This is a genomic window from Nocardiopsis synnemataformans (assembly GCF_965343085.1).
In the GTDB taxonomy this organism is placed as follows: domain Bacteria; phylum Actinomycetota; class Actinomycetes; order Streptosporangiales; family Streptosporangiaceae; genus Nocardiopsis; species Nocardiopsis alborubida.
Genome location: NZ_CBDRFA010000038.1, coordinates 1 through 52,293, shown reverse-complemented (window position 1 = coordinate 52,293; position 52,293 = coordinate 1). Strand labels below are relative to the sequence as shown.

The 52,293-nt window shown below is 69.1% G+C and carries 77 protein-coding genes and 1 pseudogene (1 of these 78 only partly in view); 33 read left to right on the top strand and 45 right to left on the bottom strand.

Annotated elements, in window-relative coordinates:
* From ACSIH6_RS21850 to ACSIH6_RS21730, 25 genes are all read left to right on the top strand, one after another.
* Nucleotides 1-507 carry the 3' portion of a hypothetical protein gene (locus ACSIH6_RS21850; RefSeq protein WP_435110171.1) on the top strand. The gene continues 150 nt to the left of window position 1, outside the view, so 507 of the gene's 657 nt are visible here — the last part of the coding sequence; its start codon lies off the left edge, out of view; its stop codon occupies nt 505-507.
* An 18-nt stretch (nt 508-525) separates the two neighbouring features.
* A complete protein-coding gene (locus ACSIH6_RS21845) occupies nt 526-1,593 on the top strand; it encodes a major capsid protein (RefSeq protein ID WP_435110170.1) in 1,068 nt (355 codons plus the stop codon).
* A 3-nt stretch (nt 1,594-1,596) separates the two neighbouring features.
* Nucleotides 1,597-2,061 (top strand): hypothetical protein, encoded by a 465-nt coding sequence (locus ACSIH6_RS21840; RefSeq protein ID WP_435110169.1) that lies wholly within the window; start codon nt 1,597-1,599, stop codon nt 2,059-2,061.
* Nucleotides 2,058-2,231 (top strand): head fiber protein, encoded by a 174-nt coding sequence (locus tag ACSIH6_RS21835; protein ID WP_435110168.1) that lies wholly within the window; start codon nt 2,058-2,060, stop codon nt 2,229-2,231. The genes ACSIH6_RS21840 and ACSIH6_RS21835 overlap by 4 nt, the downstream gene beginning before the upstream one ends.
* 15 nt (nt 2,232-2,246) lie before the next feature.
* Nucleotides 2,247-2,648, top strand: coding sequence for a head-tail connector protein (locus tag ACSIH6_RS21830; RefSeq protein WP_435110167.1), 402 nt, complete (start codon nt 2,247-2,249; stop codon nt 2,646-2,648).
* Nucleotides 2,648-3,016: a hypothetical protein gene (locus ACSIH6_RS21825; protein ID WP_435110166.1), complete on the top strand. Its 369-nt coding sequence runs from the start codon at nt 2,648-2,650 to the stop codon at nt 3,014-3,016. The genes ACSIH6_RS21830 and ACSIH6_RS21825 overlap by 1 nt, the downstream gene beginning before the upstream one ends.
* 2 nt (nt 3,017-3,018) lie before the next feature.
* Complete coding sequence (locus tag ACSIH6_RS21820; RefSeq protein ID WP_435110165.1) at nt 3,019-3,399, top strand: hypothetical protein; 381 nt, start codon at nt 3,019-3,021, stop codon at nt 3,397-3,399.
* Nucleotides 3,400-3,406: 7 nt separating this feature from the next.
* A complete protein-coding gene (locus tag ACSIH6_RS21815) occupies nt 3,407-3,679 on the top strand; it encodes a hypothetical protein (RefSeq protein ID WP_435110164.1) in 273 nt (90 codons plus the stop codon).
* The gene (locus ACSIH6_RS21810) at nt 3,672-3,947 is read left to right on the top strand and encodes a hypothetical protein (RefSeq protein ID WP_435110163.1); all 276 of its coding nucleotides are present in this window, start codon (nt 3,672-3,674) and stop codon (nt 3,945-3,947) included. Before ACSIH6_RS21815 ends, ACSIH6_RS21810 begins: the two co-directional genes overlap by 8 nt.
* 3 nt (nt 3,948-3,950) lie before the next feature.
* Nucleotides 3,951-4,409, top strand: coding sequence for a hypothetical protein (locus ACSIH6_RS21805; RefSeq protein WP_435110162.1), 459 nt, complete (start codon nt 3,951-3,953; stop codon nt 4,407-4,409).
* An 84-nt stretch (nt 4,410-4,493) separates the two neighbouring features.
* Nucleotides 4,494-5,312 carry an Ig-like domain-containing protein gene (locus ACSIH6_RS21800; RefSeq protein WP_435110161.1) on the top strand — a complete coding sequence of 273 codons (819 nt, stop codon included), beginning with the start codon at nt 4,494-4,496 and terminating at the stop codon, nt 5,310-5,312.
* 91 nt (nt 5,313-5,403) lie between these two features.
* Nucleotides 5,404-5,784, top strand: a complete 381-nt coding sequence (locus ACSIH6_RS21795) for a hypothetical protein (RefSeq protein ID WP_435110160.1) — start codon at nt 5,404-5,406, stop codon at nt 5,782-5,784.
* A 17-nt stretch (nt 5,785-5,801) separates the two neighbouring features.
* Complete coding sequence (locus ACSIH6_RS21790) at nt 5,802-6,206, top strand: hypothetical protein (protein ID WP_435110159.1); 405 nt, start codon at nt 5,802-5,804, stop codon at nt 6,204-6,206.
* An 8-nt stretch (nt 6,207-6,214) separates the two neighbouring features.
* Entirely contained in the window at nt 6,215-9,700 is a 3,486-nt protein-coding gene (locus tag ACSIH6_RS21785) for a hypothetical protein (protein WP_435110158.1), read from the top strand.
* Nucleotides 9,693-10,574, top strand: coding sequence for a hypothetical protein (locus tag ACSIH6_RS21780; RefSeq protein WP_435110157.1), 882 nt, complete (start codon nt 9,693-9,695; stop codon nt 10,572-10,574). Before ACSIH6_RS21785 ends, ACSIH6_RS21780 begins: the two co-directional genes overlap by 8 nt.
* A gap of 8 nt (nt 10,575-10,582) precedes the next feature.
* Complete coding sequence (locus ACSIH6_RS21775; RefSeq protein ID WP_435110156.1) at nt 10,583-11,596, top strand: hypothetical protein; 1,014 nt, start codon at nt 10,583-10,585, stop codon at nt 11,594-11,596.
* Nucleotides 11,593-12,840, top strand: a complete 1,248-nt coding sequence (locus tag ACSIH6_RS21770) for a phage tail family protein (protein WP_435110155.1) — start codon at nt 11,593-11,595, stop codon at nt 12,838-12,840. Before ACSIH6_RS21775 ends, ACSIH6_RS21770 begins: the two co-directional genes overlap by 4 nt.
* Nucleotides 12,840-14,720 (top strand): hypothetical protein, encoded by a 1,881-nt coding sequence (locus ACSIH6_RS21765; RefSeq protein WP_435110154.1) that lies wholly within the window; start codon nt 12,840-12,842, stop codon nt 14,718-14,720. Before ACSIH6_RS21770 ends, ACSIH6_RS21765 begins: the two co-directional genes overlap by 1 nt.
* Before the next feature lie 7 nt (nt 14,721-14,727).
* The gene (locus ACSIH6_RS21760) at nt 14,728-14,877 is read left to right on the top strand and encodes a hypothetical protein (protein WP_435110153.1); all 150 of its coding nucleotides are present in this window, start codon (nt 14,728-14,730) and stop codon (nt 14,875-14,877) included.
* 8 nt (nt 14,878-14,885) lie between these two features.
* On the top strand, nt 14,886-15,182 hold the full coding sequence (locus ACSIH6_RS21755; RefSeq protein ID WP_435110152.1) for a hypothetical protein: 297 nt from the start codon (nt 14,886-14,888) through the stop codon (nt 15,180-15,182).
* Nucleotides 15,179-15,400 (top strand): DUF7620 family protein, encoded by a 222-nt coding sequence (locus ACSIH6_RS21750; RefSeq protein ID WP_435110151.1) that lies wholly within the window; start codon nt 15,179-15,181, stop codon nt 15,398-15,400. Before ACSIH6_RS21755 ends, ACSIH6_RS21750 begins: the two co-directional genes overlap by 4 nt.
* A gap of 13 nt (nt 15,401-15,413) precedes the next feature.
* Nucleotides 15,414-15,686 (top strand): putative phage holin, encoded by a 273-nt coding sequence (locus tag ACSIH6_RS21745; protein WP_435110150.1) that lies wholly within the window; start codon nt 15,414-15,416, stop codon nt 15,684-15,686.
* A 143-nt stretch (nt 15,687-15,829) separates the two neighbouring features.
* Entirely contained in the window at nt 15,830-16,717 is an 888-nt protein-coding gene (locus tag ACSIH6_RS21740) for a peptidoglycan recognition protein family protein (protein ID WP_435110149.1), read from the top strand.
* Nucleotides 16,718-16,749: 32 nt separating this feature from the next.
* Complete coding sequence (locus ACSIH6_RS21735; protein ID WP_435110148.1) at nt 16,750-16,938, top strand: hypothetical protein; 189 nt, start codon at nt 16,750-16,752, stop codon at nt 16,936-16,938.
* A complete protein-coding gene (locus tag ACSIH6_RS21730; protein ID WP_435110147.1) occupies nt 16,935-17,126 on the top strand; it encodes a hypothetical protein in 192 nt (63 codons plus the stop codon). The genes ACSIH6_RS21735 and ACSIH6_RS21730 overlap by 4 nt, the downstream gene beginning before the upstream one ends.
* Before the next feature lie 48 nt (nt 17,127-17,174).
* On the opposite strand, the gene ACSIH6_RS21725 is transcribed toward ACSIH6_RS21730, so the two are convergent.
* The 21 genes from ACSIH6_RS21725 to ACSIH6_RS21625 form a co-directional block, all read right to left on the bottom strand.
* A complete protein-coding gene (locus ACSIH6_RS21725; protein ID WP_435110146.1) occupies nt 17,175-18,029 on the bottom strand; it encodes a hypothetical protein in 855 nt (284 codons plus the stop codon).
* Between the two features lie 101 nt (nt 18,030-18,130).
* The gene (locus ACSIH6_RS21720; RefSeq protein ID WP_435110145.1) at nt 18,131-18,826 is read right to left on the bottom strand and encodes a phage minor head protein; all 696 of its coding nucleotides are present in this window, start codon (nt 18,824-18,826) and stop codon (nt 18,131-18,133) included.
* Between the two features lie 74 nt (nt 18,827-18,900).
* A complete protein-coding gene (locus ACSIH6_RS21715; protein WP_435110144.1) occupies nt 18,901-19,305 on the bottom strand; it encodes a hypothetical protein in 405 nt (134 codons plus the stop codon).
* Nucleotides 19,298-19,633 carry a hypothetical protein gene (locus ACSIH6_RS21710; protein ID WP_435110143.1) on the bottom strand — a complete coding sequence of 112 codons (336 nt, stop codon included), beginning with the start codon at nt 19,631-19,633 and terminating at the stop codon, nt 19,298-19,300. Before ACSIH6_RS21710 ends, ACSIH6_RS21715 begins: the two co-directional genes overlap by 8 nt.
* Nucleotides 19,630-19,881 (bottom strand): hypothetical protein, encoded by a 252-nt coding sequence (locus ACSIH6_RS21705; protein ID WP_435110142.1) that lies wholly within the window; start codon nt 19,879-19,881, stop codon nt 19,630-19,632. Before ACSIH6_RS21705 ends, ACSIH6_RS21710 begins: the two co-directional genes overlap by 4 nt.
* Complete coding sequence (locus ACSIH6_RS21700) at nt 19,878-20,048, bottom strand: hypothetical protein (RefSeq protein WP_435110141.1); 171 nt, start codon at nt 20,046-20,048, stop codon at nt 19,878-19,880. Before ACSIH6_RS21700 ends, ACSIH6_RS21705 begins: the two co-directional genes overlap by 4 nt.
* A gap of 52 nt (nt 20,049-20,100) precedes the next feature.
* A complete protein-coding gene (locus tag ACSIH6_RS21695) occupies nt 20,101-20,283 on the bottom strand; it encodes a hypothetical protein (protein WP_435110140.1) in 183 nt (60 codons plus the stop codon).
* On the bottom strand, nt 20,283-20,792 hold the full coding sequence (locus ACSIH6_RS21690) for a single-stranded DNA-binding protein (protein WP_435110139.1): 510 nt from the start codon (nt 20,790-20,792) through the stop codon (nt 20,283-20,285). The genes ACSIH6_RS21695 and ACSIH6_RS21690 overlap by 1 nt, the downstream gene beginning before the upstream one ends.
* Nucleotides 20,792-21,046 (bottom strand): hypothetical protein, encoded by a 255-nt coding sequence (locus ACSIH6_RS21685; RefSeq protein ID WP_435110138.1) that lies wholly within the window; start codon nt 21,044-21,046, stop codon nt 20,792-20,794. The genes ACSIH6_RS21690 and ACSIH6_RS21685 overlap by 1 nt, the downstream gene beginning before the upstream one ends.
* A complete protein-coding gene (locus ACSIH6_RS21680) occupies nt 21,046-21,246 on the bottom strand; it encodes a hypothetical protein (protein WP_435110137.1) in 201 nt (66 codons plus the stop codon). Before ACSIH6_RS21680 ends, ACSIH6_RS21685 begins: the two co-directional genes overlap by 1 nt.
* Nucleotides 21,246-21,473 carry a hypothetical protein gene (locus ACSIH6_RS21675; protein WP_435110136.1) on the bottom strand — a complete coding sequence of 76 codons (228 nt, stop codon included), beginning with the start codon at nt 21,471-21,473 and terminating at the stop codon, nt 21,246-21,248. The genes ACSIH6_RS21680 and ACSIH6_RS21675 overlap by 1 nt, the downstream gene beginning before the upstream one ends.
* Nucleotides 21,474-21,631: 158 nt before the next feature.
* Nucleotides 21,632-22,924: a DNA cytosine methyltransferase gene (locus ACSIH6_RS21670; RefSeq protein ID WP_435110135.1), complete on the bottom strand. Its 1,293-nt coding sequence runs from the start codon at nt 22,922-22,924 to the stop codon at nt 21,632-21,634.
* A gap of 26 nt (nt 22,925-22,950) precedes the next feature.
* The gene (locus tag ACSIH6_RS21665) at nt 22,951-24,315 is read right to left on the bottom strand and encodes a replicative DNA helicase (RefSeq protein WP_435110134.1); all 1,365 of its coding nucleotides are present in this window, start codon (nt 24,313-24,315) and stop codon (nt 22,951-22,953) included.
* Nucleotides 24,312-25,307: a hypothetical protein gene (locus ACSIH6_RS21660; protein WP_435110133.1), complete on the bottom strand. Its 996-nt coding sequence runs from the start codon at nt 25,305-25,307 to the stop codon at nt 24,312-24,314. The genes ACSIH6_RS21665 and ACSIH6_RS21660 overlap by 4 nt, the downstream gene beginning before the upstream one ends.
* 50 nt (nt 25,308-25,357) lie before the next feature.
* Nucleotides 25,358-26,116, bottom strand: coding sequence for a PDDEXK family nuclease (locus tag ACSIH6_RS21655; RefSeq protein ID WP_435110132.1), 759 nt, complete (start codon nt 26,114-26,116; stop codon nt 25,358-25,360).
* A 188-nt stretch (nt 26,117-26,304) separates the two neighbouring features.
* Nucleotides 26,305-26,640: a hypothetical protein gene (locus ACSIH6_RS21650; protein ID WP_435110131.1), complete on the bottom strand. Its 336-nt coding sequence runs from the start codon at nt 26,638-26,640 to the stop codon at nt 26,305-26,307.
* 59 nt (nt 26,641-26,699) lie between these two features.
* Nucleotides 26,700-27,347, bottom strand: a complete 648-nt coding sequence (locus ACSIH6_RS21645; RefSeq protein WP_435110130.1) for an ead/Ea22-like family protein — start codon at nt 27,345-27,347, stop codon at nt 26,700-26,702.
* A gap of 79 nt (nt 27,348-27,426) precedes the next feature.
* A complete protein-coding gene (locus ACSIH6_RS21640) occupies nt 27,427-27,696 on the bottom strand; it encodes a hypothetical protein (protein WP_435110129.1) in 270 nt (89 codons plus the stop codon).
* A gap of 57 nt (nt 27,697-27,753) precedes the next feature.
* Complete coding sequence (locus ACSIH6_RS21635; RefSeq protein WP_435110127.1) at nt 27,754-27,972, bottom strand: hypothetical protein; 219 nt, start codon at nt 27,970-27,972, stop codon at nt 27,754-27,756.
* A 68-nt stretch (nt 27,973-28,040) separates the two neighbouring features.
* Nucleotides 28,041-28,349, bottom strand: a complete 309-nt coding sequence (locus ACSIH6_RS21630; protein WP_435110126.1) for a hypothetical protein — start codon at nt 28,347-28,349, stop codon at nt 28,041-28,043.
* Nucleotides 28,346-28,780 (bottom strand): hypothetical protein, encoded by a 435-nt coding sequence (locus ACSIH6_RS21625; protein WP_435110125.1) that lies wholly within the window; start codon nt 28,778-28,780, stop codon nt 28,346-28,348. The genes ACSIH6_RS21630 and ACSIH6_RS21625 overlap by 4 nt, the downstream gene beginning before the upstream one ends.
* 122 nt (nt 28,781-28,902) lie before the next feature.
* On the opposite strand from ACSIH6_RS21625, the gene ACSIH6_RS21620 reads away from it, so the two are divergent.
* Complete coding sequence (locus tag ACSIH6_RS21620) at nt 28,903-29,103, top strand: hypothetical protein (protein WP_435110124.1); 201 nt, start codon at nt 28,903-28,905, stop codon at nt 29,101-29,103.
* A 49-nt stretch (nt 29,104-29,152) separates the two neighbouring features.
* On the opposite strand, the gene ACSIH6_RS21615 is transcribed toward ACSIH6_RS21620, so the two are convergent.
* The 13 genes from ACSIH6_RS21615 to ACSIH6_RS21555 all read right to left on the bottom strand — a co-directional run bounded on the left by ACSIH6_RS21615 (nt 29,153) and on the right by ACSIH6_RS21555 (nt 35,064).
* Nucleotides 29,153-29,359, bottom strand: coding sequence for a hypothetical protein (locus ACSIH6_RS21615; RefSeq protein ID WP_435110123.1), 207 nt, complete (start codon nt 29,357-29,359; stop codon nt 29,153-29,155).
* Nucleotides 29,356-29,799: a hypothetical protein gene (locus tag ACSIH6_RS21610; protein WP_435110122.1), complete on the bottom strand. Its 444-nt coding sequence runs from the start codon at nt 29,797-29,799 to the stop codon at nt 29,356-29,358. The genes ACSIH6_RS21615 and ACSIH6_RS21610 overlap by 4 nt, the downstream gene beginning before the upstream one ends.
* 71 nt (nt 29,800-29,870) lie before the next feature.
* Complete coding sequence (locus ACSIH6_RS21605; RefSeq protein ID WP_435110121.1) at nt 29,871-30,560, bottom strand: WhiB family transcriptional regulator; 690 nt, start codon at nt 30,558-30,560, stop codon at nt 29,871-29,873.
* Complete coding sequence (locus tag ACSIH6_RS21600) at nt 30,557-30,937, bottom strand: hypothetical protein (protein ID WP_435110120.1); 381 nt, start codon at nt 30,935-30,937, stop codon at nt 30,557-30,559. Before ACSIH6_RS21600 ends, ACSIH6_RS21605 begins: the two co-directional genes overlap by 4 nt.
* Before the next feature lie 63 nt (nt 30,938-31,000).
* A complete protein-coding gene (locus tag ACSIH6_RS21595) occupies nt 31,001-31,297 on the bottom strand; it encodes a hypothetical protein (RefSeq protein WP_435110119.1) in 297 nt (98 codons plus the stop codon).
* A 271-nt stretch (nt 31,298-31,568) separates the two neighbouring features.
* Nucleotides 31,569-31,922 (bottom strand): hypothetical protein, encoded by a 354-nt coding sequence (locus tag ACSIH6_RS21590; protein ID WP_435110118.1) that lies wholly within the window; start codon nt 31,920-31,922, stop codon nt 31,569-31,571.
* Nucleotides 31,922-32,659 (bottom strand): hypothetical protein, encoded by a 738-nt coding sequence (locus tag ACSIH6_RS21585; RefSeq protein ID WP_435110117.1) that lies wholly within the window; start codon nt 32,657-32,659, stop codon nt 31,922-31,924. Before ACSIH6_RS21585 ends, ACSIH6_RS21590 begins: the two co-directional genes overlap by 1 nt.
* An 11-nt stretch (nt 32,660-32,670) precedes the next feature.
* Nucleotides 32,671-33,336 carry an ERF family protein gene (locus ACSIH6_RS21580; RefSeq protein WP_435110116.1) on the bottom strand — a complete coding sequence of 222 codons (666 nt, stop codon included), beginning with the start codon at nt 33,334-33,336 and terminating at the stop codon, nt 32,671-32,673.
* On the bottom strand, nt 33,336-33,923 hold the full coding sequence (locus tag ACSIH6_RS21575; RefSeq protein ID WP_435110115.1) for a hypothetical protein: 588 nt from the start codon (nt 33,921-33,923) through the stop codon (nt 33,336-33,338). The genes ACSIH6_RS21580 and ACSIH6_RS21575 overlap by 1 nt, the downstream gene beginning before the upstream one ends.
* A complete protein-coding gene (locus ACSIH6_RS21570; RefSeq protein WP_435110114.1) occupies nt 33,916-34,167 on the bottom strand; it encodes a hypothetical protein in 252 nt (83 codons plus the stop codon). Before ACSIH6_RS21570 ends, ACSIH6_RS21575 begins: the two co-directional genes overlap by 8 nt.
* Nucleotides 34,164-34,508, bottom strand: a complete 345-nt coding sequence (locus ACSIH6_RS21565; RefSeq protein WP_435110113.1) for a hypothetical protein — start codon at nt 34,506-34,508, stop codon at nt 34,164-34,166. The genes ACSIH6_RS21570 and ACSIH6_RS21565 overlap by 4 nt, the downstream gene beginning before the upstream one ends.
* A 74-nt stretch (nt 34,509-34,582) precedes the next feature.
* On the bottom strand, nt 34,583-34,843 hold the full coding sequence (locus ACSIH6_RS21560) for a hypothetical protein (RefSeq protein WP_435110112.1): 261 nt from the start codon (nt 34,841-34,843) through the stop codon (nt 34,583-34,585).
* The gene (locus ACSIH6_RS21555) at nt 34,840-35,064 is read right to left on the bottom strand and encodes a helix-turn-helix domain-containing protein (protein WP_435110111.1); all 225 of its coding nucleotides are present in this window, start codon (nt 35,062-35,064) and stop codon (nt 34,840-34,842) included. The genes ACSIH6_RS21560 and ACSIH6_RS21555 overlap by 4 nt, the downstream gene beginning before the upstream one ends.
* 185 nt (nt 35,065-35,249) lie before the next feature.
* On the opposite strand from ACSIH6_RS21555, the gene ACSIH6_RS21550 reads away from it, so the two are divergent.
* Nucleotides 35,250-35,750, top strand: coding sequence for a hypothetical protein (locus ACSIH6_RS21550; protein WP_435110110.1), 501 nt, complete (start codon nt 35,250-35,252; stop codon nt 35,748-35,750).
* Nucleotides 35,751-36,416: 666 nt separating this feature from the next.
* Here the strand turns inward: ACSIH6_RS21550 and ACSIH6_RS21545 are convergent.
* Entirely contained in the window at nt 36,417-38,057 is a 1,641-nt protein-coding gene (locus ACSIH6_RS21545; protein WP_435110109.1) for a recombinase family protein, read from the bottom strand.
* Between the two features lie 65 nt (nt 38,058-38,122).
* On the opposite strand from ACSIH6_RS21545, the gene ACSIH6_RS21540 reads away from it, so the two are divergent.
* Entirely contained in the window at nt 38,123-40,003 is a 1,881-nt protein-coding gene (locus ACSIH6_RS21540) for an ABC transporter ATP-binding protein (protein WP_435110210.1), read from the top strand.
* A 602-nt stretch (nt 40,004-40,605) separates the two neighbouring features.
* Here the strand turns inward: ACSIH6_RS21540 and ACSIH6_RS21535 are convergent.
* On the bottom strand, nt 40,606-41,067 hold the full coding sequence (locus ACSIH6_RS21535) for a VOC family protein (protein ID WP_435110108.1): 462 nt from the start codon (nt 41,065-41,067) through the stop codon (nt 40,606-40,608).
* Nucleotides 41,064-41,657 (bottom strand): DinB family protein, encoded by a 594-nt coding sequence (locus ACSIH6_RS21530; RefSeq protein WP_435110107.1) that lies wholly within the window; start codon nt 41,655-41,657, stop codon nt 41,064-41,066. Before ACSIH6_RS21530 ends, ACSIH6_RS21535 begins: the two co-directional genes overlap by 4 nt.
* 62 nt (nt 41,658-41,719) lie before the next feature.
* Between ACSIH6_RS21530 and ACSIH6_RS21525 the strand changes: the two genes are divergently transcribed.
* The gene (locus ACSIH6_RS21525) at nt 41,720-42,733 is read left to right on the top strand and encodes a helix-turn-helix transcriptional regulator (protein WP_435110106.1); all 1,014 of its coding nucleotides are present in this window, start codon (nt 41,720-41,722) and stop codon (nt 42,731-42,733) included.
* A 45-nt stretch (nt 42,734-42,778) separates the two neighbouring features.
* Here the strand turns inward: ACSIH6_RS21525 and ACSIH6_RS21520 are convergent, their stop codons facing one another.
* The 3 genes from ACSIH6_RS21520 to ACSIH6_RS21510 form a co-directional block, all read right to left on the bottom strand.
* A complete protein-coding gene (locus tag ACSIH6_RS21520; RefSeq protein WP_435110105.1) occupies nt 42,779-44,251 on the bottom strand; it encodes a DUF6297 family protein in 1,473 nt (490 codons plus the stop codon).
* A 29-nt stretch (nt 44,252-44,280) separates the two neighbouring features.
* Complete coding sequence (locus tag ACSIH6_RS21515) at nt 44,281-44,898, bottom strand: ABC transporter ATP-binding protein (protein ID WP_435110104.1); 618 nt, start codon at nt 44,896-44,898, stop codon at nt 44,281-44,283.
* 75 nt (nt 44,899-44,973) lie between these two features.
* On the bottom strand, nt 44,974-47,244 hold the full coding sequence (locus ACSIH6_RS21510) for an ATP-binding cassette domain-containing protein (protein ID WP_435110103.1): 2,271 nt from the start codon (nt 47,242-47,244) through the stop codon (nt 44,974-44,976).
* Between the two features lie 73 nt (nt 47,245-47,317).
* Here ACSIH6_RS21510 and ACSIH6_RS21505 point away from each other — a divergent pair, with 73 nt between their 5' ends.
* Nucleotides 47,318-48,118, top strand: coding sequence for a TetR/AcrR family transcriptional regulator (locus ACSIH6_RS21505; RefSeq protein ID WP_435110209.1), 801 nt, complete (start codon nt 47,318-47,320; stop codon nt 48,116-48,118).
* Between the two features lie 54 nt (nt 48,119-48,172).
* On the opposite strand, the gene ACSIH6_RS21500 is transcribed toward ACSIH6_RS21505, so the two are convergent.
* The 4 genes and pseudogenes from ACSIH6_RS21500 to ACSIH6_RS21485 all read right to left on the bottom strand — a co-directional run bounded on the left by ACSIH6_RS21500 (nt 48,173) and on the right by ACSIH6_RS21485 (nt 49,795).
* On the bottom strand, nt 48,173-48,337 hold the full coding sequence (locus ACSIH6_RS21500; protein ID WP_435110102.1) for a DoxX family protein: 165 nt from the start codon (nt 48,335-48,337) through the stop codon (nt 48,173-48,175).
* Nucleotides 48,338-48,345: 8 nt separating this feature from the next.
* Entirely contained in the window at nt 48,346-48,666 is a 321-nt protein-coding gene (locus tag ACSIH6_RS21495; protein ID WP_435110101.1) for a type II toxin-antitoxin system PemK/MazF family toxin, read from the bottom strand.
* On the bottom strand, nt 48,666-48,968 hold the full coding sequence (locus ACSIH6_RS21490) for a molecular chaperone GrpE (RefSeq protein ID WP_435110100.1): 303 nt from the start codon (nt 48,966-48,968) through the stop codon (nt 48,666-48,668). The genes ACSIH6_RS21495 and ACSIH6_RS21490 overlap by 1 nt, the downstream gene beginning before the upstream one ends.
* A gap of 73 nt (nt 48,969-49,041) precedes the next feature.
* Nucleotides 49,042-49,795: pseudogene (locus tag ACSIH6_RS21485) on the bottom strand (class I SAM-dependent methyltransferase).
* A gap of 338 nt (nt 49,796-50,133) precedes the next feature.
* Between ACSIH6_RS21485 and ACSIH6_RS21480 the strand changes: the two are divergent.
* Nucleotides 50,134-50,565: a hypothetical protein gene (locus ACSIH6_RS21480; protein ID WP_435110099.1), complete on the top strand. Its 432-nt coding sequence runs from the start codon at nt 50,134-50,136 to the stop codon at nt 50,563-50,565.
* Nucleotides 50,566-50,694: 129 nt separating this feature from the next.
* Here ACSIH6_RS21480 and ACSIH6_RS21475 read toward each other — a convergent pair whose 3' ends face one another.
* Nucleotides 50,695-51,018: a hypothetical protein gene (locus ACSIH6_RS21475; RefSeq protein ID WP_435110098.1), complete on the bottom strand. Its 324-nt coding sequence runs from the start codon at nt 51,016-51,018 to the stop codon at nt 50,695-50,697.
* A gap of 214 nt (nt 51,019-51,232) precedes the next feature.
* Here ACSIH6_RS21475 and ACSIH6_RS21470 point away from each other — a divergent pair, with 214 nt between their 5' ends.
* Nucleotides 51,233-52,051, top strand: a complete 819-nt coding sequence (locus tag ACSIH6_RS21470) for a helix-turn-helix domain-containing protein (protein WP_435110097.1) — start codon at nt 51,233-51,235, stop codon at nt 52,049-52,051.
* Nucleotides 52,052-52,053: 2 nt separating this feature from the next.
* A partial coding sequence (locus ACSIH6_RS21465; protein WP_435110096.1) for a DUF397 domain-containing protein occupies nt 52,054-52,293 on the top strand: 240 nt, incomplete at its 3' end.

The window sequence follows — 52,293 nt, the reverse complement described above, 5'->3', positions numbered from 1 at the left end:
CGTGACGAAGCCGCCTCCCGGCGCGCCACCGCGAAGGAGCTGGAAACCAAGCTCTCCGAGACGGAGAAGCGCCAGCAGGCTCAGATGGACGCCATCGCGAAGGCTCTCGGGTTGAAGGAGGACGACTCCCCGCCGGACCCGGAGCAGCTCACCAAGCAGCTGACCGCCGCTCAGGAGCAGGCACAGCAGCGTGAGATGGAGCTGCGGACGCTGCGTGTGGAGCGTGCTGCCGAGAAGGCTGCCCGTGAGCACGGCGCGGACGTCGACACCCTCCTCGACTCCCGCAGCTTTGCCACGAAGCTCAGCGATCTTGACCCCACGGCGGATGACTTCGCCGCGACTGTGAGCGACCTGGTCAAGACCACCGTCGACTCCAACCCCAAGTACCGGGTCGCCCAGGCGGCGGCCTCTTCCAGCGCGGACTTCTCCAGCGGGCCTGGTGAGCAGCGCAACACCCGACCCAACTCACTACACGCCGCCGCACGCAACCACTACGGCGTCGGCTAGCCCGACAGGAGACACCACATGGCCATCACCCTGGCCGATGCCCAGATCAACTCCCGCCCCGACATCGACCACGCCGTCATCGACAACCTCCGCCGGTACAGCTGGCTGTGGGACCAGATGGCGTTCGACGACGCCGCGACCCCCGGCGCTGGCGGAGACACCCTCATCTACGGGTACACCCGACTCAAGACCGCCCGCGGCGCCGGATTCCGAGCGTTCAACACCGAGTACCCCGCCGACAAGGCTGAGCGCGAGCAGCACACGGTGAACCTCAAGCCGTTCGGCGGGGCTTTCACTCTGGACCGCAAGCTCCGCAACCTCGGCCCGGCCACCACCAACGAGATGGTGTTCCAGCTCCAGCAGCTCATCGTGGGCGCCACCATCGCGTTCCAGTCCGAGATCATCCACGGCGACACCGCCGTGAACGCCCTGGGCTTCGACGGTCTCGACAAGAGCTTGACCGGCGAGTCCACCGAGTACCTGCCCATCAACGAGGGCGCCACCTCCGGTCACCTGGACTGGCGCGGGTCCGTCGTGAACACGCAGGCGCTGGCCCTGTCGCAGCTGGACATCCTCGATGACTGGCTGTCGCGCATCGTCCCGTCGAAGGTCGGTGGTGGCGACCAGGGCACCCCGGGTGCTCTGCCCCCGGGCGTGAAGGCGGTCCTGGGCAACACCAAGTCCATCACCCGCATCAAGTCGCTGGCTCGGTGGGCGGGTGCGTACACGGAGACGAAGGACGGTCTCGGCCGTGACGTGTCCATGTACGGCAGCTGGGTGCTGATGGACCTGGGTGACACCTTCGACGGGTCCGGGCCGATCATCCCGATCGAGTCGCGTGACACCGATGGCGCTGGCGGGGGCGCGTCCCTGGCTGGCATGACCGACCTGTACGCCGTGTCGTTCGGCATGGACGCGTTCCACGGTGCATCGATGGCCAGTACCCCGCTCGTGGAGACGTTCCTGCCCGACTGGAACCAGCCCGGTGCGGTCAAGTCGGGTGAGCTGGAGATCGGCCCCGCTGCCGTGGTGCTGCGCAACACCCGGTCCTGCGGTGTGCTCCGCAACGTCCGTGTGAGCGGGTGACCCATGAGGTACGACGTTCAGTCGCCCGTGAAGGGTTACAACGGCGAGACGGGCGGCGTCCGCTTCTACAAGGGCCGTGGCCACGTCGACTCGGCGGAGAACCCGGCTGCGGTGGCGTACATGCGCCGCCGCGGCTACACGCTCACCGAGATCCGCGAGGAGCAGCCGGAGCAGGCCGAGGAGCCACAGACGCCCTCCGAGGACACCACCCCGAACGATCCTGCGCAGACCGAAGTCCAGAAGCAGGAGGACTCCGGCTCTCAGCCTCTGGCGTGCGAGTGCGAGGAGAAGCCCTGCGAGCACACACCCAAGGACGAGGCTCCGGTCAAGCCGAAGCAGAGCGACGACAAGGCCACGTGGGTGGCCTACATCGCCTCCGCCACCGACCTCACCGAAGCCGAAGCCAACGACCTGAAGAAGGCTGAGCTGATCGAGCTGGCCGAAGTCGAGAAGGAGCAGACCTCATGAGCCACGTCGCAGGAGCCTTCACCGGCATCGTCCGGGACCGTCTCGAAGGCGGAAGCATGGAAGGGGACGCGCCGACCATCGCGGACTCCGAGGCCGCTGACGTCGCCGCGCTCGTCGCGGACTTCAACGAGCTGCTGGCCGCGTTGCGCACGCGCGGCGTCATCGCTTAGCAGAGGAGGTGTCTCGTGGTGCTGGTGTACGCGACCCCGCAGGAGCTAGCCACGTGGCTGGGGCTCGATGAGCCGCCCGCTGGCGCGTCGACGGCTTTGCGGGACGCATCCCTCATAGTGGACACGCTCTTCGTCGGCGCCGTGTACGCGGTGGATGACGAGGAGCAGCCCACCGACCCGAAGGTCATCGCCGCGCTGCGGGACGCCACGTGTGCGCAGGCGGCCTTCAAGCCCAAGGGCAGCAACGCCCCGGCGCCTGAGGGCGGGAAGGTCGCGTCGGTGAAGGTCGACAAGGTGTCCAAGACCTACGCGGTGTCCCCGACGACGGGAGCTGTGGTGGACGAGGTGTACTCGTCGCAGGCCGTGGACGTCCTCCGTGTCGCTGGGCTCGTGCCTGCGCATCCGGTGGTGGTGTGATGCTGCCGATTGTCACCGACGAGGTGTACGTGCTGCGTCCGCCGCTCAAGGTGGACGCGCACGGCAACCGGTCCCGGTCCACGAAGGACTGGGAGCACGCTGTGCGCACCGGCCCCTTCGACGCCTGTGTACAGCCGGACGCCGCCACCATGGGGGCTTCCCTGGCGACCACTGAGACGCGCCGTGAGGGCCGCGAGCAGGTCAAAAAGTCCATCCAGGTGTATTTGAACCCGGGCGTGGACGTGCTCGCAACGGACGGTGTGGAGGTGGACGGGCAGGTGTGGGAGATCGACGGCGAACCCTTCACTCTCCCCGACGTGGGCGGGCTGGGTCACATGGTCCTCAAGGCCGAATGGGTGAAGGGGTGACCGTGGGGCGCGTCCAACTGAACCAGTCCACCATCAACCGGCTGGGCTCGTGGAAGCCCATCGACGACGACATGCGCGACCGTGCCCGCCGCGTGCAGGCGATGGCGCGCGGACGCGGCCCCATCGACACCGGAGACTACGTGTCCTCGATCGACACCGAAGCGCTCCAGCCGCACGGGTGGCGAGTCATCGCACGTGACCGTAAGAGCGCCTGGATTGAGTTCGGGACGCGCCCGCACGAGATCCGGCCCCGCACCAAGCAGGCCCTGTGGTGGCCCGGTGCTGCGCACCCTGTGGCGCGCGTGTGGCACCCGGGCACGCAGGCCACGAACAACCTCGCCGAGGCGCTGGAGATGGCGGCGCGCGGCACCACACACACCTAGGAGCAGCATGCCGCACGTCAAGATCGGCTACCCGCACAAGACCAAGGACGGCACCAAGCGCGCCCAGGGCGACATCGTGTACGTGTCCCCGCAGGAAGCACGTGATCTCGTCGATGGCGGTAAGGGCAAGATCGTCCGCCCGTCCCCGCAGGAGATCGTGGACCTGCACAAGCCGAAGCAGAAGGACGAGCCGAAAGCCATCGAGCCCGCCAAGGCCGAAGCTCCCAAGGACGAGTCGAAGGCCAAGCTCCCGGCGCGCAAGGCCCCCGCCGATGGGTGACCTCCCGGTCATCCGCGTGGAACGCTACGGCGACGAGCAGACGGTCACCCTCGACGGCAAGCCGCTCCCCGTGGTCGCCGCCGATGGGGTGCGGATCATGTCCGCGCCCGGCTACCCGTCCGGCATCAACGTGACCATCGCCGCCGCCCGTGTGGACCTGGTGGACACCGACGAACCCCGGGTGTCCGAGGAGGAGCAGGGCCGCGTCGCCGCCTACCTCGCGTCGAAGGCCCCGCCCACGTCATGGAGACCACCGCGCGGGGGGTGAGCCATGGCCTTCCCCGTGGTCCTGCATGCTGACGCTGAGCTTGTCGCGATCACGTGGCTGCGCTCCCGCCTCGGCGACACGGTGGGCATGGTGTGTTCGGAGCTTCCCGGGCCGGACGCCTTCGAGGGCTTCCTGCCGATCGTGCAGGTGGTCCGGCTGCCGTCACCACCCTCTGATCGCAGGGTGCATGACATCGCCCGTGTGCAGGTGATCGTCAGGGTGGACGAATCCACATCTCGTCCGGGTGCGATCGACCTTGCCGGGTACGTGGCCGCGCACTTCGCCGCTCTGTCCGGGCAAACCATCACCCTGCCCGCGACGGAGTACACGCCGGGTGGCTCGGTCACGGTCGGGTGCATCCGACGCCAGTCCAACCCCGACCCGCACCGCGACGACAACACCAACCTGCTCGCCCTTGCTTTCACGGGCGAGCTGTACCTGCGGCCCTTCCGGGTCACCTGACCCGCTTTGACCACACCCCGCCGTCGTCGACGCCGGGGTCTTTCGCATGCCCGAACCCCGGGCGAAACACCCTAGGAGAGGGATATGGCGGACAACGTCAATGCCATCCGCGCATACGGCACGGACGGCGGTAAGTGCTATGTCGCGCCGCTCGGGAGCACGCTTCCGGCCGGGCTGGATGCGTTCGGCCCCGAGTGGTGGGATCTCGGCGCGATCGACCCCACCGGGCTCGGGGAAGCGTATGAGCAGGAGCGCAACGACAAGCGACCCCTGGGCTACAAGTCGCCGGTGCGCACCGACATCATGTCGGTCACGAAGACCTTCACCACCCCGATGTGGGAGGTCAACCCGTACACGCAGGCCCTGTATGACGGTGTGGACCTTGCCGACCTGGAGGAGCTGCCCGGCGGCATCATCCACTACCCCGTGCACCGTCCCGTCGGCCAGAAGAAGTACATGCTCGCCGTGGACACCTTCGACGGGGTCAACCACGAGCGCACGGTGGCGGCGATCGCGGAGGTCACGACCCGCGCGGAGCGCACGAAGAACGCCGAGAACGTCACCGGGTCCGGCCTCACGTGGACCGTGTACGAGGACTCGAACGGCCTGATGTTCGACCGGTTCTACCTCAGCGATGGCATGTGGCTGCCGGTGGAGACTGTGGAGGTGTCCGGCACCGCGACCGTGGCTGTGGCTGCGACGACGCAGCTCACCGCGAACGCGAACTTCTACAACGCCACCACCGAGGACGTCAGCGCTGACGCGGACTGGGACACCTCCGACCCGGCTGTGGCCACCGTCGACGAGACCGGCGAAGTCACCGGCGTCAGTGCTGGGTCGGCGACCATCTCCGCTTTCTACCGGGGCGTGACCGGCACTGTCGACGTGACCGTCACCGCCTGATGAGCGGGTGGTCGGGTGTGCGCGCAGGTCCACCCGACCACCTCATTTCCTGACCTGCGCTAGACCTGCGTGACCTGCGAGGAGAACCGTCATGACCGCTGCCCGTAAGCCCGCCGCGACCCGCAAGCCCCCGGCGAAGAAGACCACGCCCACCCCCGGCGCGATCAACGTCGCCGACCTGCCCGACAACCAGGCCGCACAGGTCAGCGAAGCCATGGAGGAGCCGACGACGTTTGCCATGGGCAACGACGTCGAGTTCCAGTTCAAGCCCATCGCCGAGTGGTCATTCAAGGCATCACAGGCGTTCGCCCGCGGCGACATCATCACTTGGGCGCGGGGCTCTCTGGCTGAACCTGACCGCACCAACGCGTTCCTCGACAGTCCGTCGCGCATCGTGGGACGCATCATCCGCTACTTCGATGAGCAGGTCGGTGCCACCCGGGGGGAAGACTCCAGCTCCTCCACGTCCTAGAGCACCATGCACGTGAGGTGGAGCTAGACCTCTTCGATCGTGGCGTGGACCTCCTGGACTTCTACCGGGGCCACATCACCATGCGGCGGATGGTGCTGCTGGTCATCCATGACATGGCGCGCATGCCCCGCACCCGCGCCGCCGCACAGGGCCTCGACCCCGGTCGGCCGTGGGGCGAACTCAACGAACAACTCGCCCTCTTGGACGCCCGCATTCAGACGCTGACGCGCGTCGCGTGGGTCGGCGGACGCCTCAAGGACGACCCGCCCGCCGTGACCCTCTACCCCGTCCCTGGACTCAAGGACGAACAGCAGGAGCAGCAGAAGCGCCGCCCCGACCCGCGCAAACAGGCGTACCTAGAGCGTTTCGCGCCACCCCGGCGCCACCTGAAGCTCGTCAAGACACCACCACCAGCCGAGTAGGAGGTGTCATGCCCGACGCCGGAGCTGTATGGGTCGACGTCCTCCCCGACCTGAAGAAGTTCGGGCCGAGGCTGCGTGCGGAGCTCAAGGCGCACGCCGACAAGGGCATGGACGTCCCGCTCGGCCTCGACTCGGCTAAGGCCCGCACCGAGCTGGACTCGTTCCGCCGTGAGGTCACCAAGGTCGGGAACCTGACCCCGACCGTGCGCGTGTCCGCGAACACGAGGCAGGCCCTGTCCGGCCTGGTGGGCGTGGAGAAGGCCGCCGACCGCTTGGACGGCCGCGTCGTCAACGTGCAGGTGCGCACCACCGGCAACAAGCCCGTACAGCCCACCGTGGGAGGCGGCGGCGATACACCGACCGCACCTGCCAGCAGCGGCAGCAGCTCCGGCGGCGGTGGTCAGCGGTCCTTCACCGACCTGTCCCCCGCCGGTGAGGCGGCGGTGTGGACGCTCATCCCCCCGCTCGTGCCCGCCGTGGGCGCGCTCGCCGGGGGTCTGGGAGCGGTCGCCAGTGGCTTCACCGCCGCTGGCGTGGGAGCCGGAGCGTTCGCTTTGGCCGCCGTGCCCGCCATCCGGGACGCCACCAGCGCGACCGACAACCTCACCGCTGAGCAGGACATCTTCCGCGACTCCCTGGGCGGCCTCACCACGGCGTGGCGGCAGTTCCGCGCGGAGACCGACGGGTCCGTCCTCGTCGCCGCAGCTCAGGGTGTGGACGCCGCACAGGTCGGCCTGTCCAAGCTCGCGCCGACCACGCAGCGCGCCGCGCACGCCCTCGCGGACCTGTCCGACGAAGCGCGCACCGCGCTAGATGGGCCCCGGTGGACCAGCTTCTTCGACTTCCTGGCACGTCAGGCCACCCCGTCCACGCTCATCTTCGGCCGCTCCCTGGGCAACCTCGCCACGGGTGTCGCCGGATTCGCAGTCAGCATGGAACCCCTGTGGAACGTCGTCGGACCCGGCCTAGAGGAGATGACCGCACGCTTCGCCGCGTGGGGACACGACTCGGAGAACTTCACCAGCTTCATCGAGTGGACCATCCAGAACGGGCCGACCTTCGTCGACTTCTTCGGCCAGATCGCCGAAACCGCCATCGACGTCGGCGTCGCCCTCGGACCCCTCGGCACCGTGTACGCCGAAGGCCTCACCTACTTCGCTCAGGCCATCTCCGCTGTCGCTGAAACCGCACCGTGGCTCATCCAGCTCGCTGTCGCCGCGAAAACCGCACAGGTCGCCCTGTCGCTCTTCGGTCGGGTCAACACCGGCCTTATCCAGCCCATGCGGGAACTCCCCGGGCGCATCCAGGAGTACGCCACCAGCCTCGGCACCGTCAACGGAACCGCCGTCAGTGCTGCCGCTGGCACCAGCCGCTTCTCGGGTGCCCTGTCCGGCGCTGTGGGGGCGCTCGGCGGCCCGTGGGGCATCGCCATTGCCGCCGGTGTGACCGCTTTGGGTCTTTTCGCCGCAGCGAAAGCCGATGCTGCGCAGAAGACACAGGCGTACACCGAAGCCATCCGCGCCGACACCGGCGTCCTCGGGGAAAACACCCGCGCCGCTGCGGTCAACGCCCTGGAGACCGAAGGCGTACTGGAGATGGCCGAACGGTACGGGCTGTCCCTGAACCAGGTCACCGACGCTGCTACGGGCAACACCGAAGCACTGGACTCGGTGACTGCTGAGATCGACCGGCAGATCGAGTCCTACAAGGACATGGAGACCGTGGGCGCGGCGGAGCGGGCCCGCCAGGAAGGTCACATCGAGCGCCTGGAGAAGATCCGGGATTCGCTCAACGGTGAGAACGAAGCCATTAACGAGGCGACGTCTTCCTACGAGCGGTCCACGGAGGCGATGGGGGAAACCCAGGCCGCGCAGGAGGGCGTCAACACCGCGCTCATGGAGGGCACCCTCCAGGCCGCCAGCCTGAAGGAAGCGCTGGACGCGCTCACGGGATCGCACGTGGGTGCGACCGAAGCGGAATCCAATTTTCAAGCTGCTATCGACCGGGCGACCGAAGCGGCATACGCCAACGGTGAGACTCTGGATCTGAACACGGAGAAGGGCCGGGCGAACGACGCCGCACTGCGGGACATCCGCGACACCACAAACGAACTCACCGACGCGGTGCGCGAGAACGACGGATCAGTCGCGGAGCAAATTCAAACCGCCGCTCGTGGCCGCGAGGAATTCATCCGCGTCGCCAACCAGATGGGTATCACGGGGGGCGCTGCTGAGGATCTAGCCGACGAGTACCTCGGAATCCCCTCCGATGTCGAATCACAGATTCGCCTCGCCGCGACCGGTGAATGGTCGGTGCCTTTCGCTTCGGACACCGGGGCGGGCACACCTGTCGGTAACGGCCTGTCGTTCTACGCCGCTGGCGGTCCTGTTTTCGGCGCGGGCACCGCCACATCCGACAGCATCCCCGCGATGCTGTCCAATGGTGAATTCGTTGAGCCCACGCACGTCGTGGACCACTACGGCGTTGGGTTCTTCGAGGCTCTGCGTCACAAGGCCATTCCCAAGGACGCCATTGCTGGATTCGCTTCCGGTGGGTGGGCCACCAAGGGCAAGGGCGACACCCCGTGGGACGTCCTCGACAACCACACCACCACCATCCGCCCGAATTACAACCGGATGGTGTGGGAGCTGATCGACAATATCGGCGACACCATGGGCGAGCAGTGGAAAAACTCCATGTCCGGGCCGATGGGTGTGGTGCGGCTCGCTGAAGCCAGCATCGGCAAATACCCCGAAAGCGGAGGGAACAACACCAACGCCATCACGGACTGGTACGGGATGAACGGCGCGGCGTGGTGCGCGATGTTCATTTCGTGGCTTTTCGCGCAGACCGGAGCATCACGCGCGCTCGGTGGTGCAGCCCACACCGCGTGGACGGGTGACTACTACGGGGCGGGGATGCGCCGCACCACCGACCCGCAGCCGGGCGACATCGCCGTGTACGGCACCGAGCACGTCAACCTCATCGCGTCCCCCGGTGGCGGCAGGAGGATCGGCGGAAACCAGTCCAACAACGTGACGGATTCCCCCTACTTCGGTGGTGCGATCTTCCGCCCGAACTGGGGGCTGGCTGGGTTCGCCGCTGGTGGGCGGGTGTCCGTCGCGGACATCCTTTCCCAGGACCAGCAGGAGGACCACCGGGCTGGTACGCATCCGGTGCTGCGCAACGTCAAGGAAATCATGGGCTTGGCGGACGGCGGACTCGCCTCAGGGTGGACCGTCGTCGGCGAGGAAGGCCCCGAGCTGGCGAGGTTCGACGACCCGGCGCGCATCTACTCCCACCAGGAGTCCGCGCGGATGCTCGCCACGGCCGGACGCGTCACCGCATCCGACGGGACCACGGGAGGTGGACGCCGCGCCCTGATCGACCACAACGAAATCCACCTCCACGACTCACAGGCCACCGTCCGCGACGCCATGTCCGAGCTCACCCACGCTCTCCGCGTCACCGACCAAGGAGGGCTGTATGGCTGACCTCCTCGAAGACCAGTGGGAGATAGGCGGGCTCGTCATAGGGCGGGCCCGCCCGGTCATGGTCGACGAATTCGACCTCGGCGACGTGGGAGCACGCCTCGGAGACGTGGAGAATCCGGGCTCCGATGGGGTGCGGCCCGGCTATGACTACCACGCCGGACGCACCCTGTCTCTGACCTTGTTCACCGACACCCCGGACGCCGCAGGGGCACAGGAAGCATGGCGGTCCGCTGAGTCGCTGTGGCGACAGCGCGACCTCCGCTTCACCCCACAGGCAGTGATCCCGCTGCGGTTCCGCCTCGCCGACCGGGACACCGTCATCGTGTACGGGCGCCCACGCAGGTTCACCCCGGCGACACTACGCACTCTCGCTGACGGCTCCGTCAGCGCCGTGGCCACGTTCGACACCATGCACGCCGACTACTACGCCGACACCGAGACTGTCCTGTCCCTGTCCCTCATCTCCTCCGGCGGGGGCGGCATCACCTGGCCCATCGAGGCGTGGCCCATCACGTGGGCAGCAAGCGGCGAACGCCAAGACGCTGTAGCCAACACCGGCGACATGGACACCCACCCCATCATCACCTTCCACGGACCCATCGCCAACCCGCAGGTGACATGGGTAGGCACCACCACCAGCCTGCGTCTGGCCGCCACCATCCCCTCCGGCATGTCCGTCACCGTGGACACCCGACCGTGGGTCACCACCATCACCCGCAACGACGGGGCATCCCTCGCCGGAGCGGCCCGAGGATCCCTCCTCGAAGACCTCCGTCTCCCACCCGGGCAGACCATCATCCACTTCTCCGGCACGGACCTGACCGGCACCTCCTCCTGTGAGGTCCGCTACCGGTCGGCCTTCTCGACCCCTTAGGAGCACCTGTGACTTTGCAGCTGGACTCGTGGGCGGTCGCGGGCGCCGGATCGTCGCCGCAGATCGCCCGGCTGATGCTGACGTCAGCCACCCGGTCCGGAAACGGCATCGTGGAAGCACCCGACATGGAAGTACGGGAGCTCGCAGTCCCGGGCACATCAGTGCGCGTCGGAGCCGGGGCAGCAGTCGCCCTCGGAAAGGAAGCAGTCTTCCAAGGCTCCTACTACGCGTTCAACATCGGCGAGGAAGAAGTCCCCGTCTCCCCAACGGACGCCGGGGGCGGCCGGTCAGACCTACTCATCCTCCGCGTGGAAGATCCCAACATCGACGGCACCCCGTGGACGCATGACCCCGCCACGGACAAGATTTACTACTTCCGCGTCATCGAAGGTGTCGCCCCCGACACCACCGAGGTGCCCGCTGGGACGACGGGGGTAGCGCTCGCCCGCATCGACATCCCAGTGTCCACAGCCACCATCACCCAGGACATGATCGTGGACGTCCGCCAGGTGGCGAACCCCAACCGGCAGCGCGAGCTGCGGGTGATGCGCGGCGGCGGCCAGGAGGACGGCCGCGACGACTCCGCTGACTACACGGCGGACTTCGAGCGGTGGCCCCAGCATGACTGGACGGTGGACATCCCCGCCTGGGCTACTCAGGTGCAGGTCCTCGCGCAGTGGTCGAACGTGTGGTACCCCGCCCCCATGGACGGGACGGGCGGTAACTACGACGCGCGCGGGCAGGTGCGCGTGGGGCTGATCGGCGGGGCTCCGAACAACATCCTCACTCCGCACACCGAGTACAACTTCAACCCCACCACCGCGACCAACGGCTACAGGTGCTCGATCGGTCTCGCTGCGCAGGTCGACATCCCCGAGGAGATGCGCGGCACCACCGTGCAGCTGCGCATGTACGCCAAGAGTGACGCGGACAGGATCATCTTCCTGCGCGCGGACGGATGGTCGAACTTCAGCTGCGACCTCGAATTCCTAGAGGTCGCCGCACCCGAGGCGGCGCCGTGACGTGGCGGTACTACGCGATGCGCGCCACCACAGGCGAGTGGCTGCACCGCCAACTCCCCCTGTCCGATGTACGCACATCTCCGTCGCTGTCGGGCCCGTACCGGATCACCGCGACCATCGACCCCGAGTACGCCGACCTGTACGCAGAGGACGGTGAACTCCTCCTCGCGGAGTGGGGCACCATCATCGTCGCGGAGGCCTCCAATCAGCTGCGGGGCGGCGGCATCGTCACTGACACCGCCATCGTCGGCTCCAAGCTGACTTTGACCGTGGACGGCTTCACCCGCTACCCGGCCGGGCAGCCCCTCACCGAGACTCTGACGTGGGGCGGAAAAACCGCAGGCACGTCGGGGTACGGGGTGGATCCGCTCGATGTGGTGCGCGCCCTGTGGGAGCACCTCCAAGCCCAACCGGACGGCAACCTCGGCGTGACCATCACCGCCACCACCAGCCCCTACCGGCTCGGCGAGTGGCACAACACCCGCGCCCTGGACACAGACGGCAGCCTCGGAGACGACCCGAAAGCCGTCGCGACGTCCCCCGTACCGATCGACAAGGTATGGGACCCCAAGAAGGACAAGAAGCCCATCGCGGCGCAGGGCAAAACCGTGTACTGGCAGTACCAGCTGCCGTGGTGGGACGGCATCGAGATCGGCCGCCACATCGAAGAACTCGCCCGGCAGACCCCGTTTGACTGGCGTGAGTCGTACCGGTGGGCGGACGCCTCCAAGGAGGCCGTGGTCATGGAACTCCAGCTGGGGTATCCGCGGCTGGGCCGCCGCCAGTCCAACTTGCGGTTCGTGGAGGGCGAGAACGTCACCGAGCTCGTGCCTGTGTCCCGGTCCGGCGACGACTACTTCAACGCCGTGTACGGGTACGGGGCGGGCGAAGGGTCGAAGAAGCTCCGGCAGACCGTGTCCCAACGGGATGGTGTGCGGCTGCGACGTGCCACGGTCGCGGACCGCCCCGAGATCACCAACGCCGCCGCGCTGAAAGCCGAAGCGGGCGACGAGTTGCGCAGGTCGGTGCACCTGGTGGACATCACCAGCTTCACGATCCGCGACCACCCCAACGCCCGCATCGGGTCGTTCGATGTGGGCGATGACGTGCTTGTGCAGACCCGCCGGGGGTGGCAGCCCACCCGTTTGTGGGTGCGCATCACCGGGTTCGACTACTCCCCTACGTCCGGTGAGGTCACCATCCGGTGCTCCCGCTCGGACCGTTTCGTGTACGGAGGTTCGTGATGGCGCTGAATCCGCAGACGCGTGCGGTCGTGAATGCGCTGGTCCGTGAGATGGCGTCGCAGCGGCGGGAGATCGCGTCGCTGAAGCGGTCGCAGCGTGCCCCGCAGCTCGCTCACTCTTCCTTGGAGGAGGGGCAGGCCCTGGAGGTGCGCGACGAGAACGGCAACATCCGCCGCCGGTGGGGGTGGATCGACGGCGCTGTGGGTGAGGTGACCGAGGGCGGCGACCCGGTGTCGGCCCCGTCAGCTCCGTCGGTGACCCCGTCGCTGGGTGGGCTACGGGTGACGTGGGACGGCACCTTGTCCGGTGACGTGGCGATCCCGGTGGACTTCGACCACATGGCCGTGCACGTGTCCACCAGCGCGGGCTTCACCCCGTCCGCCGCAACCTACCAGGGCGGGATCCGCCGCGCGGGTGAGGGCGGCATGCTCCCCGTGCTCCCGCTCCCGTATGTGGGGCACTACGTGGTCCTCGTGCCCGTCACCACGGGCGGTGTGCAGGGCGTCCCCAGCTCGGAGGTGGCGGCGACACCCCTCCAGGTGGACGGCCCCGACCTGACCGCAGGGTCCGTCACCGCTGCCACGATCGCCGCTGGCGCGGTGGAGGCCGACAAGCTCGAAGCGGTCCTCGCGCTCGCGTCCACGATCATCGCGGGCATCCCCGGCGCGGCCCGGGTGGAGATGGACCAGGACGGACTACGCGGCTACAACACGGCCAACGAGCTGGTATTCGCTGTCGACGCCACCGGCAACGCTGTCTTCTCCGGCGACATCGTCGCGTCCCAGATCAGCGGTAGCCGGATGACCATCGGCACCGCACCCAGCGCACACGGAGAAATCCAGGAGGACGCCGGGGTCGTGCAGGCGCGCGTCACCTCCGCGAGCGGCACTCGAGCGCAGCTGTCAGCAAGCAGCGGACAAGCTGAGGTCACTGCGTGGGCCGACCCATCCACCGCAGGCACACCCGTGGGTGGCATGGTCGCCCTCGCAGCTCAGGTCGCCCTCAGCCTGCAATCCGCGTCCGGCGACGCCACGCAGCCGTGGACCGAGCAGAACGTTTTCCCTGGCGAGGCACGTACCCGATGGTCGTCCGGTGACGGCAGCGAGGTGCTGATCCGAGCCCTGCCGGACCACGCATCCATCCTGATGACCGCGCCCCCCGCCGTCGACCCCGACGACGCGCAGGGAAGCGGGCACATTTTCGCGCAGCGGTACGGCGACGACATCGCAGCGATCTCCGTCCAGTCCCCAGTGTGGGGGTCGGGGACCGGCCCTGAGCGCGGACTGAGGTCCATGCTGCACCTGGAAGGGGCACGCCCCGACCGGGCGCACACCCGCGTGGGGTATTCGGGTGCGCGGCACCTGTTCCAGCAGCAGTACAACATGGACACCGAGGTATGGGACACCGCTGACGGTGTGGTGGAGCTCGCGGACACGCACAGCATCCTCGCGCCTCGGCATGAACCAGTCCGCTCAGACCTGGTGGCGAACCCGTCCTTCGAGACGACGGGCAGCTACATCGACTTCACCGCTGGCGAATTCCCTCCAATCGACTTCAAAACCGGCTGGTCAGGCAAGGCACGCATCACCATCACCGCCGCCGGATACAACAACGCCACCGACACAGCCACCCTCCGACTGGGCTTCCGTCTCTCCGGCGGATCCACCGTGCCCGCAGACCCACGCCGTGTGTGGCAAGCCGAATCACCCGGAACAGGGTCGGTCAACCTCCGCCACTACTCGCGGACCATCTACCTGAACCTGGTCGGCAACGCCGACTACACGCTCACCCCGGTGTGGAGGATCGCCCCCGGTAGCGCCGTGACCGCTTTCTTCCACACGTCCTTCGAAAACAGCATCGTCGTCGAACCACTCACCTAGGAGACCCATGTCCGAGTCCACCGACCCGGTCGAGCCGCTGCCCATCACCCCCATGCCCGAACCGCCGCCAGACCCCGGCCCTTCCCTGCCCGAGCCCACCCCCGACACCCCACCCGGCGAGGGTGACGAGTACCCGCCCCCCGACCTCGACGTGTAGGAGGCCCTGTGCCGCCTCTGGCTGACCTCGCACCGCTCCTAGACGTCGGCCTAGGCGGACTCGTAGCCACCGGACTACTACTCATCTGGACCGGCCGTCTCGTCCCCTCCGGGACGGTCGACAAACTCCTCCAGGCACGCGATGAACGCATAGCCGAACTCAAGGAGGTGGTCGCGTCGGAGCAGCAACGCAACTGCAAACAAGCCGACCAGATCACCTCACTACTGGAATCCGGACGCACCACCGCGCACGCCCTGGAGGAGATCCGCAAGGTCGCCTCACACGGCCCGGGGGAGGACGCATGAAGTCGTGGCTCAACCGCGTCCTTCGCCGCTTCGCTCCGCTCCCGATCACTGACGAGGAGATCACCCAGATCCGCCAGCGCTCCGACCAAGGAGTAGCTGAGGCTCGCGCCCGCGACGAGGAGGTGCGTGACATCTCCCGGCGCCTCAAGCGCCAGCGCGAGCAGAACAACTTCGGCCCGCTCGTGTGGGCCGCCCTGAGGGGGGAGACGGATGTATGAGGTGGGCACAGTGATGGCCACACTCGCCGCCCTGCTGCTGTGGCTGTTCGCCATCGACTACAGCCGCTGGCGTTGGTGGGTCCACCCGGGCGGACGCCTGGTGATGACGGTGTTGGTGTCGCTCGCGCTGGTACTGACTCTGGTCGCTGCCCGCAACTGGTTCGGGGAGTTCCCTGGTCACAGCGTCGCCCGCTTCGTGGTGTTCGCGGCTGCGTTCGTCGCGATCGGGTGGGCGTGGCTGCTGCACCGGCGTGCGCAGCAGGGGAAGCACCGCGCGAAGCGCTAGGCCCGATTTGTTCACATTCACCCCGGTGCGCCGGGGTTTTTTCATGCCCAGGAGGGCCCATGGTTTCCATCATCAGCAGGTCTAAGTGGGGTGCCCGTGCCCCACGCTCTCGCTCCTACGTGTCCTGGTCGTCTCGGGTTGAGGTGACCCTGCACTACTCGACTGGCCCGGAGTCGCAGACCCCTCGCCAGATCCAGGCGTTCCACATGAACTCCCGCGGCTGGGCCGACGTCGGATACAACTTCCTCGTGGACGAGGACGGCCGCGCCTACGAGGGCCGCGGCTGGACCGTGCTCGGCGCGCACGCCGCACCGCGCAACGTGCAGGGCATCGGCATCTGCTACATCGGCGGCGACACCATGACCGCCGCGGCGAAGCGAACCGTCATCGCTCTTTACGACGAGGCGTGCCGCCGCGCCGGGCGCACCCTGGACCGCAAGGGCCACAAGGACATTAACTCCACGTCCTGCCCGGGGACGAAGAACTACGGCTGGTGGAAGTCCAAGAACTACCGGGACGTGTCCGGCGGCGGTAGCGCCCCTGACCCGGACCCCGTGTACCGACGTGAGGACCGCGACGGGCTCCTGGAGCCCTACGAGTACGGGCCGGAGATCGGCGCTCTCCAGCGCAAGCTCGGCGTGAAGGACGACGAGTACTTCGGACCCGTCACGGAGAAGGCGGTGCGCGCCTACCAGGCCAAGCACGGCCTGGGCGTGGACGGCATCGCCGGGCCGGAGACGCTCGGCCACATGGGGCTGGCGTCCAAGCCCGCGCCCCGGCCGTCGGGGAAGAAGTTCCCGCTCCCCCGGGGGCACTGGTTCGGTGTGGAGTCTTCGGACTCGCGTAACCACTCCGGGTACTGGGCTGCGGACCGTCCTCACATCGAGGACATCCAGGGCGCGGTCGGCGCGAAGAAGGACGGCAGGTACGGCCCCAAGACCCGGGCGAAGGTGATCGCGTTCCAGGAGCGTGCGGGCGTCACCGTCGATGGGCTCGTCGGCCCTGTGACCTGGAAGGAGCTGTTCCGCTGATGACCTCGTCCGGCTGGTCCTGGCTGTAACCCATGGCCGACACCCTGCACGTCGTCCCGAACAACGACCTCATCGAACACGACTGGAGCACCAACGACGCCACGTGCGTCTGCGGTCCCACCACCAAGCCAATCAAGCGCCCGGACGGGTCGGTGGGCTGGGTCATTACCCACAGCAGCCTTGACGGGCGCGAACTCCGAGAACAGGAAGACACCGCATGAAGCTCGAAGCTAAGGTCGTCATCGCGGCCATCGCCAGCGTCCTTACCCCGCTCGTGGCGGGGTTCTTGCCCGACGTGGACGTGTCCTCCGTGGAGGCCGTCGTCATCGGCGTCGTGTCGCTGGTGGTCACGTTCGCGGCCGGGTACCTGGCCCCGCACACCCACCGGCCGGAAGTCGGCCAGTCCTGACTCCGCTCTCTGCCCCCGTCTGGCCTTTGGCCGGGCGGGGGCTTTTCGTCATGCCACCCGTGTCTTCTTGTCGAGGACGGCGAGGATGTCTCCGAGCAGGTACCGCGCCGGCCGCTTTGGGCTCACGGGTGTGATGCGTCCTTCCGCTGCCATCTTCCGCACCGCCCTGTCCGTGACGGGCTTACCGAGCGCACGCGACGCCATAGCGGCTTCAGCGGCGGTCACGGTCCTTTCGGGGGCTGCGGCTACAGCTTCCCGGACGGCGGCTTCACGGCGCGCTTGAGGGTCCTCTACGACGCCGTCGCAGTCCTCTCGGCGGCACCACGCCCGGTCGCGATCGGCCACCCCGTACACGGGAGCCTCGCACTTCGGGCACGGCCCGGCGTAGATGCGTTCCGCGGGCCGGTCCACCGTGCGCCGCGCCTGCCATACGGCGTCGCGGATCTCGGTGACGCACTCGTCGCCCCACTCAGAGACACGGATGGTCGTGGTCTGGGAGTGGAGGTAGCGGGCCATGTCCGCGATGGTGTCGGCCGGGGTCCGCGCGGCCCGGATGGCCCGGCAAGAGCGGTGGGCGCACTGGCGGCAGGTCGGCCCGTAGACCTCGGGGAGCCCATCGAGGATGACCCGGCACCACCCGGCGAGAAGGTTGTGGAAGGCGCGGCGCACGTCGGAGGCATCATCGCGGATCGGGAGGGGGGCTTCCGTGGGTTTGCCGCCTCCGCCACTGCGGGGGAACACGTCCATCTTCGCGATGGTGATGTCCAGGTCCACGTCCAGCCCGTGCAGGTCCCCGGTGGGCCAGCATGCCCGCAGGTCAGCGGCCAACGCCCCGACACACGGGGCGCACACGGTGCCGTGGTCGACTTCGGCTTCGCAGAGGCGGCAGAGCAGACTTGTCATGGACACTCCCCTGGTAGGCGTATCGTGCTGCCAGTGGAAGTCCGCTTCGTACTTCTACGGGGGAATGGGGGGTCCGCATCGGGGGATGGCGGGCCCTCTCCTCATGCGCGGACGATGACTCGGCATCGACACGATGGGTGAGTTGGCGGCAACCCCTGGAACCCGGCCCACAGCCGCCTCGGGATGCCGGGGCCGTGCGGGTTCGCGAACTTCTCCCCCGCCGGAACGCGCTTGCCGTTCATCGCCGCGCATATCGCGCACGCCTTCCCGTCGCGGCGGGTGACCCACTCCAAGTCGAGATCGAGCCAGCGGGCGAACGAGAACGTCGCCGCGGATGCGCTCTGGTGGATCTTCGTGGTCGCGAGGCGCACCATCCGACGACGGAACCGGGCCAACTCCACAGCGGGAGACGCCACCGTCACAGGGGCACGCCCGCCAGCGGCCTCCAGCGTCCGCCCCGTGGCCGCCGCGTCGATGCGCCGTGCCACGTCCTCCACGACCGCGTACACGTCCGCCTCGACGCTGGTGGGCAGCGGCTCAGGGATGAACGCACCACCACGCGCACGCTGTCCTCGTGCGCCGTTGAGGACGATCTGCGACCCGACCGTCCACCCCGCCTGTGCCGCACGCGACACAGCCCCCGTGAGCGGCGCGAGGGCCGCGAGGATCACCGCCCCGGACAGGCCGGCGGCTACGGCGGCGGTGATGATCGCCTGGATCTCCTCGGACGCCTGCGCCTCTGCTTGGTCGAGCTGCTGAGCGGGCGTGGCGGTGGGGGCCTCGGGGGCGACGGTCACAGCGACCTCCTGTTATGCGTTACGGGCATGGTAAACCGCCGCCGCATGCCTCCATGACATGCGACGGCGGCAGGTCACAGCCCGGCGAGCTGCCGCGCCCTCGCGAGCGCGGTGCCGGGGTCGTCGAACTCCTCCAGTTCCGTGCCCTTGCACATCCAGGCGTCGCCTTGCGGGTACACCTCGGTGCCGCACACGTCCCAGTGGGTGGCGTAGGCGAGGTAGGCACGGAGGCGGTCGATCTCGGCTTCGAGGTGTCGCACCCGCTGCCCGACGATGCCCTCCGCGATCTTTGCGAGCACCTTCGCGTCGTCTTCGAGATGGCGGATGTCGCCGGTGCAGGAGTGTCCGGGGTGCACGTCGAACAGTTCCGTGAGCGCGCCCGTGAACGCGGCGGCCAGCTGATCGGTGAGGCTTGGCCGGTCGGTGTAGCGACCGTGGTCCTCGTCGTGGCGGGTCAGGGCGGTCGCTGGGTCAGGCATTGTCGCCCCCCAATGCGCGGATGGTCGGGCAGGGCCAGCGGACAGCCATGTCCTGCGAACCGCACTCCTGGCAAGCACGCTCGATCTGCCCATAGGCGCCGGGGGTGTCATCGTCGTCGGGGTTCCAGCCGCTACGTGAGCTCAGGTCGGGCTTGTGGATCTCCCGGATGCGCGCCACGGCGTTCACCGCGTCCACGACCCGCTGTGCGTCCGCGCGGCTGTCCATGATCCCGACGAACCGGTCGTCGTCGCTGGTGTGGTCGGTGTACTTCCTCTCGTAGAGGGTGCGTCCGAGCTTCCTTCCGGTCCTCCAGGGCGCGGGCTTCACCGGTCCTCCTCTCCTATGAGTGCGCGCCCCAACTCCCTCGCCTGCTCCCTCGTGAGGAGCACGCATGCGTTCCCGCCCGATGCGTCGAGCACGGACAGGCGGGTGAGGTCGTCATGGTCCTCGATGTGGTCGGGGATGATCGCGACGTCGACGTTGCCATCTCGGGGGTGGTCCTCGTAGGGGTGGACGTGCGACCCGTAGTAGGTGATGGGGTCGTCGATGGAGTGGATGGTGCCGTAGATGCTCACTGGTCCTCCTCTGCGGGGTTCGCTGCGTTCAGCGCGGCCTCTACGCCCCGCCAGATCATCGCGTTGCGGTGCACCTCGTCGGGCGGCAGACGGTCGCCGAGCTGGGTGATGTAGGCGTACACGGCGTCGTAGGCGCGGCTCTTGGGGGTGGACTGCGGGTCGGTCATGTGTCCTCCTTGGGTGGGTGCCCGCCGCGTGACGGGCACCCCGGGGGTTGGGCTACAGGTCTGCCCACTCGGCTTCTTCTTCGTGGAGGCGACGCAGCTTCTCGGCGCACTCGGTGAGCTTCTTCGCGACCTCAGCGACGTACTCGTGGTCGGACGCGTTCATCCACGAGCTGTCGATGGACACGAAGTCGCCTTCGGTGACGTGGTGGATGCGGATCTCAGTGACGTTGTGCATCAGAACGGAGGCTCCTCGCTGCTGAACCCGGGCTGCCCGCCCTGCCCCCACGGGTCGGGCTGCTGCTGCCCGCCGGAGAACCCGCCGCCCTGCTGTCCGTAGGACTGCTGCGGCTGGCCACCACTAAAACCGCCGCCGGACTGCTTCGCAGCCTTGGTGACCTTCGCCGTCGCGGACCTGAGCGCCGGACCCACCTCGTCGACGTCTACCTCGAACACGGTGCGCTTCTCACCCTCACGGGTCTCGTACGAGCGCTGCTTCAACCGGCCCTGCACGATCACCCGCATACCGCGCTGAAGGCTCTCGGCGACGTTCTCCGCGTACTGCCGCCACACGGTGCAGGTGAGGAACATGGACTCGCCGTCCTTCCACTCCCCCGACGCGCGGTCGAAGGTGCGCGGGGTTGAGGCCACACGGAAGTTGGCGACCGCCGCACCCGACGGGGTGAAGCGCAGTTCAGGGTCGTCGACCAGGTTGCCGACGAGCGTGATGGTGGTGTCTCCAGCCATTAGGACTCCTTGACGATCTCGTGGGAGGGCGCCCCGAGCACTTCGGGGCACAGGCACCCGTCGATGGGCGACCAGGACGGGCAGGTGTTGGTGGCGTCAGCGCGGACACATCCGCAGGGGACGTTCCAGAAGGTGGTGTCGCACCCGCAGGGGTCGGGGTTGTGCCAGCCGGTCACAGCTGCCCCGCACTCGTCGCACCGCAGGTGCGGGTTCGCGTGGGTGATGTTGGTGTGGACACGGGTGTGGGTGGCCATCAGTTCTCCTTGGTGTTGGCCCGTTGGCAGCGCGGGCAGGTCACAGCAGTCGTCGCGGGCAGCGGCGGCCAGGCGGTGTCGATCCGGGTCCGGCAGACGGTGCGGGTGTGCCGGGTGGCCCACCCGTGGTCGGGGTCCTCGCGGGCGGGGGCGACGGCGTGCACGAGGCCGCCGGTCTCCACGCGGGGCAGCGCGTCCATCACTCCCCCTCCCCGACCAGCGCGCGGGCGGCCGCTTCGGCGCTGGCCCATATCGGGGACCCGGGCTCGTGGTCGTGGAAGGGCGCAAGCCACGCCATGTTGTTCGCGACGACGTCGAGGTGGTCGGCGACTGCATGCCAGCGGGGGTCCGTCTCGGTGCGCGCCTTGTCGGCGGCGTCTTGGAGGAGCTTCGCGGTGAGCCATTTGGTGCGGGTCTGGTCTGACATGTCCCCTCCCGGGGCTGTAATGCGCGTAGGGCGCTCAACAAACTTGAGTGTGACTCGGGGTGCCGACAAGCCCGGAAGGCCGTCAGCGTCCACCTCAGGCGCGTATGGGATACTCAGGGAGTGCCCCGCCAGGTAAGGACTGGCGGGGCGCACCACGTTCACGCCGCAGCCTCAACCGCAGGCGCCGCACGGTCGACCTGCTCACCCGTCAACGCCTCCACTACCGCCGCCACCAGATCCCGGGCAGCGTTCGGCGTCACAGCGTTCCCAGCCATGCGCACACGCTCGCGCTTCGTCCCGAGGATCACGTAGTCCGACGGGAACGCCATCGCCGCGGCGTATTCGTGTACGGCGAGCATCCGGAACCTGACGTCCTCCACGCCGGAGACCTCACCGCCTCGCAGCAGCGCGTGACGCTCCACCGTCGTCACCGTCGGCAGAGGCTCCGACGCCGGACGCGCCTGCGAGGTGCCGTAGTACGGGGCGATCAGATCTGGGAACGCCACGCCCTCGGTCTCCCGGGTCGTCCGAGTGCGCATCGGGTGGTCCACCGGGTACGCGGTGTCGTTCCACGTCCCACCGGCAGGGACAAGGAGCGGGCGGGCGTAGGCGGCGAACCCGTCACGGATGCGCTTCATGGTCTTCTCAGCGAGCGGCTTCGCGCGGTCGCCGATGCGCTGCGCGGGCAGGTCCCAGTCGATCGCGTCCGACGCCGGACGCACCGCGGGCTCGACGACGGTGTTGCGGCACTCCACCTGGGGGCACCGCCACACGTACTGGGTCCGGTACTTGCCGACCTTCTTCGCCGGGTTCTTCCACGCCTGGATCGCGCTGACGGTCCCGTGGGTGGGGCAGGTCGCGGTCGGGCGCGTCCACCGATCCAGCTCGGGAGCACGCTCACCGCGGCGCCACGCCACCACGTACAGGCGGTCCCGGGACTGGGGTGCGCCCGCCCCGAGCGCTTGGGCGTGCATGCTGTTCAGGCTGACGACCTTGAAGTCGTAGCCGAGCGTGGACAGCGCCGTCGACCACGCAGGCCAGAGCACCCATTCGCGGGCGTCGACGACGTTCTCCACGACGATCGCCCGGTACCGGTGGTGTTCGGCGAACCGGATGACGTCCCACATGGTGGCGCGGGACCGTTCGGCGGCCTGATCGGGCAGGGTCTCCCCGAACAGGTCGGGCTGCTGCAACGACCGGGCGACGCCCTTGGCGATGCTGTGGTTGGTGCACGAGGGCGACAACCACGCGATGTCCGTGGTCGGGTAGCGGCGCGGGTCGACCTGGGACAGGTCCGCTGTGTCGTGCAACGCGTCCTGGTGGTTGGCCTGGTGGGTGTCCACGGCGAGCTGCCAGTGGTTCGCGGCCAGGCGCACGGTCACGCCGGGCACCTGGATCGCTCCTGTGGAGGAGCCGCCAGCGCCGCAGAAGAAGTCAGACAGGGTGATCACGACAAGGTCCTTCCAAAGAGGGGGGATTATGCCTGCGCCATGTCGGCGAACCGTGCGTAGTGCAACTGCGACGACAGCGTCACCACCGCTGTCGGACCGGACCGGTTTTTCGCGATGTACAGATCCGCCTCGCCCGCCCTCGTCGCCCCGGTCTCCTTGTCGGCGAGCTCGTAGTCCAGGCGGTGCACCATGATCACGACGTCCGAGGACTGCTCCAACTCCCCCGAGTCCCGCAAGTCGCTGATCCGCGGAATCGCGTCTGCACGCGAGGACACCGCCCGGTTCACCTGGCACAGCATCACCACGGGGATCTTGAACTCCATCGCGATCAGCTTCAGACCCCGCGCGTAGGCCGACACCTCCGTGTACCTGGACTCCGTCCGACCTGACGACGACATCAGGCCGACGTGGTCCACCACCAGCAGCCGCGGCGGGTAGCCCTTGCGGCCCATCGCCTGGAGCCGCTGGCGGACCATGGTCAGCGTGCACTGGGCCGGAGCCGCCACCCAGATCGGCGCCGCAGTCACCGCCGGGCGCACCTTCGCGATCCGCTCCCAGTCGTCATCGGTCATCTCGTGGCCGGTGATGTGGGAGATCGACACCTTCGCCTCCGCGGCGTAGATGCGCTCACGGATCTGGTCCGTGGGCATCTCCAGGCTGATGTACAGCACCGGCATCCTGTGGCGGATGCCCGCGTGCCGGGCCATGTCCAGGCCCACCACGGACTTACCGCCGCCGGTCCGCCCCGCCACACAGATGAGCTGTCCGGGCTTCAGTCCGCCGCCGAGCTTCTCCGCGAGGTCGGCGTAGGCGACGGGCACCATGCTCTCCGTCGACAGCGGCTTCTCCAGGGCGTCCAGGAACTCCGCGTCGTCCCCGAGCAGGTGAGTGTCCGGCTCGCCCGTGGCTCCGGCGGACACCGCGGCGCGCAACGTCTCGTCGGCGACCTCCGCGAGGACCATCGGTTCACCTTCGCCTTCGCGGCCGATCTGAGCGATCCGTGTGCCCGCTTCGATCAGGCGCCGCTGGAACGCAAGGTCGGCAACGACCTTCGCGTACCAGGTCGCGTTCGCGACGGTGGGCACCTTCTCCGTGAGCGTGTGCAGGTATGGGGCGCCGCCGATGACGGCGTCCTGCTTGCGCTTGACGAGCTCCCGGTGCACCGCCACCGGCTCGATGGGCAGACCGAGGTCCGCCATGCCCATCACGGTCTCCAGGATGATCTGGTGCGCAGGCCGGTAGAAGTCCATCGGGGTGATGATGTCCCCGAGGTCGCGCAGCACCCGCGAGTCGAGCATCGCGGCACCGAGGACGATCTGCTCCGCGCCGACGTCATGCGGCGGGGTGTCGTCATCGGTGGGGATGCGGGGGGTGATGTCATGAACCGTCACGCGGCTTCTCCCTTAGTGAGTTGTTCAGCGAGGTCCCAACGAACCTCGGGGCCGTGCTCAGCGAGCAGACGCCGGGGGACTTCGTCGTCTCCGGCGCGGATGTCACCGCGGCACGAGGAGCACGGCAGCGGCAGAGCGTGCTCGGAGCACTCGGCAGCGGTACGGCGAGACGCCATGGAGCCGGGGATGTCGCCGCGCTTGGCGCGGACATCCGCGATGGCGTCAGTGAGCCTCCAGGAGGTGACGGACTTACCGGTGCGGCCGATGGAGTCCATGGCCCACGCGACGGTGTCGCGGTCGGTGCCGTTGGTCAGGGTCGTCTCGACGATCTTGCGGACGGACACCTTGGTCTGGCTGGAGCCGACGCCGTACTTCTTGAAGTAGCCATCGGTGATCTTGCGGGCTTCGATGAGCTCAGCCGTCGGGGGCTGGGGCGGCTTCTTAGGCTTCGGCTTCTTCTTCGGCTTGACGTCCATGCCGGGGATGGCCCCGTCGTCGCCTGCTTCCGCTTCAGCGGAAGTAGTAGGAGGGGTAGGAGGGGTAGGGGTCACCTGAGAGGTGACCCATTCCGCATCTCTCAGGTGACCCATTCCGTCGAATGGGTCATCTGAGAGGTGACCCTCTTCTTCTGAATGGGTCACCTGAGGAGTGACCCATTCTTCGTCCCTCTTGCACTGCCCCCACAGGCCGTCGTGGGCGCGCATCGGGCACAGGTGCGGGATCCGATACCGAGCCGTCTGTCCGGGATGACCCCGCACCTCCCGACCACCCTCGACGGCGTACTCCAGGGCGTGCTTCTTCATCAACTTGCCGATGGTGTTCTTCCAAGCGGCCGGGGACTTGCCGCCCGCACGGTGGAGGACGTACGGCGCATGAATGCTGCCGAACGTCTCGCGGCTCTGGTCGTTGGCGTTCTCAGCGATGACGAGCAGGTCGCTGCGTTCGCCGGACGTCAGCCCGAAGTCGCTCCAGTGGTCGAAGACCTCGACCATCAGGCGCACCCCCATGTGGTCCCCCGGTGGTTAGTGGTTGGTGAAGGTGGTCAGGCAGTGGCGGGCGCCGGGGCAGGGACGACCGCGGCACCCTCAGGCCGGGGCAGCCCGTCGGAGTTCACGAAGAACAGATCCTTGGACCCGGACCGGTACACGGGGGTGTTGTCGTAGCGCTTGCGGCATGCCCGGCACCCCCGGTAGCGCAGCGGAGCCCACGAGGTGACTCCGCACCGCTGGCAGGTCGCCATGTACGCCTCGGGGCCGTGCGCGACCGTCCACGCCAGGTGTCCGGGGGTGCGCTTGCGCTCGTTGTCGTGGCGGCGGCGCTCCCAGTAGTCCGACCAGTACCGGTCGTCGTCTCGGTGCTGGAGCGGGGTGGGGACGTGGCCGATGAGGACGAGTTCTCCGCCGTGGTGGGCGCAGGAGCATCGGCCTTGGCAGTGGCAGGCGCGTGCGGCGGCGAGTTCGTAGGCCTTCTCGACGCGGGGGACGCCGGGTCCCTTGACTTCCAGCCAGGTGCCGATCTGGGGGAGCCAGAAGTCGGGGATGTACACGGACCCTGAGGGGAGGGTGATGGTCTCGGGTTCGTACTCCCAGGCAATACCGAAGGTGTCGAGGGTGGCGGCCCAGTCGGCTTCGAGCTTGGAGCGGAAGGTGGTGTCGCCGTACCAGGACGTGAGGGCTTCGATGGTCATGTCGCCGTCGAGTTCGCCGGTGGGCGGGTTGTCTTGTCGGGCGCGGATCTGGTTGATGACGGCGTCCATGATGTCGCCGATCTGGTGCATGGTTTCGATCTGCTGTCTGGTCATTTCGGGCCTTCCTGGAGGGTTGTCATCGATGGTCTCGGGCCGGGTGGACAGGACGACCCTTTGCGCAGGTCAGGTGCGGCAGTCGCGGCGTCGGGGGTAGTCCACGGGGTGCCCTTCCTGGTCGGTGTGCGTGGTGCCCGTCCACGGTTTGCACGTGGTCCCCGGCTCGTCCGGTCGGGCTAAAGGGGTCAGGCGGGCGCTTTCTCCCGTGCGGGCGGGTCGGCGTCCTCAAGGGTCGGCTGGGGGCGTGTCGCGGAGCAGCTCCGGCAGTACTCGGCGCGGAAGCCGGGGTCGCCGTGGGACGGGTCGTACCAGTCGTGGCCGGTCTGCTCGCACTGGTGCCGCTTGGTGCAGTCGCGGCAGCGCAGCACACCGCCGGTGTGGGTCCACCCCCACTCGTCGGCGAGACGGGCGGCGGCTTCCTCGGCGGTGTCGAAGTGGGGGGTGTAGCCCTCGTCGTCGAAGGGCTTCGTGCAGTCGGGCTGGTCGCAGTCGGGGATGTAGCAGGTGTGTCGGCGGATCACGGGTTCTCCTCGGGCTAGGTGGGGCTGCCCGGTGGCAGGCAGCCCCAGAGAGGTGGAGGTCAGGCGTCGGTGTCAGCGGCGTGCAGCGCGCGGGCGGAAGTGCCGTTCAGCTGGGCGAGAGTGCGCAGGCACTTCCGGCAGGTCACGTGGCTGATGATCGTGGTGACATTGACGTCGTGGCGACCTTTCTCGCACGGGGTGATGCCCTCTGGGGTGGCCACGTGGACGTCAGCGACCCGGGTGTCGTCGTCAGAGAGCAGCGGCAGGGCGCGGACGGCGTCCATGACGTCGGCGCACTTCTCGGCGGCCGGGCGCTTGTCCGTGAGTCGCGGCCAGTGCCGTGCGACCTCGTCCGCGGACCGCTCGCGCATAGAGCGTGCGGTGCCTGCGACCAGCTGGTCGGTGCCTCGCTGGTGCTTCTCCAGATCGGCCACCCGGGCGTGCAGGCGGTCGACCTCGGCGAGAAGCGCGGGGATGTCCTGTCGGGCGGCGGCCAGGAACCACATGTCCTCGGTGCGCGGCCCGTCCGGGTCGTGGAAGTCGCGGGAGTCCTCCACGATCACGGTGCAGTCGCCGGGGGTACCTGACGGGTAGTCGGTGCGGATCGTGCCGCCGTCGGAGGTGACATCCCACGGCCCTTCGGTGGCGGCTTCGGCGCGCTCGCGGATGGATTCGATGTCGATGGTCATGGCGTTGGTCGTGCTCATGTGCGCTCCTCAGCGTCAAGGTGGTCGATCTCGCGGTCATACGGGTTTTCGGTGGTGCCGGGCTGCTCCACAGCTCTCCTCAGGTGTTGACTTTGCGGAGTCGGGCGTTCTCCCGCTTCAGCCGCCGCACCTCCCCCTCCAGCCGCTCCCGGGCCTGGAGGTTGTCCCAGTGCTTGCGCGCGAGGAATCGGGTCAGCGCCACGACCGCCCACTCAGCGGCCTTGTTGATCTCCGCCTCAGACGGCGGCATGGGCGGCGCCTCCGGCATGCGCCCGGATTCGAGTCCGGCGCCGACTGCTTCGCGGACCTTGAGGATCAGGTCGTGCTTTTCCTCGCGGGTGATGTCCACGTGTGTCTCCTTCGAGGGGTGGGCCGGGGCGCACGCGACGCCCCGGCGGTTCGGGTTCTACGGGCGGACGACTGTCAGGAACTCCTGGAGGTCGGCGATGGTCGCGTCGCGCTCAGCGAGCCGCAGCGCGTCCCTTTCGGCTTGGATCTGCGCCCGTGCCTCGGCCAGGGTGCGGCGGGCCTCAGCGATGGTGAGTCGCCCGTTGGCGATGTCGGGGTCGGTGGCGCCCTCGTGCAGGGCGGCGCTGGCGTTCGCGATGGTTTCGGCGATGTTCACGGGTTCTCCTTGCTGTGGATACGGTGGTGGCGCGGGCCCCGGGTGCTTCCTTCATCCGGGGCCCGGCCTCACGTGCGGGTGATCGTGGACCCGTCCTCCAGCGGGGCGAGGACGATGCGCTTCCCGTCCGGGGTCTGGATCACGTAGTGGTGCAGGCCGCCCACCTCGTAGGCGTCGACCACACGGCCGGTGAGGGTCGCGGTCACCTCCGCTCCGAGCGCGAGACCGGCGCGCAGCGTGTCCTGGGCGTCAGCGAGACGGAGCACCAGAGCCCCCTTGGGCGGGTTGACAGTGTTTTCACGCAGGCCCATGAGGCGCTGTGCGGCCTTCGCGATCGACAACTCAGCGCCGACCAGACCTCGGGTGGGGACGGTCATCGCTTCTCCGTCAGGTGGCGGTGGGCGGCGCGGATCCCGGCCCGCGCCTTCGTTTCGGTCGGCCACACGTTCGTGGCGGGGGCGATGAGGGCGCCCCACTCGATGAGGTGTCCGGCGGGGGTGCCGTCGACCAGGTGTGCGCGGTACTCGGTGTGGGTGGTGGTGGATCCGAAGTCGTTGGGGATCTGGATGGGCTCGTAGTAGCCGACGACGGGGCTGGTGGCGGATCGGGTGGCGCGGACGTACACGCGGCCGGTGAGGGCGTTCTCGGCGTCGGCGTGGGTGGTGTATTCGCCGACGGGGATGTAGCCGTTGCCGTCGGTGGTGAGACGGGCGGCGATGTGGGTGCCGTCGCGGGTGGTGCGGATGGAGCCGATTTCGGTGCCGTGGGTGTCGTGGACGAGGGTGAGCGCGGGGGCGGTGGTGGTCACGGGGCCTCCAGTTCGTTGTCAACTTTGTTGGCGAACACTTGTGACATTAGTGGGGGCATCCTCTTGTGTCAACAAAGTTCGCAATGTAAGTTCGCAACATGAGTTGTGGAACGATGAAGCCCATGGCCAAGAACGAGATCGAGCGCCTGCGCAAGCTCCGAGAGGAGTACGACCGGGCCCGCGAGGCGCTCCTCAGGGGCATCGACGAGGAGCTAGAAGAGCGCGACGGCAGGGATCTTTCGCTGATCGGTCGGTCCGTGGACTGGTCGCGCGAGTACATCGGGAAGCTGAACAAGGCCCGCTTGGAGCGCAAGCGCAAATAGCTGTCCCCGTTGCCGTTAGCCCGCCTGTGTGCGGGCTTTTCGGCGTGCGTCACCACCGCTCGTCCACGGGCGCGATCGACACCAGATCAGCGGCGTCGCCCTCGTCGTTCGTGCGGAGCATCCGCTCGATGCGGGACCGGTAGGCGCGGCGCACCTGCTCCTCGTACTGCGCGACCTGGCTGATCTGCGCTGCGGTGGCGTCGGTGGGGACCAGGTGCGCGGGGTGGAACAGGTCGTAGTCGTGTCCGTGCTTCACCGCTCGCCTCCTGCGATGATCAGCGCCGCCGCCCACAGGCACGTGTGGTGGAGGGCCTGGTCGACGTGCGCGCCGCCGCCCCGTGTGCGGAAGTCGGCGCTACCGGTGTGGTCCATCCAGAGGCGGACAGGCCACCTGCGGTCGATGACGGCGTGCGAGGCGGCGGACAGGATGACTCCAGCGAGAACACGGGACGGGCGGAGCTTCAGTCCGAGCGCCCGGTTGGCGACGAGCAGACCAGCGGCCTGCACGGCGTGGTACGACGCGACGTGTCCGGCGAGAGCCCGCCACGACTCGGACTCGGAGCACACCACGTCGCCGCGGTCGTCGGGGCCGGGTTTGCATGCGGCTTGGTGGTCGGTCTGGGCCAGGTAGTCGCCGACGTGGTGCATCGCGGTGAGGGTGGCGGCGACGGCGGCGAAACGGGAAGCGGTGGTCATGTCCCCTCCTTGGGGGTTGGGCCCGCCGTGACCGGACTCGGGTCAGCAGCCACGGCGGGCAGAACAGGGGGTCAAGCGGCGGTCGTCATGGTGCGGGGCTGCGCAGCCGGATCGTCGATATCCACGCCCTCCCACGCCTCAGGCAGCGGCCACCCGCCCATCGCGGCAGCACCCAGCGGCTCCCGAGCCACGTCCCCCACACGAGCGAGCACGACCGGGTAGGCGTCCGCGATCTTCTTCGCGATGTCCTCACGCACCACATCGATCTGTCCCGCACGAACCTTCGACAGGAACGACTCGCTGACGCCCGACAGCTGGGAGTAGAGCTTCAGGCGGCGCCCGACTGCCGACGACGACTCCAAGCGGCGGCGCGACCCGGAAGCGTCGATCCGGCGCACGGGGTCCTTCTTCGGCTTCTTCTTCGGTTTCGGTTTGGGTGTGGCCTTGGCCGACAGGCGCTCCCGGCGCAGCCGCTTGTTGCGCTCCCAGGTGCGCTCGTCCTCGGTCATGCCACCCCAGATGCCGTTCTGAGCGATGGGAGGCAGGCTGAGGGCGTAGTCGAGGCAGTCGGAGAGGACGGGGCAGGCGGCGCAGATCTGCTTGGCGTCGCGGATGCGGTTCATCTGGTCGTCGAGGCGTTCGCGGTCAGGGGCGAAGAAGAGGTCTTCGTCGCCTTTGCATGCGGCGTGGTCTTGCCATGCCCATGAGGTGGGGTCAGCGATGAGTGCCGACCCGGCGCGGGCGGTGCGGATGTGCTTCACCGGGCCACCTCCTTCACGATCAGGTCGATGCGGGTGCCCGCCGGGTCCTTCTCACCAGCGCGGAAGGCCACGGAGACGAGTCGAGACGAGTCGTCGTCAGCGATGAGCTGGGCGTCGACGATGCCGTCGATCGCGGCCTTCACGGTCGGCTGGAGGTTGTGCGGGTCGAAGCGCCTGTTGGTCTTCGGGTGGACGATCGCGGTGATTTCCACGGCGGCCATGGGTGCCTGCCGGAGTGCCCGGGTGGCCCATGCGGCGGTGTCGCGGATGGCTTTGGTCTTGCGGGCCTTCGTGGCCCAGTGGAGGCGCTGGTTCGAGTTGAGGTAGGGCATGTGGGGCAGGGCGACGGTGACGACCCGGCCGGTGGTGGTGTCCATGCGTGTCTCCTTCGGGGTGGGCCGCTCCCGTGCCCCCGCAACGGGAGCGGCCCTAGGGGTGGTCTAGATGCGCTGCTGTGCGAGGCGTGCGGCCTCAGCCATCACCGCCGGGACGCCGTACCGCTTCATGGCGTCGCGGAGGGTCCGGGTCAGATCGGAGTCACGCGGGGCTGGGGTGTCCTCGATGTCCTCGGCGGGCTCGTCGTCGTGCACGAGCGTGAGCGGCCCGTACTGCGACAGCACGTAGCCGTAGGAGCAGACACCGCCGACCTCGTCCATCAGGTCGTCGCCGTGCGATCCGGGTACGGTCTCCCAGATGTCGCCGTCGCTATCGCGGTACCGCATGGGCTTGCTGCTCATCGGGGGTCTCCTGACGGTCGCAGGGGCCAGTGGAAAGGCTCGGAACGCCGCCACTCGTGGTAGCTACCGAACGCGCTATACCGGGTGCCGTGGCCGTCCTTCGGGTGTCCGCAGAACCCGCACGGGGACAGAGGCACGGGCATCGGGGCGGGCTCGGGTTCGTCCGGAACAAGCTGGGTGCCACGGCGGGCGATCTCCTCCACCCGCGACATGCGCACCTCAACCGGGTCCGACAGGTGGAACGCGATCTCAGCGGCTTCACGCGCGCCCATCACCGGTCACCGCCCGTCGACGACACGAACGCCATCTCCGCGCGCTGAGCCGAGAAAATGCTCCGGCCCACATCCACACGGGTGTGCAGCGTCTTGATGTGCGCCTGCTGCATCTTCACCGCCGACTCAGCCAGCGACCACGTGCGCCACAGGCCATCGGCTTCCAACCACGCCTGCTGCTTGCGGTCCTCCACGCTGCCGTTGGCCTCACGGAACACCCGCGCGAACTTCGACTTGAAGTCCGCTTCGGCATGCACCCGCATCTCGTCCAACTCCCGCAACCGGTTCACGGCGGGGGCCAGCTCACGGGACAACTCCGACAAGGACACGAAGGTCTGTGCCAACTCCGACATCAGAACGGCCCTCCAACGCTGTCGTCGGCGAGCAGGTCACCGAAGATGGGCATGTCGGAGAACGGGCGCTCCGAGAACGGGCCCTCAGGGGCCGGGGTGAACGTCGGCAGATCCTCGCCGTCGGACCGGGGCTCGGGGGCCTTCGGCTCCGGCCACTCCTCCGCCGGAGCAGGAGCAACCGCGTGAGCGAGCGGACCGCCGATCTCCCCCAACTCCCCCGCCTGCCACGCCGCGACCACACGGGCAGCGGCTTCCTTGGTGGGGGTGTACGCGAACTTCCCGGTCGGGGCAGCGGTGGTCACCTCAGCGACCTTGACCAGCTCCCCCGTTTCGGGGTTCACCACGCACCCGTCGTCGTCGGGCTTGAGCGTCTTGAGCCACCCGGGGCGCACCGTGGTGGTGAACGCCTCCGGCTTGCGCTCCCGCAGGAACTGGAGCACCGTCGGGTCCTCCAGCGCCGCCGGGTCGACGGTCTCGGTGATCTCGGTGGGGGCGACCTCGGCGGCGAACGCGCGGACGGCGTCCTCGTCCCAGGACACCTCGCGGGCTCCGGTCTTGATCGCGACCGTGCCGATCTCGGTTCCGTCGGGCAGGGTCACCGTCAGCGACTTGACCCCGGCGTCGTTGCGCAGCCGCGCGAACTCGGCTTCGGCTTCGGCGCGGACGTTGCGCGCTTCGGTGGTGATGGCGTCGGACAGCACCCGCAGGGCTGCGACGCGAAGGGCATGGTTCGTCATGGCGTTCCTCCTCAGGCGGCGCTGTTGGCGGGAGCGGTGAGCTGGCGGGCGCGCTGCTTCATCCGCGCGGTGAGGCTGTTCGCGTTCGCGGTCGTGAGCCCCTGTTCGGAGGCTTCCTTGACCCGCGCCCACAACCGGTTCAGCTCGTCCGTGGTGGCGGCGGCGTCGATCAGCCCTTCGACCTGGGCGACGAACTCGCGCTCCTCCGGGGTCGCGGGCCTCTCGCGGGGAGGTGCAGGCTGGGAGCGGTCCACGACAGGGGAGTCCTTGTCACCGTCGTCAATGTCCTCGGTGGGGATCATGAGCGCCTGCACGAGCCCGTACTTCAGCGCCATGGACATGGCCTTGCTGGTGGACTTGTCCTGTGCGTCAGCGGCCTCGCCCCACACGACGATGTCGGTGTACGAGCCGTCCTCGATCGCCGTGAAGCGGTAGCGGACTTCGAGCGAGGTAACGGTCATCTTCCCTGCGGAGGACACCTCGCGAGACAGGACAGTCGGCAGGATGGTGACGCCGACTTTGACCTGAGCTGCGTGGACGTGCTTCATGACGGCGTCGATGCCACGGAAGTTGTACCGGTGGTGCGTGTTGATGTCGTCCTTGCCGATGGCTCCGACGGTCTGCATGAGCTCGATGAGCTTGGTGTGAATGACGCCGGGGGTGGTGGTCTCGGTCATCAGAAGTCCTCGCCGTCTGCGTCGCTCAGGTCGATGGGGAACGGGTGCTGGTCGCGGATGTCGTCGCGGTCGGGCAGGACGCCACGCACAGCGCGGTTCCAGTCCTCGACCCACTCGTCGTGCCGGTCAGCGGTGTCGTCCTCGCGGTCCTCCTGCGGGCCAGCGATCTCGGACGTCGCACCGAAGATCCCCATGAGCCCGTCGTCCGCCGCGGCGATCTTCCGCTGACAGAACGCCTCCATGGACGCGTCCGGGGCAGCGCCCACCGGGTCCTCGTCCGCCTCAGCGATCTCCCACAGGTCCGTGCCATCGGTGAGCACCGCGACCAGCTCAGCGGGCAGCCCGTCAACGTCCTCCGGGACCATGGACCCCTCGGACGCGGTTTCGATGTCGCGGAGGTCAGCGGTGCCACGCGACCCGGCGAGCGCGAGCGCCCACCCGGCGTCCTTGTGCAGCTCCGAGAACTCCTCCACGTGCCCGTCACCTTCCAGGCCGGACCGGTAGCAGGCCTCCATCTGGTCGAGGTGGCGGCGGGCGACAGCGAGGAAGTCGGCGAAGGTCATCTGGTCGAACGTCTTGTCAGCCACGGGGCACCTCGCAGGTCTTGTCGTGGTCCACGGCGTGCTCGGCGGTCTGCGTCGGGTCCACGAACAACCCGAAGTGGCGACCGCACTGGGTGTGCGTGTAGCCGAGGTGGTCCTCGTCCATCCGCCACACACGGACGTCATGGGCGACAGGCAGCGTCGCGTGGTAGCGGGCCTCAGCGGCGGCCTCGCCACGGTGCGAACGCACCATCCGGCGAGCCTCAGCAGCAGCGGTCTCCGTAGTCACAACGCCACCTCCGCACCGAGAACCTGCACCGACGCGCCCACGGACACACCCGACACATCTCGGTAGCTCACCGACATCAGCCACCCGCCGCCCTGCCGGGGAAGCGTGCGCACCCGCTCATCGAGGGCCGTCGCGAACGCGTCGATGAAGTCCAGGCGGGTCTGCCGGTCGGCCTCATGGGTCAGGGTGAAGTACACCGACGGACGCCCGAGCTGCCAGTTGTTCACCGACACGACCAGGTGCTTGTGGTACTGCCACTCGCCCAGCTGGAGAGTGACCTCCCGGGCGAGGTCCATCAGCCGTGTCGCGCTGATGGTCAGGGTGTCGCTAATCTGAATCACGGCACTACTTCCTTTCAGTTGGGGTGCCATTGCCCTCACCGGGGTCAGCTCCTGGTGGGGGTCTTTTCATGGGGTCAAGCAGCGCGGTCAGCGCGCTTCGCGTGGAGAGTCGGCGCGACCATCCGCCGTAGCGCTTCCAGCGCTTCCGCAGAGATCGGCGGAGCCTTCGCCGCATCGGCCAGAGCGTGCGTCCACGTGTCACGGTCGATCCCGGGGGGCGGGTCGGACTCCAGCCACGCCACGTACTGCTCCAGAGGGATGCCGGTCTTCTCGACCAGGTCGCGGATGCGCTCGGCGATCTTGGGGTCCTCGATGAGGCGTTGGGTGATGCTCACGCCGCGTCTCCTTCCTCGGAGCTGATCCACAGCTCCTCCGCGTCCAGCTCCAGCGCCCTTGCGATCGGAGCGAAAGTTGTGGGACTGGGCTGGTAGAGCTCGTTTTCGATCTGACTGAGGTGGCTCACGGACACCCCGGCCAGATCGGCAAGTGCCGCGAGGGTGAGCCCGAGCTCGTAGCGGCGTCTGCGTGCCTTCTCGGCGTTGAAGCGTTGGGGCATGCGACCAAGCTAGTTCAGATCTGTTCAGATCTCAAGGGCTATGCACGTGCACGGTGAAGATCTTTCCAAGCGAGCCAGGCATAGTTCCTGGTGGACGCTCGGACGCGTGTTCGGTTTACTTCTGATCTCAGACAGTGACCGCTGTCGTCTGTACAGATCTGAACTGAGCTGAAATACTGCACAGCATGAACCAGACTGCCCAGCGCCTAGACGCGCTGATCGACAGGAGGCGACTCGATCGTGGCCTCCGCTGGAGGGACGTAGCCGACACCGTCGGCGTCACACAGACAACGCTCCTGGAAGCCCGCAAGGGCATCCGCATCTCCGACGAGACCGCGTCCGGCATCGAGCGCTTCATGAACTGGAAGCCCGGAAGCGTCACCCGTGTCCTCGACGGCACCGACCCCATCGACCTGGAAGCGGATGTCGACCCCCTCACGGCATCCGCTTCCACATGGGACGGCGAGGTGCGAGCCCCGGAATCCCCGCTCCAGGACAGCGAGCTACTCCGGTGGCGGCAGACGGAACGCGGACGCCTCTACCGCCTCGACGACGGACCACTGAGTGTCGAGTACACCTTCGGTGCCGACGAGGAGCCAGCAGAGGTAGTCGACGACCTGCGTGACCTGCTCGATCAGTACCGCGCGACCACCAGGGCGATGGAGAGGCGGCGGGTACGCAGATAGCGCACACGCATGCCCACAGGTGACTACAGAGCGCGACTTTGATAGTCGCGCTCCGTTATTTTACCCAGTAGAGGGAATACCCGGACTTGTGGCACCACGTACCTCAAAAGTAAAGTCAAGGACCGGCCGTAACCCGACGCAAGGGAGCGCCGGAAACCCGGCCGGTAGAGGGGGAGTGCTCTACCTTGACCGCGCACGCACACGCATACGCAAGTCCCATCACCCGATGCACCTACGTAGAGATCGGAGACGTCCCCAGGCCCACAGTGGCCGTCACAGCCCTCATCCGCCACACCGAATGGACCGCACTACGCATCCACCCCGGCTCAGCCGCCCCACAGGTCGTCCAGGAGATAGCCCCAAAGCTCCGCCACGAGGAAGCCTCTACGTGGATCGGAGGATTCCGATTCCCCACCGACCCCGCATCGGTGAGATTCTTCCTTCGCGACCCCATCGGCTTCCTGCTCCGGCACGCACCCGACCTCCTGACCACCCCGTGCACGCCTGACACCGTCCCGGCCCCTCTCCGGATCCCCGGCGCCAGGTACGCCTAACCCCTGCATCCCCTACTACGGTGTGACGCCCTGCTCTTCCAATCCCACAGGGCACCCCACACATCCCCCGCTCAACACGAGGCCCCGGTCTTCCCCCCGGGGCGTTGTTGTGTCAGGGCTCGTCGCCCACCCACGTGATGTGCACATACTTCTGAGGCGGGATGTTCCGCCGACCCGGCCCCACACGCGGCACCACGACCTTGGACGTCAGCACCCGCAAAGCACGACGCTTCTGCTGTACTTCCCAATCCCGCCACGTGCGCAGCACCACCAACGGGTCCGGGTCCGCTAGCTCCACCGCCAGCGGCTCAATCATCTCCGGCCGCATCTCCTGCGCGGCCTTGCTCAACTCGGCTTCTATCCGAGCCTCGTCAGCAGCCGCGAGCCGACGCGACACCCGCCCCGCAGCCACATCTGCGACCAGCTCATCCATCTCCGCGTCCAACGCGGCCTTGCGGGCTTTCGCCGCAGCCACCTGATCCGACGACCTACTGTGGGCCCGAAACGCATCCAACGCATCAGGCCGGGAGAACCGAGCTACGACCAGCGCCTCCACTGCCTCGTCCAAGAACGCCCCTGTGCGGGAAACGCACGCCGCCTTGGCCCCCTGGTACAGCCCCACGCACCGATACGCCCACCCATGTGGCGACTTCTTGTTGGGGTTGGGGTACACCCATGCTCCGCACACTCCGCACTGGCCGATCCCACCCAGAAGCCTCTTCGCGGAGCCATCCCGCGGCTTCGTTACCTTGGGCGCTCCCCGAGACAAGCTGTTCAGCCCGGACTCTGATGCCGACGGAGCCGAGGCCAGAAGCTTCTTACGCATCTGCCACCAGGCCGCTTCGTCCAGCACCACCCCCTCGACCTCGGTGCCGTCGAAGATTGGATCGTGGCCGCCCCGATCCAGAACAATCTTGCCCCTGTGGGACCGTTTCCCGATCAGCGAGGCCCGCAGCAGCAGCTGCTTGACAACTTGGTAGCGCCACCCCGCTTCGCGCTGAGGCCTGCCGGTGCGCTCGTCCACCACCGGGTTGCCGTCCTCGTCCAGGACTGGGGCGCCAGCCACCCGGCCGGTCGCGGTTGGCACTTGGCGTTCGTTGAGGTCCACTGCGATGGTTTTGAGGCCCCATCCGGACAGGTAGCGCTGTGCCATCTCCCGCACGTACTTCGCTTCGGGCTCGTAGACGACCCTGTGCAGCAGCTCGCCGGTTTCGGGGTCGTACTGATGGCGGAACCCGTATCCCCAGTGCCCGTGTACGCCGCCGCGTTCGGCGTTCGCTGTGGTGTCGCGGTTGACTCGCTCATGCGTCCGGTCGGATTCGAAGACCGCGTCGATCATCTGCTGGTTGAGGTGTTTCATGTGGGAGGGCTTGCGCGGGTCCCACACGTCTTCCTCGAGGGCGATGAGGACGCCTTTTTCCTTGCAGGCCTTTGCGAGCTTGGCCCACACCTCCAGGTCGCGGGTGCCTCGGCTGATCTCGACTGCCCACAGGATGTCGGTGCGCCCAGCAGAGATGTCCGCTTCGACTTTGGGCCAGTCTTCGCGCTCCCGGGAGGCGTACCCGGACGCGCTGCGGTCGTTGTCGGCGTACTGGCCCACGACGTTCCAGACGTGGTCTGTGGCGACCTTCCGTCCGATGGCGAGCTGCGTGTCCACGGACCTCTGCCGTCCGTGCTTGCGGCGGTCGCTGGATACCCGGGCGTACAGGGTGACGCGCGGACTACGATCGGTGAGATGTGGGTGGTCTGCCATGCAGATATCATAGACAGGAGAGCGTGGTCTATGTAATAGTGTCGTGGAACTCGATGTACCACGCGATGCACGCCCGCGAGGACCAGCGTCCCTTCTCCCTGCCCGTCCTGCGCCGGATCGCCTCCTTCGCCCGGCCACACACGCGCCAGCTGGCCTGGTTCGCGGCCCTGAGCGTGGTCACCGCCGTCCTGACCGTGGCCTCCCCGCTCCTGGCCGGACGGGTCGTCACCACCATCACCGACGGCGGCCCGCTGGAACCCGTGCTGTTCCTGGCCGGGCTCATCGCCGCCGTCGCGGTCCTCGAAGCCGCTCTGGGGCTGGTGGTGCGCTGGCTCTCCTCCCGGGTCGGCGAGGGGCTCATCCTGGACCTGCGCACCACCGTCTACGACCACGTCCAGCGCATGCCGGTCGCCTTCTTCACCCGCACCCGCACCGGCGCCCTGGTCAGCCGCCTCAACAACGACGTCATCGGCGCCCAGCGCGCCTTCAGCGACGTGCTCTCCGGAGTGCTCAGCAACCTGGTCACCCTGGTCCTGGCCCTGGGCGTCATGCTCGTCCTGTCCTGGCAGATCACCCTGCTCGCGCTCGTGTTGCTGCCGCTGTTCGTGGTGCCCGCCCGCCGCATGGGCGCGCGCCTGGCCAGGATCGAGCGCGAACGCACCGTCCACAACGCCGCCATGGGCACCCAGATGACCGAGCGCTTCTCCGCGCCCGGCGCCACCCTGGTCAAGCTCTTCGGCCGCCCCGAGGAGGAGTCGGCCGAGTTCGCCCGCCGCGCCGGACGGGTCCGCGACATCGGCGTGCGCACCGCGATGGTCCAGGAGGTCTTCTTCACCGCCCTGACCCTGGTCTCCGCGCTCGCCCTGGCCCTGGTCTACGGCCTGGGCGGGTTCTACGCCCTGACCGGCCGCCTGGACGCGGGCACCGTGGTGTCCATGGGCATGCTCCTCACCCGCCTGTACGCCCCGCTCACCTCCCTGGCCAGCGCCCGGGTGGAGGTGATGAGCGCCCTGGTCAGCTTCAGCCGGGTCTTCGAGATCCTGGACCTGCGGCCCCTGGTGGAGGAGCGGGAGGAGGCCCGCGAGGTCCCCGCCGGGCCGGTGTCGGTGGAGTTCGACGACGTCTCCTTCGCCTACCCCTCCGCGGACAGGGTGTCGCTGGCCTCCCTGGAGGAGGTCGCCGCCTTGGACACCGCCGAGCAGCGCGAGGTCCTGCACGGAGTGTCCTTCCGGATCGAACCCGGGCAGACGGTCGCCCTGGTGGGCTCCTCCGGCGCGGGCAAGTCCACCATCGCCCAGCTGACCCCGCGCCTGTACGACGTGGACTCCGGCGCCGTGCGCCTGGCGGGGACGGACGTGCGCGACCTGTCCTTCGCGTCGGTGCGCGCCACCTTGGGCATGGTCACCCAGGACGGGCACCTGTTCCACGAGACCGTGCGCGCCAACCTGTCGCTGGCCCGGCCGGAGGCCACGGAGGAGGAGCTGTGGGACGCGCTGCGCCGCGCCCGCCTGGACCAGCTCGTCGCCGCCCTGCCCGACGGGCTGGACACGGTGGTCGGCGAGCGCGGGTACCGCTTCTCCGGAGGCGAGCGCCAGCGCCTGACCATCGCCCGCCTGCTGGTGGCCGGACCCGAGGTGGTCATCCTCGACGAGGCCACCTCGGCCCTGGACTCCACCTCCGAGGCGGCGGTGCAGGCCGCCCTGGCCGAGGCCCTGGAGGGACGGACCGCGCTGGTCATCGCCCACCGGCTCTCCACCGTCCGCGCCGCCGACGCCATCCTGGTCGTGGAGGCCGGACGGATCGTGGAGCGCGGTACCCACACCGAACTGCTGGCCCGGGGCGGCCGCTACGCCGAGCTGTACCGGACCCAGTTCGCCACCGACGACTCCGCGGACGACGTCGCCGACGACTCCGCGGCGGTCCCGGCCGGACAGGCGGTGCCCTAGGAAAGGTGCTCTGGGAAAGCCGCGGGGAGGGCTCCGCCCGGAGCCTTCCCCGCACCCCGGGCGGGCGCACCCGAGAGGGACCGCGCCGCCGCCACAGACCCCGTCCCCCGGTGGCGCCACACCGGGGGACGGTTTTTCGTTTGCACTGGTCAGGACACCGGTTCGGACTTCCCGATCAGCTCGTACGGTGCCGCGACGCTCTGGTCGCGGCGGCTCTCAGCGACGGCCCGGGACCGCCCCCAGGCCGGGGCACATCAGATGTGGCGCACCACGCGGGCCGGGTTGCCGACGGCCACCACGTTGGCGGGCAGGTCGCGCACGACCACCGCTCCGGCGCCCACCCGCACCGGGGCCCGTCCCTGTTCCCTCCTCCGGAGCGTGCACGGCGACGAGCGCACCACTGCCGGCACCGCCTGGCACGTCACCCGCTGGTGACAGCTGGCCCTGGAAGTCGTCGAGGACACATGCTCTCCTCGGACGGGGAGGAGCCGCCGAGGGCGATCGGGGACTCCTCCCGCGTGGCCTGCGGATAGCACCGCGGGGACGAACGAGGGTGCCCGCGTCCCGGGGGACATGGGCACCACGACCACGGCCGGACCGCATCAGTCCAGGCAGAACTCGTTGCCCTCGGGGTCGGCCATCACGATGAAGCCGGTCTCCATCGGCGGCTCGGGCTCGTAGCGGCGCACCCGCGTCGCCCCCAGCGCGAGGAGCCGTGCGCACTCGGCCTCCAGCGCCGCCATCCGCTCCTCCCCCAGCAGCCCGGGAGCCGCGCGGACGTCGAGGTGGAGGCGGTTCTTGGCGACCTTGTCCTCCGGCACCCGCTGGAAGAACAGCCGTGGGCCGTTCCCCTCGGGATCCTCGATGGCCGACCTCGTGTTGCGCTGGTCCTCCGGTACGCCGACCTGCGCCAGGAAGGCGTCCCACGCGGCCAGCGGGTCGGCGCCCTCGGGCAGGTCGGCCCCGGGCGGTCCGGGGTGGACGTAGCCCAGCACGTCGCGCCAGAAGGACGACAGCGCCCGAGGGTCGTGGGCGTCGAAGGTGACCTGGACGTCGGGGCTCATCGGTTCGCTCCGTTCTCGGCGGCTGCCGTGTGCAGGTAGAGGTCGCGCAGCAGGCAGACCTCGGACAGATGATGGATCAGCTCCCGGTGGATGTGCAGTACCAGGTCCGCCATGGGCGCCTCGGGGTAGGGCTCCTTGTCACCGACCGGGGTCCGCAGCGCGGCCGCGTCCAGGCCCCGCACCCCGGCAAGCCACACGTCGACCTGGGTTTCGAGCTGGTCGAGCGCGTCCGCCGCGCTTCCGGCGTACTCCCACGTCTCGTACGAGGCCGCCGGTGCGCCGAAGTGCGACGCGTTGCGCATGGCGAGCACGCCGACGATGACGTGGCCGAGCCGCCAGGCGATCGTGGTGAAGGGCGCGGGGTCCGGCTCCGGGAAGGCGAAGTCGATCGTGAAGTCCCCCGAACCGCCCTGCACGGGCGCCGTCGAGCTGCCGCGCGGCCGCACGTTCCAGGAGCGGGAGTCCGGTACCGGCGACCAGAAGTACTCGTCGTCGGTGAGGCCCTCGAAGTGGGGCCGGATGTGGTGGTTCCAGTGGAACTCCCACTGCTCGCGCAGGGTCTGGTTCCAGTCGGGTTCTGTTGTGCTCATGGCGCCACCCTGGCACCCCTGGCGGACAGGATCGGTCCGCTATCTCTGGCAGGGTGGAACGCATGGACACGGCAGGCGGCGACGAACGCGGTACGACGGAACGGGTGCTCACGCTGCTCGGGCTGTTGCAGCGGCGCCGGGTCTGGACCGGCCCCGAACTCGCCGACCGGCTCGGGGTCACGCCGCGCACGGTACGGCGCGACGTCGACCGGCTGCGCGCGCTCGGCTATCCGGTGCACGCCAGCCAGGGGGTCGGCGGCGGCTACCAGCTCGGCCCGGGCCAGGATCTGCCGCCGCTGCTCCTGGACGACGAGGAGGCGATCGCCACCGTGGTCTCGCTGCTCGCCGGAGCGGGTGGCGCGGACGGAGTGGACGGCGGCGCGGGTGACGCCGCGCTGCGGGCGCTGACCAAGCTCGACCGGGTGCTGCCCACCCGGTTGCGCGACGAGGTGCGCGCGCTCTCCGGCTCGGTGGAGTCCTTCGGCTCGGGCCGCACGCCGGTCGACCCCGAGGTGCTCATGACGCTGGCCAGGGCCTGCCGCGACGAGGTCGAGGCCGGTTTCGACTACCCGTCCAGGAGCGGGGTGCGACGGCGGCGGGTCGAGCCCCACCGCCTGGTCGCCTCCGAACGGCGCTGGTACCTGCTCGCCTTCGACCTCGACCGCGACGACTGGCGCAGCTTCCGCGTCGACCGGATGAGCGGTGTGGTCGCGCGGACCTGGCGCTTTCACCCGCGCGCGGCCCCCGACGCGGCGGCGTACGTGCAGGAGGGCGTGGCCAGCCGGGTCTACCCGCGCCAGGCGCGCTTCCTCGTGCACGCGTCAGCTGAGACGGTGCGCACGCAGATCCCCGCGTCGGCGGCGGTCGTGCGGGGGCGGGGCAGAGGGCGCTGCGAGGTGCTCAGCGGCGCCCACGACCTCGACTTCGTGCTCATGCACGTGCTCCTGCTGGGACACGACTTCGAGGTGCTCGACCCGCCGGAACTGGCGAGGCGCTGCCGTGTGCTGGCGCGAGGACTGCTGTCGGCCGGTGCGGCGGCCCCCGCCGAGCTGGACAGTGAGGAACCCGAACCCTGAGCGGTCGGCCGTGAACTGAGCGGCCCGTGCCCTGGCTCCACGTTCCTACGCGCGCCTCGGGGCGGCGCAGTAGGCCGCCAGCACCGCCGCGCCCCACAGCGCCTGCGCCGCGAGCAGCGGCCCGGTCACCCCGGTGGCGAACGCCAAAAGCGCGGGCAGGCAGCCGAGCACGGCGACGTCGGCGCCGGTCAGCGCCCACACCACCGGTCCCAGCGGCACCGGGCCCAGGGGCGTGTCCATGACGGGCATCGTGTGCTCGACGGGGCGGCGCCGGGCCAGCCGCAGCGCCCCCGCCGCCAGCGCCGGAGCGCACAGCGGCCCGAGCGGCCAGAGGAGGCCGCCGGTGCCCGCGAGGTCCAGCCCGGCCAGCGCGAGGGTCAGCCAGAGGCCGCCGAGCAGGGCGGGCAGCACCGCCCGTGCCGCCAGGAGCGCGCGCGGACCGGTGCCCAGCAACCGCGCCAGCGCCGCGTCCCCGGCATCCCGGCGCGCCCCCGCGGTGCCCGTCGCGGCGACCGCCAACGCGCCCACGGCGAGCACGGCCAACGCCCCCACCGCTCCGGTTCCCGCCCGCGCGGCCAGCAGGGGCAGGACGGTCGTCGCAGCCACCAGTGCCAGGAGTCCCGGCCGTCGCGCCAACCGCCGCCAGTCCAGCCAGGCCACCGCGGCCGCACCGCGCAGCCGCGACGGCCAGGCGCGCGAGCGCAGCACGCGTGAGCGCCAGTGCGCGTCCTCGGCGATCCAGGTCAGCGAGCCCGGGTCCATGACCAGGAGCGCGCCCGCCGCGAGTTCCGCCCGGGACGAGGCCTCCAGGACCGCGCGGGCCGGGATGCGCGCCAGGGCCGTCCAGGCCCGCCACGCCAGAGCGGCGGCCACCGCGGCCGACGCGGACGCCGCCCCGACCCACGCCGACACGGGAGCCGACGCGACGCCCACGAGCACCCCCCGCCCCGGGCCCGCGCCCATCACCGACACGGCGGCCGCCGCGACCACGAGGGCGACGAGCAACGCGACCAGCCGGTCGTCCCAGGGCTGCGCCGCCTGCGCCAGCACGGCCGTCGCCGTTCCGCCCAGCGTCCACGACACACCCAGCACCACGGCCGCCAGCAGCCGGAGCGCCAGCGCGTCGGGTGCGCCGAGCGCGCTCAGCAGCGCCAGGCCGAGAACCGCGCCGACAGCGGCGCCCACCAGGGCCAGGGCCAGCAGCGCGGGGGCCAGCACGCCGCGGCGCGGCAGCGGCGAGAGCACCAGCCACGCCGCGTCCGCCGCCGACACCGCCACCGGCCCGACCGCGCGCGCAAGTGTCAGGGAGGCCGCCAGCAGCAGCGCGACCAGGGCCAGGCCCGCACCCGCCCGCGCCGGGTCGACCTCGCTGGGCACGGCCGAGACGGCGCGGCCGATCAGCGGGGACACCGTCACCACCAACAGTCCCAGGGCCAGCAGGATGACGTAGCGGTCGGACCAGCTGCGGTGTCGACGGTTCCGGGCCCGCACGAACGCCCGGACCTGTGCCGCCCCCACCCGCGTCGCTCCTACCTGGGCCGCCCCGTTCACGCGGCGGCCTCCAGGGCGACGTGGCGGGCGTCCTCGGCGAACCGCGGGTCGTGCGTCACCATCACCACGGTGCCGCCGTCCGCTGCGTACTCGGCGAGCAGCCCCGCGAGCCGTCCCCGGAAGGCGGCGTCGAGCCCGCGTTCGGGTTCGTCCAGCAGCAGCAACCGGCTCGGCCGCAGCAGCGCCATGGCCAGGGACAGCCGCTGGCGCTGCCCGGTCGACAGCGAGGACGGGGCCCGGTCGGCGCAGCCGGACAGCTCGAACAGCTCCACGGCCGCCGCCACCTCCAGCCGTCCGGGGCCGTGCACGGCGCGCATCAGCTCCAGGTGCTCCCGCACGGTCAGCCCCGGGTACCAGGTGGGCTCGTCCCCGACCAGGGCGACCTCGCGCCAGAACCCCGGTTCGTCCACGGGAGGACGGCCCAGCACGCTGACGTCACCCGAGGTCCGCTGGAGCCCCGCGAGGCAGCGCAGCAGGGTGGTCTTGCCGACGCCGTTGGCGCCGAGCACCGCGACCACCTCCCCGGGCGCGACCGTGAGGTCGACTCCGCGCAGGACCGGGACGCCGCCCAGCTCCACGTCCACGCCACGGGCCACGATGATCGGTTCGCTCACCGGCCCAGCGTAGGGCTCGGGCCCGCCCGTCCAGGCACGGGCCTGGCCGGGACGGGCGCTTGTCAGCGTGGGCGGTCAGTGCCCCAGGTAGGCCCGCAGGTGGCGGGCGGTGAGGGTGTCGCCCTCCGCCACCAGCTGGGCGGGGCTGCCCTCGAACACGACCCGGCCGCCGTCGTGCCCGGCGCCCGGCCCCAGGTCGATGACGTGGTCGGCGTGCGCCATCACCGCCTGGTGGTGCTCGATCACCACCACCGTGTTGCCGTCGTCCACCAGCCGGTCCAGCAGCGCCAGCAGCCGGTCCACGTCGGCCAGGTGCAGGCCGGTGGTCGGCTCGTCCATCACGTACACCGCCCCGTCGCGGGCCATGTTGATCGCCAGCTTCAGGCGCTGGCGCTCACCGCCCGACAGGGTGGTCAGCGGCTGGCCCAGACCCAGGTAGCCCAGGCCCACGTCGTGCAGCCGGTCCAGGATGGTGCGGGCGTTGCCGCCGGGGAAGAACTCCCGCGCCTCCACCACCGACATCGCCAGCACCTCGCTGATGTCCTTGCCGCGCAGCTTGTGCGTGAGCACCTCGGCCCGGAACCGCTTGCCCTCGCAGTGCTCGCAGGGCGAGGAGACCCCGGCCATCATCGCCAGGTCGGTGTAGATGACCCCGGCGCCCTTGCACTCGGGGCAGGCGCCCTCGGAGTTGGCGCTGAACAGCGACGCCTTGACGTCGTTGGCGCGGGCGAAGGCGGTGCGGATCGGGTCCAGCAGCCCGGTGTAGGTGGCCGGGTTGGAGCGCCGCGACCCCTTGATCGCCGACTGGTCGACCACCACCACGCCCTCGCGTCCGGGCAGGGCGCCGTGGATGAGCGAGCTCTTGCCCGAGCCCGCCACACCGGTGACCACCGTGAGCACCCCGGTCGGGATGTCCACGCTGACGTTCTTCAGGTTGTGCGAGTTCGCGCCGGTGATGGAGATGTGTCCCCGGGGCGCGCGCACCCGCTCGCGCAGGGTGGCCCGATGGTCCAGGTGGTCGCCGGTGAGCGTGCCCGAGGCCCGCAGTCCGGCCACGTCCCCGGTGTAGGTGACGCGCCCGCCCGAGGGCCCGGCGCCGGGCCCCAGGTCCACGACGTGGTCGGCGATGGCGATCGTCTCGGGCTTGTGCTCGACCACCAGCACCGTGTTGCCCTTGTCGCGCAGGCTCAGCAGCAGGTTGTTCATCCGCTCGATGTCGTGCGGGTGCAGGCCCACGGTCGGCTCGTCGAAGACGTAGGTCACGTCGCTGAGGCTGGAGCCCAGGTGGCGCACCATCTTGACCCGCTGCGCCTCCCCGCCCGAGAGCGTGCCCGACTCCCGGTCCAGGCTCAGGTAGCCCAGGCCCACCTGCACCAGGGACTCCAGGGTGTGGCCGAGGTTGTCCAGCAGGGGCTTGACCGAGGGCTCGTCCAGGGAGCGCACGAACCCGGCCAGCTCGTCCACCTGCATGGCCGAGCACTCGGTGATGGTGCGCCCGGCGACCTTGACCGACCGGGCCCGGGCGTTGAGGCGGGCGCCCTCGCACTCGGGGCAGGTGGAGAAGGTCACCGCGCGGTCGGCGAAGGCGCGCACGGCCGTCTGCATCTTCTCGCGGTCCTTGGCCAGGTAGGTGCGCCTGATCTTGGGGACCAGCCCCTCGTAGGAGAAGGAGTTGGTGCCCACCTTGACCTTGGTGACGGGCAGGTGCAGCAGGGTGTGCCGCTCCTGGTCGGTGTAGTCGGCCACCTTCTTGTCGGCGTCCAGCAGGCCCGAGTTGACGAACACCTGCCAGTACCAGCTGCCCACCCCGTAGCCGGGGACGGTGATCGCGCCCTCGTTGAGCGACAGGTCGCGGTCGACCAGCTCGTCCACGTCGATCTGGTTGGTGCGCCCCAGGCCCTCGCACTCGCCGCACATGCCCTCGGAGTTGTTGAAGCTGAAGGCGCTGGAGGGCTCCAGGCGCGGGGTGCCGACCCGGCTGAAGACGATCCGCAGCATGGCGGCGGCGTCGGTGGCGGTGCCGACGGTGGAGCGGGAGTTGGCGCCCATCCGCTCCTGGTCGACGATGATCGCCGCGCTGAGGTTGCGCAGGCTGTCCACGTCGGGCCGCCCCAGGCTGGGCATGAACGACTGGACGAAGGTCGTGTAGGTCTCGTTGATCAGGCGCTGGGACTCGGCGGCGATCGTCCCGAAGACCAGGGAGGACTTGCCCGAGCCGGACAGGCCGGTGAAGACGCTCAGCCTCCGTTTGGGGATGTCCACCGAGACGTCGGCGAGGTTGTTCTCCCGGGCTCCTCGGACCTGGATGGTGTCGTGGGTGTCCGCTGTGGTGGGGTGGGAAGACACACTGCTCCTCAGGAGTCCTTATGGCGTAAGCTGATGGCTGGAGAACGTTAGTTTATAGCGTAAGGAGATGCAAGTGGTGGTCTACGCCGGGCAGGGTGACGCCCGTCGCACCATGGAGCTGCTGTGGCGGTCCCGCGGCGGGGACAGCGCCCGGACCGCCCCCGGCCCCAAGCCCGAACTCAGCGTGGACCTGGTGGTGGAGACCGCCATCGCCCTCGCCGACGCCGAGGGGATGCAGGCGCTGTCCATGCGCGCGGTGGGCCAGCGCCTGGGGCGCACCGCCATGTCGCTGTACACGTACGTGGCCAGTAAGAACGAACTCGTGGAGCTGATGTACGACCACGTCTTCGCGGAACTGGCCGACGCCGCCGAGGCCGACGCCGAACCAGACTGGCGCACGGCTACGACATCCTGGGCCACCCGGCTGTGGGACTTCTACCTGAGCCACCCCTGGACCCTGGAGGTCTCCCAAGCCCGCCCGGTGCTGGGCCCCAACGAGTACCGGCTGTTCGAGTCGCTGGCCGCGGTGCTGCACCGCGCCGGGCTGGGCCCCACGCAGATCCGCAGCGCCTACGGCAACCTGTTCACCCTCGTGCGCGGGCCCGTGCAGATCGCCTCGGAGTCGCGCCGCGCCCCGGAGGTCACGGGCGTGGCCGAGGACGCGTGGTGGTACGAGCGCTCGGCGCAGCTGGACCGGGTCGCCCCGGACTTCGGCGAGCGCTTCCCCGTACTGACCCTGCTGTCGGGCCAGGGCGCCTTCGACAACGAGGACCAGAGCGAGCCCTACCTGGAACAGGAGGCGTGGGAGACCTTCCTGTTCGGGCTCAACGCGCTGCTGGACGGGCTCCAGGCCAGCCTCGGCCCGCGCGGGTGAGCGCGCCGGCCGCCCGTCCCCGGTGGGCGGACGGAACGACCGGCGCGGTTGGGGTCAGAGAACCACCAGGGAGGCGGCCACCGGTGCCGCGTACACCAGCGGGAACGGGATGTGCGCGTAGGAGCGCGCCCGGACCACCGTGACGACGGCCCCGATGAAGTACAGGACCAGGCCGATTCCCCCGCCAGGGAGCCGCTCGGCCGGTGGCTGTGGGCGCACTGGCGGCCTCACAGGCCCAGCGCCGCCCGGAGCCCGTTCGCCACGCAGGTCATGGTCGCGAAGCTGAGCGCTCCCTGGTCCTCGATGAGATCCTCGCCGTCCAGCAGGGTGACGTCGTCGCACATGACCCGTCCGACGAAGGGGCGATCGGCGGGTCCCAACGCCACGATCGTGGTGGTGGGAGTGCGCGGTGTCGTGGTCAGCCGTACTGCCAGGCAGTCCCCCAGCGCCCGGTTGCGGTGGTTGTTGGACACGACCACCCAGGGTTTGCGCCCGAAGCCGATGTCGGCGGCGTAGACCCGGCCTCGCACCGGAACCAGCGGCGCCATCAGTCGGCCTGCTGGCGGCGGCTGACACGACCGCGCATGGCCGCTCTGGCCTCCCTGTCCTCTCTGGTGTCCTCCTGGGCCATGGCCGCGTACTCCTGGGCCAGGACCTCTTGTGCCACAGCGGTCCGACCGGCCTCCAGCAGGGCCGCCAGGGCCGTGCTCTCCGACAGCTCGCCTTCGGGCAGCCCGCCCACGAGACCGGAGACGGCACGGCGCTCGGGGGTCTCGGGGTGTTGGATCCGCTCCGCCAGGCAGGCGGCGTTCGCCCGCACCGGCACGGACTTCCTCTTCTTGGTTTCCATGACTCACATTATGCGGCAGAAAGTGATGCAGATGGCAGGGATTCGCGGCAGAAGTCTCCGGGACGGACGCTGATCACCGAGGACGGGCGAAGGTGATGATCTCCGCGCTCGCGTCGGTGAGCGGGCTGCGGTCCCAGTAGCCGTACTGCGCGCTCACCTCCAGCCCGGCCTCGGCCAGGAAGCCGTTCAGGGCGTCGGCGTCCAGGAAGCGCAGCGTGCTGCGACTGCTCCCAGGCCTGTCCCAGCCCTCGACGCGGTAGTCGGAGGAGATCGCCCTCCACGCTCTCCAGCCGGTGGACACAGGTGGCCCTACGCCCTCCGGGGCCGTCCACGGTGCGCACCCGTTCGGGGTTCCACGCCTCCCAGCCCCGCACGGCCGGGTTGCGGGTCTCGAACACGAACCGGCCGTCATCGGTCAGGGCGCGGCGCACGGCGGCCAGGAACTCCCGCACCTCGTCGTCGGTGAGGAACACCTGGAAGGCGTGGCCGGTCATGACGACCAGGTCGAACTCGTCCTCGTAGGGACCGCCAGCCTCTCCGTCGTAGGGGCCGTGGACCAGGTCTCCGAGGGTCCACTCGACGTCGTCGCGGTCGCGCCGCCCGACCTCCAGCATCGCGTCGGCCGGGTCGAGGCCGACCAGGCGCCCGGTGTGGCCGCGCTCGCGCGCCACCCGATGGAGCTTGCCCGTTCCGCAGCCCACGTCCAGGACGGAGCGGGCGTCCATGACCAGGTCGAGGTAGAAGTCGTCCTGGGATGAGCACCGCCAGAAGTTGAAGTAGTCGTAGAGCGCGGCCATGTCCGGGTTGGAGAAGTGTCGGTCGACCATCGGGCCATTGTGGCCGACCGCTCCCCCGCCGTCACCGGGTTTCGCGTGACCGCGAACACGCAGCGCAACCGTGCGATGGCACCGCTCCGTTCTCACGGTGTCGGGTCCGGCGCTGCCAGTCGGAGCCCCTGCCACAACCGGTCGATCGGCGCTACAGGGTCTTCGAGAGCCGCACCCCCGAGGCGGTGTAGCCGCGCCGGGTGTAGAAGGCGTGGGCCTCGGTCCGGCGGGGCGGGACGAAGTACACCGGGCCCTCCTCGGACTTAGGCGGTCGTCCGGGTCCGGCCAATACCGCCAACTCCGCCCGCGACCCGGGTCCACCTGCGAGCATGGCCCCCATGACCACCACCGCACTGCACTACCGGGACGGCGCGTGGGCGCCGGGACCCGACCCCGTCGACGAAGCGTGCGACACCCAGACCGTCGAGGAGGACTGGACGGACTGCGTCGCCCGCGCCGGGTTCAACCAGCGTCCGTTCGCCGAGTACGGCGGTCCCTGCTCGTCCTCCTACGCCCAGCTGTTCAGCGGCGTCGACGGCACGACCTTCTTCATGCACATCGCCCACGGCGGTTTCGGACAGCACCTGTACTTCCACTCCGTGGTGGACGCCCTGGACCACGCGGCCCGCTGGGCCCCGGCGTTCGCCCTCCAGAACGACGACCCCGAACTGGCCTCGCCCGAGGTCGGGGCCGCCTCGACCGTCCCGAGCTTCGCCGGGGACTTCGACGAGGAGGAGTTGGCCAAACTACGGCGGTCCCCTCATCCCTGATTCCGGTCCGGAGTCAGGTCCGCCAGGGGCGATCGCGGTCGCGGCAGTTCCGACCGACCGTGTGCGACCGTGCGAACGGGCGGCACCACCGTGCGCGGTGGTGCCGCCGACTCACAGGGGCGCCGGGTCTCATGTGAGGCTGTAGCTCACCCGCCTCGTCTCGATGAGCGTGGCCCCCTCCGGCAGCGGCGGGCTGTTCTCGGCGTCTTCCTCTCCCAGGACCCGAAGCCAGATCCCGCTGTCGTGGGCGTAGGGGTCGAGTCGGTCGATAGCCTCCCAGAAGCCGTACGGCAGCGGAGCGCAGGTGCAGGCACAGGAACGCTCGTTGTAGGTCGGGGTGAAGGGCGAGACGCGACCGGCCAGCGGCATGCCGTCCTCGTCGGGCTCACCGCCCCGGATCACCTGCACGACCTCCGTGTACAGCTCACTGCTGAACACCGTTGATGACGCCATGGAGTCTTCTCCCTACGTAGAGGAGGCGGCACCCGGCAGGGGTGCGCTACCGACTCCAGTATCTATGTGTTCAGGCACAATCGTAAGGAGTTATTGTGTTCGAGTCGAAAAATTTGCGGCGGTGTGCGCCGCTACGATCAGCAAGGCACGAACACTCTGCCTGGAAGGGGTTTCCGTGACTGGTGGGCACTCGCCCGGAGTTCGACGGCGACGGTTGTCCGCTGCGCTCAAGCGGCTCAGAGCCGCGAGCGGGATGTCCGCGGCCGAGGTGACCAAGCGGCTGGGCTGGTCCTCGGCGACCAAGCTGACCAGAGCTGAGCGCAACGAGTGGAAGTTCCCCAGGCGTGACGAGGTCGAGGCGCTGCTCGATCTCTACGGGGTGGAGGGGGACGATCGCGCTCACCTGCTCAGTCTGACCGAGGAAGCTCGCGGGCGCAGCGATTGGCATGAATACGCTGACCTTTTTCCGGGATCCCTGCCTGACCTGGAGGCCGAAGCCGCCCGAATCCGGACGTACGAGGCCGTCGTGGTTCCCGGCTTGTTGCAGACTCCGAACTACGCGGCAGCGGTTTTCAAGGCTGGTCAGGTCATTCCACTGGAGCAGATCGACCGCAAGGTGGAATCTCGGATGGCGCGGCGTGCCGTCCTCGACGCACCGAGCGGTCCTCGATTGACCGCCGTCATTGACGAACCGGCCCTGCGCAAGGTTGTGGGATCACACGTCGTCATGGCCGAGCAACTGCGCTTCCTCATCGGTATGGCCGCTCACTACAAGGTGTCCGTGCTCGTACTCCCCGATGAGGCAGGGGCGCATCCCGCCGTTGACGGTGCCTTTACGCTGTTCGACTTCCCCAGGCCCGAACCGGGCATAGTCTCCATCCCCACCGTGGTGGAGGCGCTGTACGTTGAGGACGCAGACTACTTCGATCAGCACGCGTTGATCTTCGACGCCGTCCAGAACCTGGCGCTGGACCCCCAGGGATCGCTGGACCTCATCGGTTCCATCGCCGCCGAACACGACAAGCGAGCTTGAACATGTTGCTGGAGTTCCACAAGTCCTCCTACTCCACGGCGCAGGAAAATTGTGTCGAGGTCGCCCAGGTGGCCCCCGCCTTCCGCAAGTCCTCCTATTCCACCAGCGGGGAAAACTGCGTTGAGGTCGCCGAACTGCCCACCGGCGCAGCCATCCGCGATTCCAAGCACCCTGAACTGGGCTTCCTGCCTGTCGGTGCTGGTGAGTGGGCAGCCTTCGCGCGCCTCATGGCCACCGAGGCC

Coding starts and splice junctions, on each gene's coding strand:
- ACSIH6_RS21845 (WP_435110170.1), top strand. CDS start 526: ATGGCCATCACCCTGGCCGATGCCCAGATCAACTCCCGCCCCGACATC.
- ACSIH6_RS21840 (WP_435110169.1), top strand. CDS start 1,597: ATGAGGTACGACGTTCAGTCGCCCGTGAAGGGTTACAACGGCGAGACG.
- ACSIH6_RS21835 (WP_435110168.1), top strand. CDS start 2,058: ATGAGCCACGTCGCAGGAGCCTTCACCGGCATCGTCCGGGACCGTCTC.
- ACSIH6_RS21825 (WP_435110166.1), top strand. CDS start 2,648: ATGCTGCCGATTGTCACCGACGAGGTGTACGTGCTGCGTCCGCCGCTC.
- ACSIH6_RS21815 (WP_435110164.1), top strand. CDS start 3,407: ATGCCGCACGTCAAGATCGGCTACCCGCACAAGACCAAGGACGGCACC.
- ACSIH6_RS21810 (WP_435110163.1), top strand. CDS start 3,672: ATGGGTGACCTCCCGGTCATCCGCGTGGAACGCTACGGCGACGAGCAG.
- ACSIH6_RS21805 (WP_435110162.1), top strand. CDS start 3,951: ATGGCCTTCCCCGTGGTCCTGCATGCTGACGCTGAGCTTGTCGCGATC.
- ACSIH6_RS21800 (WP_435110161.1), top strand. CDS start 4,494: ATGGCGGACAACGTCAATGCCATCCGCGCATACGGCACGGACGGCGGT.
- ACSIH6_RS21795 (WP_435110160.1), top strand. CDS start 5,404: ATGACCGCTGCCCGTAAGCCCGCCGCGACCCGCAAGCCCCCGGCGAAG.
- ACSIH6_RS21785 (WP_435110158.1), top strand. CDS start 6,215: ATGCCCGACGCCGGAGCTGTATGGGTCGACGTCCTCCCCGACCTGAAG.
- ACSIH6_RS21780 (WP_435110157.1), top strand. CDS start 9,693: ATGGCTGACCTCCTCGAAGACCAGTGGGAGATAGGCGGGCTCGTCATA.
- ACSIH6_RS21765 (WP_435110154.1), top strand. CDS start 12,840: ATGGCGCTGAATCCGCAGACGCGTGCGGTCGTGAATGCGCTGGTCCGT.
- ACSIH6_RS21760 (WP_435110153.1), top strand. CDS start 14,728: ATGTCCGAGTCCACCGACCCGGTCGAGCCGCTGCCCATCACCCCCATG.
- ACSIH6_RS21750 (WP_435110151.1), top strand. CDS start 15,179: ATGAAGTCGTGGCTCAACCGCGTCCTTCGCCGCTTCGCTCCGCTCCCG.
- ACSIH6_RS21745 (WP_435110150.1), top strand. CDS start 15,414: ATGGCCACACTCGCCGCCCTGCTGCTGTGGCTGTTCGCCATCGACTAC.
- ACSIH6_RS21735 (WP_435110148.1), top strand. CDS start 16,750: ATGGCCGACACCCTGCACGTCGTCCCGAACAACGACCTCATCGAACAC.
- ACSIH6_RS21730 (WP_435110147.1), top strand. CDS start 16,935: ATGAAGCTCGAAGCTAAGGTCGTCATCGCGGCCATCGCCAGCGTCCTT.
- ACSIH6_RS21725 (WP_435110146.1), bottom strand. CDS start 18,029: ATGACAAGTCTGCTCTGCCGCCTCTGCGAAGCCGAAGTCGACCACGGC.
- ACSIH6_RS21715 (WP_435110144.1), bottom strand. CDS start 19,305: ATGCCTGACCCAGCGACCGCCCTGACCCGCCACGACGAGGACCACGGT.
- ACSIH6_RS21700 (WP_435110141.1), bottom strand. CDS start 20,048: ATGACCGACCCGCAGTCCACCCCCAAGAGCCGCGCCTACGACGCCGTG.
- ACSIH6_RS21695 (WP_435110140.1), bottom strand. CDS start 20,283: ATGCACAACGTCACTGAGATCCGCATCCACCACGTCACCGAAGGCGAC.
- ACSIH6_RS21690 (WP_435110139.1), bottom strand. CDS start 20,792: ATGGCTGGAGACACCACCATCACGCTCGTCGGCAACCTGGTCGACGAC.
- ACSIH6_RS21685 (WP_435110138.1), bottom strand. CDS start 21,046: ATGGCCACCCACACCCGTGTCCACACCAACATCACCCACGCGAACCCG.
- ACSIH6_RS21680 (WP_435110137.1), bottom strand. CDS start 21,246: ATGGACGCGCTGCCCCGCGTGGAGACCGGCGGCCTCGTGCACGCCGTC.
- ACSIH6_RS21675 (WP_435110136.1), bottom strand. CDS start 21,473: ATGTCAGACCAGACCCGCACCAAATGGCTCACCGCGAAGCTCCTCCAA.
- ACSIH6_RS21660 (WP_435110133.1), bottom strand. CDS start 25,307: ATGGTCGAGGTCTTCGACCACTGGAGCGACTTCGGGCTGACGTCCGGC.
- ACSIH6_RS21655 (WP_435110132.1), bottom strand. CDS start 26,116: ATGACCAGACAGCAGATCGAAACCATGCACCAGATCGGCGACATCATG.
- ACSIH6_RS21645 (WP_435110130.1), bottom strand. CDS start 27,347: ATGAGCACGACCAACGCCATGACCATCGACATCGAATCCATCCGCGAG.
- ACSIH6_RS21630 (WP_435110126.1), bottom strand. CDS start 28,349: ATGACCGTCCCCACCCGAGGTCTGGTCGGCGCTGAGTTGTCGATCGCG.
- ACSIH6_RS21620 (WP_435110124.1), top strand. CDS start 28,903: ATGGCCAAGAACGAGATCGAGCGCCTGCGCAAGCTCCGAGAGGAGTAC.
- ACSIH6_RS21610 (WP_435110122.1), bottom strand. CDS start 29,799: ATGACCACCGCTTCCCGTTTCGCCGCCGTCGCCGCCACCCTCACCGCG.
- ACSIH6_RS21600 (WP_435110120.1), bottom strand. CDS start 30,937: ATGGACACCACCACCGGCCGGGTCGTCACCGTCGCCCTGCCCCACATG.
- ACSIH6_RS21595 (WP_435110119.1), bottom strand. CDS start 31,297: ATGAGCAGCAAGCCCATGCGGTACCGCGATAGCGACGGCGACATCTGG.
- ACSIH6_RS21590 (WP_435110118.1), bottom strand. CDS start 31,922: ATGTCGGAGTTGGCACAGACCTTCGTGTCCTTGTCGGAGTTGTCCCGT.
- ACSIH6_RS21585 (WP_435110117.1), bottom strand. CDS start 32,659: ATGACGAACCATGCCCTTCGCGTCGCAGCCCTGCGGGTGCTGTCCGAC.
- ACSIH6_RS21580 (WP_435110116.1), bottom strand. CDS start 33,336: ATGACCGAGACCACCACCCCCGGCGTCATTCACACCAAGCTCATCGAG.
- ACSIH6_RS21555 (WP_435110111.1), bottom strand. CDS start 35,064: ATGCCCCAACGCTTCAACGCCGAGAAGGCACGCAGACGCCGCTACGAG.
- ACSIH6_RS21550 (WP_435110110.1), top strand. CDS start 35,250: ATGAACCAGACTGCCCAGCGCCTAGACGCGCTGATCGACAGGAGGCGA.
- ACSIH6_RS21545 (WP_435110109.1), bottom strand. CDS start 38,057: ATGGCAGACCACCCACATCTCACCGATCGTAGTCCGCGCGTCACCCTG.
- ACSIH6_RS21540 (WP_435110210.1), top strand. CDS start 38,123: ATGCACGCCCGCGAGGACCAGCGTCCCTTCTCCCTGCCCGTCCTGCGC.
- ACSIH6_RS21535 (WP_435110108.1), bottom strand. CDS start 41,067: ATGAGCCCCGACGTCCAGGTCACCTTCGACGCCCACGACCCTCGGGCG.
- ACSIH6_RS21530 (WP_435110107.1), bottom strand. CDS start 41,657: ATGAGCACAACAGAACCCGACTGGAACCAGACCCTGCGCGAGCAGTGG.
- ACSIH6_RS21525 (WP_435110106.1), top strand. CDS start 41,720: ATGGACACGGCAGGCGGCGACGAACGCGGTACGACGGAACGGGTGCTC.
- ACSIH6_RS21495 (WP_435110101.1), bottom strand. CDS start 48,666: ATGGCGCCGCTGGTTCCGGTGCGAGGCCGGGTCTACGCCGCCGACATC.
- ACSIH6_RS21490 (WP_435110100.1), bottom strand. CDS start 48,968: ATGGAAACCAAGAAGAGGAAGTCCGTGCCGGTGCGGGCGAACGCCGCC.
- ACSIH6_RS21480 (WP_435110099.1), top strand. CDS start 50,134: ATGACCACCACCGCACTGCACTACCGGGACGGCGCGTGGGCGCCGGGA.
- ACSIH6_RS21475 (WP_435110098.1), bottom strand. CDS start 51,018: ATGGCGTCATCAACGGTGTTCAGCAGTGAGCTGTACACGGAGGTCGTG.